This window comes from Streptomyces sp. STAM6 (genome assembly GCF_054963715.1).
In genome coordinates, this window is sequence record NZ_JBUEFZ010000007.1 from 57672 (window position 1) to 113907 (window position 56236).

The 56236-nt window shown below is 70.2% G+C and carries 49 protein-coding genes and 6 pseudogenes (2 of these 55 only partly in view); 26 read left to right on the forward strand and 29 right to left on the reverse strand.

Annotated elements, in window-relative coordinates; all coding sequences use genetic code 11:
* The 3 genes from ACY34K_RS11730 to ACY34K_RS11740 form a co-directional block, all read right to left on the reverse strand.
* Positions 1–2291, reverse strand: the 5' end (the start) of a protein-coding gene (locus ACY34K_RS11730; RefSeq protein WP_462746132.1) for a DNA repair ATPase. It extends 2524 nt beyond the left edge of the window; 2291 of the gene's 4815 nt are visible here — the first part of the coding sequence; the start codon lies at positions 2289–2291; the stop codon falls past the left edge of the window.
* Positions 2292–2382: 91 nt separating this feature from the next.
* Complete coding sequence (locus ACY34K_RS11735) at positions 2383–4428, reverse strand: flotillin family protein (protein WP_462746133.1); 2046 nt, start codon at positions 4426–4428, stop codon at positions 2383–2385.
* Positions 4429–4477: 49 nt separating this feature from the next.
* Entirely contained in the window at positions 4478–5083 is a 606-nt protein-coding gene (locus ACY34K_RS11740; RefSeq protein WP_462746134.1) for a hypothetical protein, read from the reverse strand.
* Positions 5084–5320: 237 nt separating this feature from the next.
* Here ACY34K_RS11740 and ACY34K_RS11745 point away from each other — a divergent pair, with 237 nt between their 5' ends.
* The 6 genes and pseudogenes from ACY34K_RS11745 to ACY34K_RS11770 form a co-directional block, all read left to right on the forward strand.
* Positions 5321–6382 carry a PucR family transcriptional regulator gene (locus ACY34K_RS11745; RefSeq protein ID WP_462746135.1) on the forward strand — a complete coding sequence of 354 codons (1062 nt, stop codon included), beginning with the start codon at positions 5321–5323 and terminating at the stop codon, positions 6380–6382.
* Positions 6383–7158: 776 nt separating this feature from the next.
* Positions 7159–8697: an alanine/glycine:cation symporter family protein gene (locus ACY34K_RS11750; RefSeq protein WP_462746136.1), complete on the forward strand. Its 1539-nt coding sequence runs from the start codon at positions 7159–7161 to the stop codon at positions 8695–8697.
* 261 nt (positions 8698–8958) lie between these two features.
* Positions 8959–10257 carry a Na+/H+ antiporter NhaA gene (gene nhaA, locus ACY34K_RS11755; RefSeq protein WP_462746137.1) on the forward strand — a complete coding sequence of 433 codons (1299 nt, stop codon included), beginning with the start codon at positions 8959–8961 and terminating at the stop codon, positions 10255–10257.
* 13 nt (positions 10258–10270) lie between these two features.
* The gene (locus ACY34K_RS11760; RefSeq protein WP_462746138.1) at positions 10271–10534 is read left to right on the forward strand and encodes a hypothetical protein; all 264 of its coding nucleotides are present in this window, start codon (positions 10271–10273) and stop codon (positions 10532–10534) included.
* 338 nt (positions 10535–10872) lie between these two features.
* Positions 10873–11208 carry a hypothetical protein gene (locus ACY34K_RS11765; protein WP_462746310.1) on the forward strand — a complete coding sequence of 112 codons (336 nt, stop codon included), beginning with the start codon at positions 10873–10875 and terminating at the stop codon, positions 11206–11208.
* Positions 11184–11975 (forward strand): annotated as a pseudogene (locus ACY34K_RS11770) (IS630 family transposase); the annotation flags it as partial. The gene ACY34K_RS11765 and the pseudogene ACY34K_RS11770, both read left to right, overlap by 25 nt.
* A 7-nt stretch (positions 11976–11982) precedes the next feature.
* On the opposite strand, the pseudogene ACY34K_RS11775 reads toward ACY34K_RS11770, so the two are convergent.
* The 10 genes and pseudogenes from ACY34K_RS11775 to ACY34K_RS11820 form a co-directional block, all read right to left on the reverse strand.
* Positions 11983–12384, reverse strand: a pseudogene (locus ACY34K_RS11775) (RNA polymerase sigma factor); the annotation flags it as partial.
* Between the two features lie 275 nt (positions 12385–12659).
* Positions 12660–13853, reverse strand: a complete 1194-nt coding sequence (locus tag ACY34K_RS11780) for a hypothetical protein (RefSeq protein ID WP_462746139.1) — start codon at positions 13851–13853, stop codon at positions 12660–12662.
* 521 nt (positions 13854–14374) lie between these two features.
* A complete protein-coding gene (locus tag ACY34K_RS11785; RefSeq protein WP_462746303.1) occupies positions 14375–15172 on the reverse strand; it encodes a chitosanase in 798 nt (265 codons plus the stop codon).
* A pseudogene (locus ACY34K_RS11790) lies at positions 15170–15970 on the reverse strand (chitosanase); the annotation flags it as partial. The pseudogene ACY34K_RS11790 and the gene ACY34K_RS11785, both read right to left, overlap by 3 nt.
* A 131-nt stretch (positions 15971–16101) precedes the next feature.
* Positions 16102–17145 carry an N-acetylglucosamine kinase gene (locus ACY34K_RS11795; RefSeq protein ID WP_462746140.1) on the reverse strand — a complete coding sequence of 348 codons (1044 nt, stop codon included), beginning with the start codon at positions 17143–17145 and terminating at the stop codon, positions 16102–16104.
* Entirely contained in the window at positions 17136–18401 is a 1266-nt protein-coding gene (locus ACY34K_RS11800; protein WP_462746304.1) for a 6-phospho-beta-glucosidase, read from the reverse strand. Before ACY34K_RS11800 ends, ACY34K_RS11795 begins: the two co-directional genes overlap by 10 nt.
* A 33-nt stretch (positions 18402–18434) precedes the next feature.
* Positions 18435–19319, reverse strand: coding sequence for a carbohydrate ABC transporter permease (locus ACY34K_RS11805; RefSeq protein WP_462746141.1), 885 nt, complete (start codon positions 19317–19319; stop codon positions 18435–18437).
* Positions 19320–19334: 15 nt separating this feature from the next.
* Positions 19335–20204, reverse strand: coding sequence for a carbohydrate ABC transporter permease (locus ACY34K_RS11810; protein WP_462746142.1), 870 nt, complete (start codon positions 20202–20204; stop codon positions 19335–19337).
* A 65-nt stretch (positions 20205–20269) separates the two neighbouring features.
* A complete protein-coding gene (locus tag ACY34K_RS11815) occupies positions 20270–21607 on the reverse strand; it encodes an ABC transporter substrate-binding protein (RefSeq protein WP_462746143.1) in 1338 nt (445 codons plus the stop codon).
* Positions 21608–22328: 721 nt separating this feature from the next.
* Entirely contained in the window at positions 22329–22697 is a 369-nt protein-coding gene (locus tag ACY34K_RS11820) for an ATP-binding protein (protein WP_462746144.1), read from the reverse strand.
* Between the two features lie 340 nt (positions 22698–23037).
* On the opposite strand from ACY34K_RS11820, the gene ACY34K_RS11825 reads away from it, so the two are divergent.
* The gene (locus ACY34K_RS11825; protein WP_462746311.1) at positions 23038–23235 is read left to right on the forward strand and encodes a hypothetical protein; all 198 of its coding nucleotides are present in this window, start codon (positions 23038–23040) and stop codon (positions 23233–23235) included.
* Between the two features lie 25 nt (positions 23236–23260).
* On the opposite strand, the pseudogene ACY34K_RS11830 reads toward ACY34K_RS11825, so the two are convergent.
* Both ACY34K_RS11830 and ACY34K_RS11835 read right to left on the reverse strand, forming a co-directional pair.
* A pseudogene (locus ACY34K_RS11830) lies at positions 23261–23967 on the reverse strand (MFS transporter); the annotation flags it as partial.
* Positions 23964–24326 carry a hypothetical protein gene (locus tag ACY34K_RS11835; protein WP_462746145.1) on the reverse strand — a complete coding sequence of 121 codons (363 nt, stop codon included), beginning with the start codon at positions 24324–24326 and terminating at the stop codon, positions 23964–23966. The pseudogene ACY34K_RS11830 and the gene ACY34K_RS11835, both read right to left, overlap by 4 nt.
* 577 nt (positions 24327–24903) lie before the next feature.
* Between ACY34K_RS11835 and ACY34K_RS11840 the strand changes: the two are divergent.
* From ACY34K_RS11840 to ACY34K_RS11855, 4 genes and pseudogenes are all read left to right on the forward strand, one after another.
* A pseudogene (locus ACY34K_RS11840) lies at positions 24904–25373 on the forward strand (C40 family peptidase); the annotation flags it as partial.
* A 26-nt stretch (positions 25374–25399) separates the two neighbouring features.
* On the forward strand, positions 25400–25645 hold the full coding sequence (locus ACY34K_RS11845) for a DUF6112 family protein (RefSeq protein WP_462746146.1): 246 nt from the start codon (positions 25400–25402) through the stop codon (positions 25643–25645).
* A gap of 1063 nt (positions 25646–26708) precedes the next feature.
* Positions 26709–27506: a sigma 54 modulation/S30EA ribosomal C-terminal domain-containing protein gene (locus ACY34K_RS11850; protein WP_462746147.1), complete on the forward strand. Its 798-nt coding sequence runs from the start codon at positions 26709–26711 to the stop codon at positions 27504–27506.
* Positions 27507–27694: 188 nt separating this feature from the next.
* Positions 27695–28627, forward strand: a complete 933-nt coding sequence (locus ACY34K_RS11855) for a universal stress protein (protein ID WP_462746148.1) — start codon at positions 27695–27697, stop codon at positions 28625–28627.
* Positions 28628–28993: 366 nt separating this feature from the next.
* Here the strand turns inward: ACY34K_RS11855 and ACY34K_RS11860 are convergent, their stop codons facing one another.
* From ACY34K_RS11860 to ACY34K_RS11880, 5 genes are all read right to left on the reverse strand, one after another.
* The gene (locus tag ACY34K_RS11860; protein WP_462746149.1) at positions 28994–29188 is read right to left on the reverse strand and encodes a hypothetical protein; all 195 of its coding nucleotides are present in this window, start codon (positions 29186–29188) and stop codon (positions 28994–28996) included.
* A gap of 189 nt (positions 29189–29377) precedes the next feature.
* Entirely contained in the window at positions 29378–30949 is a 1572-nt protein-coding gene (locus ACY34K_RS11865) for an amino acid kinase family protein (protein ID WP_462746150.1), read from the reverse strand.
* Positions 30946–31128: an arginine deiminase family protein gene (locus ACY34K_RS11870; RefSeq protein ID WP_462746151.1), complete on the reverse strand. Its 183-nt coding sequence runs from the start codon at positions 31126–31128 to the stop codon at positions 30946–30948. Before ACY34K_RS11870 ends, ACY34K_RS11865 begins: the two co-directional genes overlap by 4 nt.
* 168 nt (positions 31129–31296) lie before the next feature.
* Positions 31297–32235, reverse strand: a complete 939-nt coding sequence (locus ACY34K_RS11875; RefSeq protein ID WP_462746152.1) for a M56 family metallopeptidase — start codon at positions 32233–32235, stop codon at positions 31297–31299.
* A gap of 4 nt (positions 32236–32239) precedes the next feature.
* Entirely contained in the window at positions 32240–32644 is a 405-nt protein-coding gene (locus ACY34K_RS11880) for a BlaI/MecI/CopY family transcriptional regulator (RefSeq protein ID WP_462746153.1), read from the reverse strand.
* Positions 32645–32777: 133 nt separating this feature from the next.
* Between ACY34K_RS11880 and ACY34K_RS11885 the strand changes: the two genes are divergently transcribed.
* From ACY34K_RS11885 to ACY34K_RS11900, 4 genes and pseudogenes are all read left to right on the forward strand, one after another.
* Entirely contained in the window at positions 32778–33110 is a 333-nt protein-coding gene (locus tag ACY34K_RS11885; protein ID WP_462746154.1) for a LytR C-terminal domain-containing protein, read from the forward strand.
* Between the two features lies 1 nt (position 33111).
* Positions 33112–33686 (forward strand): annotated as a pseudogene (locus tag ACY34K_RS11890) (TerD family protein).
* A 440-nt stretch (positions 33687–34126) separates the two neighbouring features.
* On the forward strand, positions 34127–35497 hold the full coding sequence (locus ACY34K_RS11895; protein WP_462746155.1) for a TrkH family potassium uptake protein: 1371 nt from the start codon (positions 34127–34129) through the stop codon (positions 35495–35497).
* Positions 35490–36215 carry a potassium channel family protein gene (locus ACY34K_RS11900; RefSeq protein WP_462746156.1) on the forward strand — a complete coding sequence of 242 codons (726 nt, stop codon included), beginning with the start codon at positions 35490–35492 and terminating at the stop codon, positions 36213–36215. Before ACY34K_RS11895 ends, ACY34K_RS11900 begins: the two co-directional genes overlap by 8 nt.
* A 578-nt stretch (positions 36216–36793) precedes the next feature.
* Here the strand turns inward: ACY34K_RS11900 and ACY34K_RS11905 are convergent.
* A complete protein-coding gene (locus ACY34K_RS11905; protein ID WP_462746157.1) occupies positions 36794–37759 on the reverse strand; it encodes a pirin family protein in 966 nt (321 codons plus the stop codon).
* Between the two features lie 84 nt (positions 37760–37843).
* Between ACY34K_RS11905 and ACY34K_RS11910 the strand changes: the two genes are divergently transcribed.
* Positions 37844–38338: a DinB family protein gene (locus ACY34K_RS11910; protein ID WP_462746158.1), complete on the forward strand. Its 495-nt coding sequence runs from the start codon at positions 37844–37846 to the stop codon at positions 38336–38338.
* A 190-nt stretch (positions 38339–38528) separates the two neighbouring features.
* On the opposite strand, the gene ACY34K_RS11915 is transcribed toward ACY34K_RS11910, so the two are convergent.
* Positions 38529–39086, reverse strand: coding sequence for a RipA family octameric membrane protein (locus ACY34K_RS11915; protein ID WP_462746159.1), 558 nt, complete (start codon positions 39084–39086; stop codon positions 38529–38531).
* Positions 39083–40435, reverse strand: a complete 1353-nt coding sequence (locus ACY34K_RS11920) for a S1 RNA-binding domain-containing protein (protein ID WP_462746160.1) — start codon at positions 40433–40435, stop codon at positions 39083–39085. Before ACY34K_RS11920 ends, ACY34K_RS11915 begins: the two co-directional genes overlap by 4 nt.
* A gap of 279 nt (positions 40436–40714) precedes the next feature.
* Between ACY34K_RS11920 and ACY34K_RS11925 the strand changes: the two genes are divergently transcribed.
* The 4 genes from ACY34K_RS11925 (at position 40715) to ACY34K_RS11940 (ending at position 44806) form a co-directional block, all read left to right on the forward strand.
* Entirely contained in the window at positions 40715–41965 is a 1251-nt protein-coding gene (locus ACY34K_RS11925) for a glycosyltransferase (protein ID WP_462746161.1), read from the forward strand.
* 296 nt (positions 41966–42261) lie between these two features.
* The gene (locus ACY34K_RS11930) at positions 42262–42756 is read left to right on the forward strand and encodes a hypothetical protein (protein WP_462746162.1); all 495 of its coding nucleotides are present in this window, start codon (positions 42262–42264) and stop codon (positions 42754–42756) included.
* Between the two features lie 131 nt (positions 42757–42887).
* A complete protein-coding gene (locus ACY34K_RS11935) occupies positions 42888–44147 on the forward strand; it encodes a chloride channel protein (RefSeq protein WP_462746163.1) in 1260 nt (419 codons plus the stop codon).
* 206 nt (positions 44148–44353) lie between these two features.
* A complete protein-coding gene (locus ACY34K_RS11940) occupies positions 44354–44806 on the forward strand; it encodes a potassium channel family protein (RefSeq protein WP_462746305.1) in 453 nt (150 codons plus the stop codon).
* Positions 44807–44841: 35 nt separating this feature from the next.
* Here ACY34K_RS11940 and ACY34K_RS11945 read toward each other — a convergent pair whose 3' ends face one another.
* Positions 44842–46290, reverse strand: coding sequence for a dihydrolipoyl dehydrogenase family protein (locus tag ACY34K_RS11945; RefSeq protein WP_462746164.1), 1449 nt, complete (start codon positions 46288–46290; stop codon positions 44842–44844).
* Positions 46291–46401: 111 nt separating this feature from the next.
* Here ACY34K_RS11945 and trxA point away from each other — a divergent pair, with 111 nt between their 5' ends.
* A complete protein-coding gene (gene trxA / locus ACY34K_RS11950) occupies positions 46402–46794 on the forward strand; it encodes a thioredoxin (RefSeq protein WP_462746165.1) in 393 nt (130 codons plus the stop codon).
* Positions 46795–46900: 106 nt separating this feature from the next.
* Here the strand turns inward: trxA and ACY34K_RS11955 are convergent, their stop codons facing one another.
* The 3 genes from ACY34K_RS11955 to ACY34K_RS11965 all read right to left on the reverse strand — a co-directional run bounded on the left by ACY34K_RS11955 (position 46901) and on the right by ACY34K_RS11965 (position 49603).
* Positions 46901–48085 (reverse strand): thiolase family protein, encoded by a 1185-nt coding sequence (locus ACY34K_RS11955; protein ID WP_462746166.1) that lies wholly within the window; start codon positions 48083–48085, stop codon positions 46901–46903.
* 123 nt (positions 48086–48208) lie between these two features.
* The gene (locus ACY34K_RS11960; protein WP_462746167.1) at positions 48209–48514 is read right to left on the reverse strand and encodes a hypothetical protein; all 306 of its coding nucleotides are present in this window, start codon (positions 48512–48514) and stop codon (positions 48209–48211) included.
* A 63-nt stretch (positions 48515–48577) separates the two neighbouring features.
* The gene (locus ACY34K_RS11965; RefSeq protein ID WP_462746168.1) at positions 48578–49603 is read right to left on the reverse strand and encodes a LacI family DNA-binding transcriptional regulator; all 1026 of its coding nucleotides are present in this window, start codon (positions 49601–49603) and stop codon (positions 48578–48580) included.
* 137 nt (positions 49604–49740) lie between these two features.
* Between ACY34K_RS11965 and ACY34K_RS11970 the strand changes: the two genes are divergently transcribed.
* A complete protein-coding gene (locus ACY34K_RS11970; RefSeq protein WP_462746169.1) occupies positions 49741–50439 on the forward strand; it encodes an alpha/beta fold hydrolase in 699 nt (232 codons plus the stop codon).
* Between the two features lie 41 nt (positions 50440–50480).
* Here the strand turns inward: ACY34K_RS11970 and ACY34K_RS11975 are convergent, their stop codons facing one another.
* Complete coding sequence (locus ACY34K_RS11975) at positions 50481–51302, reverse strand: TIGR02452 family protein (protein WP_462746170.1); 822 nt, start codon at positions 51300–51302, stop codon at positions 50481–50483.
* Positions 51303–51428: 126 nt separating this feature from the next.
* On the opposite strand from ACY34K_RS11975, the gene egtA reads away from it, so the two are divergent.
* From egtA to egtD, 4 genes are read left to right on the forward strand one after another with little or no spacing between them, the layout of a single operon-like run.
* Positions 51429–52748, forward strand: coding sequence for an ergothioneine biosynthesis glutamate--cysteine ligase EgtA (egtA, locus tag ACY34K_RS11980; protein ID WP_462746171.1), 1320 nt, complete (start codon positions 51429–51431; stop codon positions 52746–52748).
* Positions 52745–54052, forward strand: a complete 1308-nt coding sequence (gene egtB / locus ACY34K_RS11985; RefSeq protein ID WP_462746172.1) for an ergothioneine biosynthesis protein EgtB — start codon at positions 52745–52747, stop codon at positions 54050–54052. The genes egtA and egtB overlap by 4 nt, the downstream gene beginning before the upstream one ends.
* Positions 54052–54807, forward strand: coding sequence for an ergothioneine biosynthesis protein EgtC (egtC, locus tag ACY34K_RS11990; protein WP_462746173.1), 756 nt, complete (start codon positions 54052–54054; stop codon positions 54805–54807). The genes egtB and egtC overlap by 1 nt, the downstream gene beginning before the upstream one ends.
* Positions 54804–55769, forward strand: a complete 966-nt coding sequence (gene egtD / locus ACY34K_RS11995) for an L-histidine N(alpha)-methyltransferase (protein ID WP_462746174.1) — start codon at positions 54804–54806, stop codon at positions 55767–55769. The genes egtC and egtD overlap by 4 nt, the downstream gene beginning before the upstream one ends.
* Here egtD and ACY34K_RS12000 read toward each other — a convergent pair.
* Positions 55664–56236, reverse strand: the 3' portion of a protein-coding gene (locus ACY34K_RS12000; protein WP_462746175.1) for a lysophospholipid acyltransferase family protein. It continues 312 nt past the right edge of the window; only the last 573 of its 885 coding nucleotides appear in the window; its start codon lies off the right edge, out of view; its stop codon occupies positions 55664–55666. The two genes, egtD and ACY34K_RS12000, sit on opposite strands and share 106 nt — an antisense overlap.

A 56236-nucleotide genomic window follows, 5' to 3' on the forward strand; every position in this document is an offset into this window, starting at 1 on the left:
CGGGCGATCGTCTCCAGGACGCGGGAGGCCGAGGCGGCGAGGCGTTCGGCGCGCCGGGCGCGGGCGTCCTCGAGGGCCTGCTTGCGGCCCGCGAAGGCGTCGTGGACCTCGGCGCGCTTGTCGGTGATCTCCGTGAGGAAGCCGTCGTGGTCGGCGAAGCGTGACTCCAGGTTGTCCAGCTGGAGCAGCAGCCGGGCGAGCTGCGCGTCACATGCCTCCGGGGTGTCGGCCGCGGCCAGGGCACCGGTGACGGACTGGGCGAGGAGGGCGAACTCGGCCGCGAACGCCGCCCGTCCCTCCTGGTCGAGGAGTTCACGGCGCCGGGCGGCGAGGAGAGCGCGGACGCGGTTGAGGCCGCCCAGCACCTCGGCGATCCGCTCCAGGATGGCCGTGCGGACGGTCGCGTCGCCGATGTCCAGGCCGGCGACCACCTCGGTGAGGGTCTGGAGGCGGTGGACCTGCGCGTCGAGCCGCTCGGTGACCGCGGCCGCTTCGGCAGTCGTGGTGATCGCCCCGGCGTCGGTGGTGAGCCGCTCCACCTCCGCGTGCTGGGCGGTGAAGGCGTCGTCGCGCCGGAGGAAGGCGACCGCCCGCTGAGCGGTCGAGGTGATATGCGCCCCGGCGTCCTCGGCGAGCGCGTCGACAGCCGCGGTGTCCGCGTACCGCATCTCCTTGAGCGTCATCAGGCGGCCCTGCGCACGGCGCAGTTCGGTGATGCGCTCGATCCACTCCTCGGCCGTGGCCGGTGCCTCACCGCGGATCCGCCGCACCAGCCGCTGGAGGTCCTCCCCGGCGTGTGCGAGGGCCTCGGCGGCCTGCGCGCGCAGGGCCTGTACGGTCTCGAACTCGCGCAACACCTGCTCGGCGGTCGCCCGCACCTCCTCCAGCGGCGCGCGCAGGTCGCCCGTCTCCGCGTCGCCCAGCCAGGGGAAGCGGTCGGCCGTCCGGGTACAGGCGGCGACCAGCGCGGCGTACATCTCGCCGGTGGCGGTGGTCTCGGCGACCTGCCGGGCGATGGCCAGGCAGTCCGCGATGCCGTGGACCAGGTCGGCGTTGCCGATGCGGGCGAGCGGCCCGTCGCCCTCGGGGACGGTCCCGGACACGTACGGTGTCCGCCACAGCTGGACCGGGTGGACGCGTGCGGGCTCGCCGGACTCGGTGCGTAGTGCGGCAAGCGTACCGTCGTCGAGGAGCGCGTGACCACGGCACGCGATGGGGGTGGCGATCTCCTTGCGGATGAGGTTGTACGGCAGCAGGAGGGTGCGGCCGGTGCCGGCGTGGAACGCGTACAGCACGTCCTCGCCGTTGGGCGAGCGGACGGCCGCCTCGAATTCCATGCCGGAGACGTCCGTGTCGAACGTCTTCACCGTCCCGGTGGACAGGCAGTAGCCGCCGGGGAAGACGATGCCCTGGTCGTCGGGGAGGCGGCGGCACGATTGTCCGATGCCGTCCAGCCGGACCACGGACTTGGTGAGCGTGTGGAAGACCAGGTGGCGCCAGGTCTCCTCCTTGTAGGGGCGGACGCGCAGCAGGATCACGGCGCCGACGATCGCGTACGCCACCTCCGCGTCCGCCAGCGACTGCAGGGGCTCGTCGACCGGCTCGTTGTATAGGCCCTCGCCGGTCTCGGTGTCGTTCTCGGTCTTCACGGTGAGCGTGCCGCCGACCGTGGAGACGAAGACCGTGCCGTCGGCGAGGGCGATGTGCGGGTGCCGCCCGAGGACGTGGTCGTCCCGGGTGGCCTCGGTCCACGTGAAGTCGTACGGCGCGGGGAGGACGTGGTCGCGCTCGCCGCGGGCGTCGAGGAACCGCACCTCGCCGGACGGGGCGAGGGACCAGCGCAGGACACGGATGTCCTCGGCCTGGGCGCCCGTCCGGAAGATGGCCAGCAGCTTGCCGTCCACGTGCCGCAGCCGCAGCAGTCGCGCGCCCCGGTAGTAGCGGTGGAGCGCGGCGAACTCGGTGACGAAGGCGGGGTCGTCGAGCAGGCCGGGCACCGCGTCGTCCGGGAGACGGTTCAGGTCGCGGTCGTGGAGGGCGAAGACGTCCTCGGGCGACGGTGCCTCGTACCCGGCGAGCAGCACATCGCCGACCGCGACGACGTCACGGGCCACGAGGTCCCGTTCCGTGCGGAGGTGCCCGGTCGCGGTGAGGGCGAGCCCGGTCGCGCCGAAGGCGGCGACGCGAGCGGTGTTCAGGGCGTCGGTGCGGCGGGCCAGTTCGGCGGCCCGCGCGTCGAGGCGGTCGCGCAGCACCTCGTACGTACCGGCGTCCATCCCCGTCGTGTTCATGCTCTCCCGCTCCCTCGTGTGCGTGGTGAAAAGGGTCCGGAGCTGCCGCCCCCCGCGCGGCAGCTCCGGAAGTGTGCGCGACCGCGACCGGTCAGCTCTTGGCGGCGCCGTTCAGGCCCGCGAGCTCGGCCACCGGCATGTCGGCCAGGCCCAGCTGCCGTGCCTTGCCGATCAGCTCGTCCAGCCGGCCGGAGCCGGAGGGCATGAGCTTCATGAGCAGGGCGGACACGGTCAGGTTCTGTACGTCGGCGGTGGACACCGATCCGAGCACCTTCGTCAGGTCCTCGGTGAAGGAGGCGGAGCCGTCCAGCCACGGCCCGGCCAGTGCCTGGGCGGTCTGTGAGCTGTCCATGAATCCGTCGACGCTCTTGCCGAGGGAGATGGCCCCGACGATCCGGTCGAAGAAGGCCGACTCGCCTCCGACGATGTTGATGTCGGCGTTCTCCAGTCCGGTGGCGAGCACCGCGGCCTGCGCTTCGGCGACCTGGCGCTGGACGTCCAGCCCGGCCAGGCGGATGTCCTTCTCCGCCTCCAGCCGCAGCCGGTACTCCTCGTGCGTACGGGATGCCTCGTCCAGGGCGGCCATCGCGGCGGCCTTCTCCGTGAGGCCCGCCGCCTCGGCCTTGAGCTTCTCTCCGATGGCGGTGGCCTCGGCGAGAGCCTTCTCGCGGGTGCCCGCGGCCTCGGCGCGCAGGCGGGCCTCGGTCGCCTCCGCCTCGGCGCGGCCGGTCTTCTCGATGGCGTCGGCTTCCTTCTCCCGTATCTGGACGGCCGCCAGGCCCTCGGCCGCGGCCTCGGCCTGGATACCCTCGGCGAGGCGGATCTTGGCGCGGGCGTCCATGTCGGCGGTCTTGTTGCGCGCTTCGGCGAGGGTGAGCTCCTCGGCGGCACGGTGGATCGCGGCCTGCTCGGCGGCTTCGGCGGCCTTGATGTCCTTGACGAGCCGCTCCTGGGCCTCGGCCTCGGCGGCGATGACGACGGCCTGCCGCTTGCGCTCGGCCTCCTCGACGGCGCGGAGCTTCTTGATGGACTCCTCCTGCTCGGCGACCGTGCGGTCCACCGCGACCCGCTCACGGATCACCTCGGCGATCTCGCGGCGCTCGGTCTCGACCTCCTTCTCGGCGGAGATGCGGGTCAGTTCGGTTTCCCGGTCCCGGGCGATGACTTCGAGGAGGCGGTCCTTCTCGATGCGCTCGTTCTCGACGGCGATGACCCGCTCGCGGTTCTTCTGCGCGACGGCCACCTCGCGGGCCTGGTTCTCGCGCTGGATGCCCAGCTGTTCCTCGGTCTTGAGGAAGGCGCTCTGCGCGCGCAGCCGCTCCTCCTCGACCACGCGGGCGGTCTCGGCCTCCTCCCGTGCCCGTACGGTGTCGATCTCCCGCTTCTGCTTGATCTCGGCGTCGGCCTGGCGGCGCTCCAGCTCCAGGATCGCCTCGCGGGCGTCGACGTTCTGCCGGGTGATCTCCTTCTCCTCCGTGCGCTGGAACTCGTTGGTGCGCACGTGCTCGACGGCCGTCAGCTCGGTGATCTTCCGGATGCCCTGGGCGTCGAGGATGTTGGAGGCGTCCAGCTGGGCGAGCGGCGTCTGCTCCAGGTAGTCGATCGCCGCGTCCTCCAGGCTGTAGCCGTTCAGATCGGTGCCGATGACCTGGATGATCCGGTCCCGGAACTCGTCACGCTTGGTGTAGAGGTCGGTGAAGTCCAGCTGCTTGCCGACCGTCTTCAGCGCCTCGGAGAACTTGGCGTTGAACAGCTCCTGCAGTGTGGCCTGGTCGCTGGCGCGGGCCGTGCCGATGGCCTGGGCGACCTTGATGACGTCCTCGACGGTCTTGTTCACCCGGACGAAGAACGAGATGCGGATGTCGGCGCGGATGTTGTCGCGGCAGATGAGACCGTCCCGGCCGGTGCGGGAGATGTCGATGGTCTTCACCGAGATGTCCATGACCTCGGCCTTGTGCAGGACGGGCAGGACGACCTGTCCGGTGAAGGTGACGTCGACCTTCCGCATCTTCGACACGATCAGCGCTTTGCCCTGCTCCACTTTGCGAAACAGTCGGCTGATCACGAACAGCATGGCGATGGCGATGAGCAGGACGACGGCGACGAGCACGCCGATGCCCCAGGAGATGGCATCCATGAGAATCCCCGGATCGAAGGGTGGGAGCTGAAGCTGGAGGGGCGGCGGGTCAGCCGCGGGGGTCCAGCGCCTTGTCGAAGGGCGTGACCCAGAAGAACGCGCCGGTGTCGTCGTACGCGTACAGCAGCCCCGTGCTGCCGAGTGCCAGCGGACTGCCGTCGTTCTGACGGACCTGTACGACGGCCGTGGAGCCGTCCCGCGCGGCGACCTCGGCCTGGCCGAAGTCCGCGTCCACCCGCCCGGTGCGGATGGTGCAGATCGACCCCACGAAGTCGTGCAGGGACGGCCCGCGTTCGTCGGGGAAAAGCTTGGCCAAGGGGCGTACGAGCGCCCGGGTCAGACGCCACGAGCCGAAGAGCGAGGCGCACAACAGAGCGGCGCCGAGCAGGTGGACCAGGGCGGCCGGCCATCCCGCACGGGCGAGGAGCACGGACCCGGTGAGGCTGAAGAACCAGGACAGGACGATCAGCAGCGAGGCCGACACCGCCACGGGCACGCCGCCCAGGCTCAGCGCGTCGGTGTCCACGTCCGCGTCGAAACTGTCCGTGTCGGCAGCGCCCACCAGCACCAGCAGCCAGAATCCGGCGACCACCACGAGAGCGGCGGTGAACAGCACCGTGGGGAACGTGGTGGCGGCCTGCCAGAAGTCGCCCATGGTGTGTCCCCCTTGCGTCGCCGTGCGGCACGATGATTTCCGGGTTACGGCATCGGTTTGGTGCACGGGCCCCGGTCCGGTCATGCTGACAGGACGGCACGCAAGTTCGCATTGCCGTCACCCGGCAATCTTTACGCGCCCTTGATGCCGGTGGCGGTCCCCCGGCCGGCGCGTGTCACCCTTGACGCCCACGCGTCGGGGATCCGTCAGCGGCGCGTAAGAAACCGAGGAGGGGCCATGGCCGAGCAGGGCGGAGTCGAGCAGTATCTGGAGGGGTATGCCCGGATACTGGTCGGGGTCTGCGCCACCGGCCGGCGGCTGAACCGGGACGAGCTGGAAGCGTTGCGGGGGCAGGGCGAGCGGGCAGCGGAGGCCGGCATCGGGCTCCGCCTGATGGTGCGCGCGCACCTCGCCGCCGCCCAGGACGTGCGGGCGGATCTGCGTGGCACCTCGGCCGACCACCTGCTGTCGGCGGTGGAGCAGGCGGTGGACGCCTTCGCCGAGGGCCATGAGCGGGCGCAGCGGCTCGCGATCCGCCAGCAGGAGGCGGCCCGGCGGGAGTTCATCGACGACCTGCTCCACGGGCGTAGTGACGTGGGCCGTCTCGCCGAGCGGGCCGAGCGGTTCGGCCTGTTGCTGTCGCACGCCCACGCGGTCGCGGTGGCGCAGGGGCGCGAGCCGTACGACGACGGCTATGCCGTCACCCGCAGCGTGGAGTCGTCCCTCGCGGCTCGTTTCGGGGACCGCCGCATTCTGCTGACCACGAAGAACGGCCGGCTCATCTGCATCGCGCCGGGCGACCAGGCGGATGTCCTCAGCTTCTTCGCCAAGCAGGGGCACGCCGCGACCGACGGCGGCCGGGTGGCCATCGGCCGGGCCCATCCCGGAGTCGGTGGGGTCGTCCATTCGTACGAGGAGGCGCTCAACGCTCTGGACCTGGCGGAGCGCTTGAACCTGGAGGACCCGGTGCTGCGTGCCGCCGACCTCCTCGTGTACCCGGTGCTCACCCGCGACCGGCAGGCCATGGCCGACCTGGTGCGCACGGTACTCGGCCCTCTGAAGCAGGCCCGCGGCGGCGCCCAGCCACTGATCGACACACTCACCGCGTACTTCGACAGGGGCTGCGTGGCGGCCGAGGCGGCCCGGCAGCTGTCCTTGAGCGTGCGGGCGATGACGTACCGGCTGGAGCGGATCCACCGGCTGACGGGCGCCGATCCCGGCAACCCCGTCGACCGCTACACGCTCCAGACCGCGGTCGTCGGCGCCCGCCTGTTGGACTGGCCGGAGCAGGATCTCTGAGCGGGCCCGGCGGTCGGTGGCTCGGCCTGGCGGCGGGACGCGGAGCGGCGGGGCCGGCGTGGCGCCCCGTTCCGTCGATTACAGAGGGTCATGGCCGAGAAGAGGACAAAGGGGCCACCGGATCACTCGCTTTCAGCCGACGCGGCAGACGGCAGAAGATCGCCCCTGGGCGTCCGCCGGGACGTCGTGCGCGGCGGTCCTGATGCCGTCCACGCGCCAGGAGCAAGGTGCGTGTCGGACGGACGCCTCATAGTGGCCGCCACGGTAACTCGATTTCACTTCCCTGCCCCGGCAATGAAAAGGCCGATATATTGCCGGCCACCGGCAAGGCGAGCCTCTGCGCGCCCTTGAAGGGCCGAGCGCCAGGGGCAGCGCCCCAGAGCCGCCCCGAGCCGGGCGGTCGAATCATCGCGGAGCGGGACCCTCGCCCGAGCACCCGCCCGACCGACGTTCGATGAACGAATCAAGCCATCCGGATAACGGTCTGGTCTCGCTCGCTGGCACTTTCGAAGATTACTCATGGTTATGTGACTTGAATCACTAAAGGGGACGCAAAGATCGTGGTAGAACTGCGCAACTCCGCAGGTGGCACCACCCCTCGCCACACGGCGGAGCGGCCGGCACGCACCGGCAGCACGACCAGGGTGATCACGTGCCGAGTCCGCGGTACGCGAGCCCAGGGTCGCCGATCGGACAACGGCGTTCGCTCAAAGACCGCACATCTTCCCGGCGCAACCTCCCGCGCGCCGGTCCCTGCGCCATCGAGGTAACCCACCGTGTCACTCGACTCCATCACCACGTCCGTCGACGAAGCCGTCAGCGGATTCTTCGAGCCCATAGCAACCTGGCTCGGGGAAGTCGTCTTCTACTCCGTCCCCGTGGGCGGTACGGAGCTGCCCCTCATCGTCGCCTGGCTCGTCGTCGCCGGCCTGGTCTTCACCGCCTGGTTCGGGCTGGTCCAGGTCCGCAAGTTCAAGCTCGCCGTCGACGTGGTGAGAGGAAAGTACGACGAGAAGGGGTCGGCCGGTGAGGTCAACCACTTCCAGGCGCTGACCGCCGCCGTCTCCGGCACCGTGGGCCTCGGCAACATCGCCGGTGTGGCCGTCGCCGTCTCCATCGGTGGCCCCGGCGCCACGTTCTGGATGATCCTCTGCGGTCTGCTCGGCATGGCCACCAAGTTCGTCGAGGTGACCCTGGGCGTGAAGTACCGCGAGGTGCACGCCGACGGCACCGTCTCCGGCGGCCCGATGCACTACCTGCCCAAGGGCCTGGCCGAGCGCTTCGGCAAGAACGGCAAGACCCTCGGCAAGGTCCTCGCGGTCCTCGCCTCCTTCTTCGTGCTGTTCTTCGGCCTCTTCGGCGGCAACCTGTTCCAGGTCAACCAGTCCTACGCGCAGCTCGTCTCCGTCACCGGAGGCGAGGACGGCCTCATGGGCTCGTCGGCCGGCGCCCTGTTCTTCGGCATCCTGATCGCCGCGCTCGTCGGCATCGTCCTGCTCGGCGGCATCCGCTCGATCGCCAACGTGACCAGCAAGCTCGTGCCCGCCATGGCCGGCATCTACATCGCCGCCTGCCTGGTCGTCATCCTGGTCCACGTCAGCGCCGTGCCGGCCGCCGTCACCACGATCATCGAGGGCGCCTTCAACCCGCAGGGCGTCGCCGGCGGTGTCCTCGGCGCGCTGATCATCGGCTTCAAGCGGGCCGCGTTCTCCAACGAGGCCGGTCTCGGCTCCGCCCCGATCGCCCACTCCGCGGTGAAGACCAAGCACCCCGCGAGCGAGGGCCTGGTCGCCCTGCTGGAGCCGTTCATCGACACCGTCGTCATCTGCACGATGACCGCGCTGACCATCGTCATCGCCAACCCGGCCAGCTATGTCGAGCTCCGTGAAGGCGGTGAGTCCATCGGCGGTGTCACCATCACCTCGGACGCCTTCGCCACCGTGCTGCCCTGGTTCCCGTACATCCTCACCCTCGCGGTGATGCTGTTCGCCATCTCCACGGTGCTGACCTGGGGCTACTACTGCATGAAGGCCTGGACGCACCTCTTCGGCCGCAGCCGGACCAGCGAGCTGACCTTCAAGGTCTGCTACACGCTCTTCGCGGTCGCGGGCTCCCTGCTGACACTGCAGACCCTGATCGACATGGCCGACGCGGTGCTCTTCATGCTCGCCGTCATCAACATCATCGGCCTGTACCTCCTCGCCCCGGTCGTCAAGCGCGAGCTGAACTCCTTCCTGGAGTTCGTCCGCGCCCGCAACGCCGGTGAGATCACCGAGGGCGATGAAGACCAGGAGCCGGTGAAGACCACCGTCTGACCGCCCCCCGGCGGCCCGGCTCCTGAGCGGGCCCGTACACACCTCGCGCCTTGGTGTGGACGGGCCCGCTCGTCATGCCCGCGTGCGCGTTTCAGCAGGTGAAACGGGGTATGGCGGGTCGTGCGGCAGACGGCTAGGGTGTAAACAACGCGTCAGCGCCCCGTTCTTCGGGCGCTTGATCACGACGCGCGGTGTGCCGGGAAGTCTGGTCGGCGTCCTTGGGCTCGTATGCCCTCACCCCGATCTCCCGGAGGCCCGTCCATGGCTGCCGCCCCTCGCGAGCGTTCTCCCTTCCTCGGCCTGCTGCCCCTCCCGGAGCGCAATGCCGTGGTCCAGGCGCTGCGGACGGAGACCGTCGGCGGGATGGTCCTCCTCGCCGCCGCGGTCGTGGCGCTCGTGTGGGCCAACTCCCCCTGGGCCGGCGCCTACGAGCAGATACGGGACTTCCACTTCGGCATACCCGCCCTAGGACTGGACCTCTCCGTCGAGCACTGGACCGCCGACGGGCTGCTGGCCGTCTTCTTCCTGGTCGCCGGCATCGAGCTCAAGCGTGAACTGGTCGTCGGAGAGCTCCGCACCCCCGCCACCGCAGCCCTCCCGGTCGTCGCCGCGCTCTGCGGCATGATCGTGCCCGCCGCCGTCTACGCCGCCACGGTCACGGCCGGCGGAGGCGGCCTCGAGGGCTGGGCCGTGCCCATGGCCACCGACATCGCCTTCGCGCTGGCGGTCCTCGCGGTCCTCAGCACCCACCTGCCCGCCTCGCTGAGGGCCTTCCTGCTCACCCTGGCCGTCGTCGACGACCTCGGCGCGATCCTGATCATCGCGATCTTCTTCACCAGCGACCTGAACTTCGCCGCCCTCGGCGGAGCCTTCGCCGGCCTGGCCGTGATCTACGTCCTCCAGAGATTCCGCGTGCGCGGCTGGTGGTGGTACGTGCCCCTCGGCGTCGTCACCTGGGCCCTGATGTACAACGGGGGTGTCCACGCCACCGTCGCCGGCGTCGCCATCGGCCTGATCCTGCGCACCACCCGCGACGAGGGCGAGACCGCGTCCCCCGCCGAGCGGACCTCCCACCTGCTCCACCCGGTCTCCGCAGGCGTCGCCGTACCCCTGTTCGCGCTCTTCGCCGCCGGCGTCGGCGTCTCGGGCGCCGCCCTGGGAGAGGTCTTCACTCGCCCCGAACCGCTGGGCGTCGTGCTGGGCCTCGTCCTCGGCAAGACCCTCGGCATCTTCGCCGGCACCTACCTCGCCGCCCGCTTCACCAAGGCGAAGCTGAACCCCGAACTGGCCTGGGCGGACGTCTTCGCGCTCGCGGTACTGGCCGGAATCGGCTTCACCGTCGCCCTGCTCATCGGCGAACTCGCCTTCCCCGACCCGGCCGCCTCCGAGCACATCAAAGCCGCGGTCCTGATCGGCTCCCTCATCGCCGCCGGCCTGGCCACCCTCCTCATCAAGCGGCGCAACGGCATCTACCGCCGCCTGTACGAGGAGGAGAACCGCGACGACGACAACGACGGCATCCCCGACATCTACCAGCGGGCCGACACCGCCGAGCGTTGACAGGAAGCCCGTCATGGACGTCTCCGCGCTGACCGTGGCAGTCATCGCCGCCGGCCTGGTCATCAAAACGGCCTTGAGTGAAATCCGTAGCCCTGGCAGCGCTCGCCAGGAATGGGCCTTCGTCACCGATGGCGTGGCCATGCTCTCCGGTGCGGCAGCAGCCTTTTTCCTGGGGGCCATCGGCTGGTCCCACGCGGGATACGGCGCGATCGCGTGGTCGGCATTGGCGGGTGTCTTGGTGGCCTACCTGATTGGACGGCGCCGCCCCGGAGCCTGACTCCGGCGAGACGTGTCGCATGAAGTCCATGAGATACACCCCGCGCCGCACGACGGCCAGCGGTAACCCCCACCAGGCGCCCCCCTTCGCAGCCCGGTCGGCCCGGCTCTGAGGCCGCAGGCCGGGGCAGCGGGAGAACACGGTCAAGGTGTCCGACACCCGAGTGCAGTGGCTGAAGCGACCGAGCCGACGGCTCGCCCACAGCGGCAGGAAGCAGCTGCCAGGTCTCGGACGCGGAGCCGGCGAACCCGAGGAACCCGTCGCGGCGGAGCAGGACGTGACCAATCGCCGACTGCGCCCTCTCCTGGGGCGCCGGGCGGTGGGAGTTCGAGGCACTGATGCACGTGCGCCGGGAAGCGCTGATCGCGACGAAGGTCCCGGCGGCCGAGGCGGGTGACCGGTCCCTCGGCGACTTCCCGATACCCCTTCCGCCCTGCGCGATGGGCAGCACCGGGGCCGTTGAAGGGGCCAACGGCAGTGTGGTGAGTGCCTCGTTACAGGTGCAGTGCCCTCGCGGGCTGCGCGGCCGGGGCCGGCCGTCCAACAGGGTCCGGGTCTCGGTGGAGCTGCCGTCGAAGGCGGACAGCGAGGACGACGTCCCCACCGCCGATCATCTCGTCGCGGCCCGCACCGACGTGGACGTCGCCAGCCAGTGGCGAGGATCGCCGAGGTGACCTTCACCAGTGCGGACCGGGTCCGGGATGTGATCCACAACTTCAACGCGGACGGCTTCGACGCCGCTGTATCCCAAGTACAAGGGTGGCCGGCCGAAGACCTTCACCCTCCCGGAACGGCGGGAGATCAAGAAGATGGCCAAGTCCGGGCCGGCCGAGCACGGCCTGCCGTTCTCGATCTGGAGTCTGGCCAAGCGGGCCGACTTCCTGGTCGCCGAGGGGGTGGTCGACGACATCAGCCACGAGGGCCTTCGCATCCTGCTCCGCGAGGAGGGCGTCTCCTTTCAACGCGTGAAGACCTTCAAGACCTCCCGCGACCCGGACTACGCAGCCAAGAAGGCCCGCGTCGAGCATCTCTACGCGATCGCCGACGGCGAGGTCATAGCCGAGAAGGGCGAGCCCGAAGTCGTCTTCTGCATGGATGAGTTCGGGCCGCTCAACCTGCAGCCCCACCCGGCCGGCAATGGGCCGAGCGCGGCGGCAGACACAAGGACCCCGACCGCGATCCCCGGCCCCGACGCCGGGCGACCTACACACGCCCGCACGGGGTCCGGCACCTGTTCGCCGCCTACGACCTCGCCAGGGACCAGCTCTACGGGCACGTCAAGAAGACCAAGAACAGGTCGAAGTTCCTGGAGTTCTGCCACTACCTGCGCTCACTGCGCCCGGTCGAGAAGCGCATCGCGATTGTCTGCGACAACTACTCACCGCACCTGACGACGAAGCGGTGTCAGCGGGTCGGGACGTGGGCGGCGGCGAACAACGTGGCGCCCCGACCTGCGCAGTCGATTCCTGCTCCACAACCGTGTGCCATAGAACCCCTTGCCAGCGCTCCGGCAACGAGTGGAAGGCCTGCAGCGCCAGGTTGCCTTCCTCAATGCGCGCCAACCGCTCCGCGCCGCTCTCCGCGGATGCGTAGCCGGATGCCCCGCTGAGCCAGGCTTCGAAATCAATTGAGAGGTCCACGCGGCGAGCGGACTCGCTCCAGGCAGCGGCGACGCGCCGGACGACCGCCAGAAGGTAAGGACGCCAGGCAGCTTCTGGGCCATGGCCCCCACGTACGGCCTGAATGGTGCGGACGAACGCCTCCGCGGTGAGTTCCTCGGCGGTGTACCAGTCGCGACAGCAGGTACGCGCGTAGGCCCACACCGCTGATCGGTGGCGCTTATAGAGTTCGGACAGTTCGGCTTTTTCCTATCCGTGCGGCAGATGTGCTGGGGGCGCTGAGCCAGCTGGCAGCAAGACCTTTTGACCAAGGAGGAAGGAGACGTTGGGCGCCTCTTTAAGCTGGGTATGCGTTTCATGCTGAATCCGACCGGTCTTGACGCCGGTGCGCTCTGAGCTCGCTCCCGATACCGACTGCTTGTGCGCAAGGCAACACCCTTACGCACAAGCAGTCGCATGCCGGTGCCCAGTACGTGCTCCGGCCTGGTAGGCGTCGCGCCAAAGGCTCAGGCGGTGCGCCGGCGTCGGCGCAGTACGAGGACACTGCCGATGACGAACGTCAGCATGCCCGTGACGGTGAGCGGAAGCGTGGTCTCCGAATCAGCGCCCGACACGGCAAGCCTCGGCGTGCTCTCCTTCTCGCCGACACCGGGGGCAGTGGGCTGCCCTGGGGCGCTAACGGCCGCCTTGGGCACCGGGGCTCCCGTGGCGGCGCCCGCCCGCTTCGTAAGGTTCGGCTGGGCGTCGGCCCCGCGTGGCGCGGGCACTCCATTCAGGCTGACGGCCACCGTGGCGGTGCCATCGGAGCCAGCTTGGACTTGAATGTCGAGCCCGCGCGCCTTGTCGGTCAGTCTCGTGATCGCATCCGCGTTCGCGGTCGCCGGCTCATCGGAGTCCACATCCTCCTCTGTGGTGTCGATGAGCGCCGAGCTCCCGTACTCGCCGTCGGTCACGCGGTGGGCGTGCACGCCCGACAGAAACTGGTCGAGCGGTCCATGGGGGCGTCGGTTCTCCAGGACGAGCCGGTCATCGCTATTGCCGAGTGGTATCTCCAAGGCGCGTAGTCCCTCCCTAGGACCGTGCAGGGGCCTCAGTTCGTAGGTCCCCGACTTCGTGACCTTGGCCTTCTCGGCGTCTTTGATCCATCCCGTGTGCAGAAGCTCCGGGGCGGTGAGACCGGGCCCGGACCCGCCCCCGCCCATGGGCGTCTTGTTGCTGTAGCCGTCTGGGGTGCATCCGGCGAGGTCGCTGTCGTCGCAGCGCAGCCGTTCATGGTGATTGAAGCCGAGGTTGTGGCCGACTTCGTGGATCAGCACGGTGGGGTCGTCCATCTCCGCGTCGTCCTGGTTGACCCAGGTGTACGGTCCCTGGATGACGCCGAGTCCGGACCAGGCGCAGTCCGACTTTTCGCTGGGCAGGATGATGGAGAGGCTGTCGTAGTCCTCGTCCTCCTTCAGGCCCTCCGCCTCGAGCTGTTTTTCGGTCAGTTCCCTGATGTACCCCGAGTTGCACTCGGCTGCCATGTCGAGTGTGTATGGGCCCACAACTTTCTCGGGTACGGCGGGCACGTAGGTCATCGCCCCGCGGGAAACGCGCGTGTAGTAGGACGCGAGCGAGTCGTCAGTGCCGAAGTAGCGTTCTGCCGCGGCAGCTTTCAGTTTCCCGGGGTCGGCGTGAGAGCTGTCACTGAAGTTGATCAAGACGGCCAGCATGCGGTTTTGGTCGCTTTCCTCTGCGTGGGCGCTCGCTCCTGGTGTGAGGCCTGTGGCAAGCAGGGCGCCACCCGCCACTACGGTCAGACGGATCCGCGTCAATGCCATGTTCCATGCTCCCTTGCGGTGCGAGACGGCAGTGCTCAAGGGAGTGGCGTCACCCCGAACCGTCCCGCCACTTTGCGCACTCTTTACCGTCATCGTGATGAGCGAATAGACCCGCAACAGCTCTCTGTTGCTGCAAACGGTTCGTCAAGGTGACCACTCGGGTTTCACCCGCTAAACGCGCGCGCTCAGCGGACCTGCGAGTCTGCGAACCCGTTTGAAGAATCCCCTTGTATTCAGCCGTCGGCCCCAGGTAATCCCTCGCCCATGGACGCCCTGTATGGACAGGAGGCGGCCCGGACATCGGTGTCCGGGCCGCGAGGCCGGCCGGAAAGGGTCCAGCTCCGACCCGATGGCGGGCGGTGCCTCAGACCCCTGCCGTTTACGATGGCGAACGGGAACGGCTACTCCTCGATCTCGAAGTCAACGCCGTTGACCGACCAGTAGAGCGGAGGGTTGAGGTTGAAGTTCTCCTCGTCCAGGAAGCCCTGCTGGGCATGGACACGGCCCATATTTGCGTTGTTGTGTGCGTCTTCCTGTTCCATCGCCCAAGTGCGCTCCTCGATCCAGGCATTGAGGTAGGCGGTGACATCGCCCCCCTGGGAGGGAAGCTGGGCCCTCGCCATGGCCCGTTCCCTGATCTTTGGGAAGGTCCATCCGGGGAAGGGCTCGTCGGGGTTGAGGCCATCGCCGTGCACCACCATGGCGTCGTAGTACATGAACTGGCCCAGCACCGGCAGACCATCCGCTTTCGCCTGAGCGACGGCAGGGTTGAAGTACACCCGATCCCGCTCGTCGTCCTGTGCCTTCTCGAACTGCGGGTCCTGTGCCGCCTCCGCCCACGCATCCTCGAAGGCATACCCGAGACCCTCGGTCGAGTCGGTGCCGTTCACCTCCTCCAGCGCAGGTATGAAAGGCTCCAGGACGTTGCCAGGGTGCAGTTCGCTGTAGTGCTTGACCATGGCCAGCATGTCCCCCGTACCCGAGCAGAAACCGATGATGCCGCCGGTGTACCCGCGCCCGTCCCCGATGTCCTCGAGGTACTCGTACTGCTCTCTCCAGTCCAGCGACGAGTTCTCCGCGCTGGAGACCAGCTGCATGGCGATCTCCTTCTTGTCCGAAGCGGCCAGATCAGCCGAATCATCCAGCGTGTCAATGGAATAACTGTCCCCATGGACGCTCCACGACAGAGGTGTGTCCAGGTCGAGATTGTCCGCTTCCAGGAAGGCCTGCTGAACGTCGTCGATTCGGGACACATCTGCGTTCGGGTCCTCAGCCCTCAGCAGGTCCGTTCGGGCATCGATCCACCGGTACAGATACGTATACGGTTCACCGCCCTCGGCGGGTGTGTCGGCGTTCTGCAGCGCCTTCGCCCGGATCGCGTGGAAGCTGCTGCCTGACGGTGGATCTCCGGCAGCGCCGACACCCAGCTCCACCGCTGCGTCGAGGTACATGAACTGTCCGAGCACCGGCAGCCCGTCGGCCTTCGCCTGTGCGACGGCCGGGTCGAAGAACACCCGATCCAGCTCGTCGTCCTGCGCCTTGTGGAACTTCGAATCCGTGGCGGCCTGCGCCCAGGCCTCTTCGAAGGCTTCGCCCAGGCCGGCGTTCGAACCCGTCCCGTTCACTTCCTCGAGGGCCCCTTCGAATGCTTCGAGAGGGTTCTCCTCCTCGCTTGTGCTTGGCTGCAGGTCGATGTAGTGCCGCACCAGGTCCAGCATGTGACCGTTGCCGGAGCAAAGTCCCGCGACGCCGCCTCTGTAGCCGCAGTTGCCTCCGACGTAGGAGAGCTGCTCATACTGCGTTCGCCAGTCAACGGTGCTGTTCTGCGCGCTGGACAGCAGACGCATGGCGATCTCCTTCTTGTCCGGCGCCGTGAGATCCACATGATCGGCGGAAGCAGTAGGCGCGGGGCCGACGAGCAGGTTCAACCCCAGCAGGGGCACGACAAGGGCAGCGAAACAGCTGGCGCCCCCGCGCGGGGCTTTACGAATAGACATGTCAACTCCTTCATCTCAATGAGCAGTTGTCACAGATCGACCGCCCGTCCGGTGCACAGCTCGCAATGGGCAAGTGATCGCCGACTTCAGCGGCGGCCAGTGTCCCGCCCAGGGGCGGGATCAACTCGTCACTAGTCGCTTTCCGCAGAGCAGGGTTCAAGGGCCGGAGGATTCGCCAGGGCTACGCTCTCAGACAAGATTCGCGTGCACTCGTAGTGCCGGCGCAGCCTGCTGCGCGCGGATTTCGGCGCTCCCAGATGGTCCAGTCCGAGCAACGCCGCTCCCAACGCCGGGCGGACGGTCACCCGGACCACCGTGGCCTTGGGGGCCTTCGCTCCCAGCCTGTCCAGGATCCGGTTGTGCAGGAGAGGATGCCCAGCCGCCAGTACACTGCCTCCCAGCACTACGGGCGCCTGCACATCCTGCAGACCGAGCCTGCTCAGGGCGACGGTGGCCAGGCCGACCACCTCGTCGGCCAGCCGCTCTACGATCGACACCGCTATGGGGTCTCCCTCCGCGCTTGTCTCGAAGAGCACGCGAGTCAGCTCGTGCAGCCGGTCGTCGGGGATGTCGCCCAGGCGTAGTGCCGCGATCAGTTCGTACATGGACTTCCGTCTGAAGTACGCCGGCAGGGTCTGGGCCAGCCGGGTCGGCTGCCCCCTCCCGTCCTCCGCTCGTGCTGCGAACCACATCGCTTCCTCTGCGAGTCCGTATCCGCCTCCGAAGTCGCCCGAGATCGTGCCGACAGACGGAAACCGAGCCGTTCGACCGTCCGGCAGCAGCCCCACACAGGCGATGCCGGCACCGCAGACCACCGCTACGCCCCGGGGCTCTTCCACCCCCGCGCGCAGGAGGGCGAAGGTGTCATTGCGGACGTGTGTGGTCTCGCCCCATCCGCGTGCGTGCACGGCGGCTGTGAGCCGTTGCTCCTCGACAGGAAGATCGGCGTTGGCGAGGCAGGCTGACACATGGTCGACGCGAGCCACACCTGCGGTTTTCAGGGCTTCGTGCACCGTTGCCGCCAGGACGTCGACCGCGGCCGGGACGCCGATCTGCTGGGGTCTAAACCCGCCTCCGCTGGCGAACCCCAACACGGCGCCTGCCTTGTCGACGATCACCACGTCCGTCTTGCTGTTGCCTGCGTCTATGCCGAGAACGGCGGCCTTCACATCCACCGGAGAAACTCCTCATTGTGCGCGATGAGCTGGTCCGTGAGAGTGTCGGCGTATGCATACTGGCCGATCAGGGGATGCGCGAGCAGAGCCTTGACGATGCGGTGGCGGTCGCCGCAAAGGGCGGCATCGAGCGCCAGCTCCTCGTACGCGCTGACATTGGCGATCAGCCCCTCGTACAGCGGATCCAGCCTGGGCACGGGCAGCGGCTCGACGCCTGACAGACCGACAGCCGCAGGCACCTCGATGACCGCTTCGGGCGGAAGCCATGGCAGCGTGACCTCGTTGCGTGTGTTCACCACCTGGTACGGGCTGCCGGACCCGCTGATCAGGGAGGCGGCGAGATCCACGGCGGCGTCGGAATAGAAGGCGCCACCTCGTTGGGTGAGCACATCCGGCTTGGTGTCCACAGCCGGATTCCTGTACAGGTCGAGCAGTGCCTGTTCCAGGGCAGCGACCTCGGAAGCCCGTGAGGGCTTCGTTCGCGCTTCCTGGACGGCTTGGTCGTGGGCATAGAAATAGCGCAGGTAGTACGAGGGGATCACGCCGAGGCGTTGCAACAACTGGAGCGGCAACCTGATGTCGGCGGCGATAACCCTCCCGTGCTCCTTCAGGAGCGGGGGCAGTACGTCCTCGCCTCCGGGTCCGCCAAGGCGCACACCGGTCACCCAGGTGAGGTGGTTGAGACCGACATGATCAAGGTGCACTTCACCCGGCGCCACGCTGAGCATCGCCGCAATCTTGCGCTGGAAACCGATCGCCACGTTGCACAGGCCCACCGCACGATGCCCCTCGTCGAGAAGGGCCCGGGTCACTATGCCGACCGGATTTGTAAAGTTGATGATCCACGCATTGGGTGCCGCGCGCTTGACCCGCTCGGCGACGTCCAGCACGACCGGTACCGTACGCAGCGCCTTGGCCAGGCCGCCCGCGCCGGTGGTCTCCTGCCCGATGCAGCCGCATTCCAGAGGCCAGGTCTCGTCGGCGTTGCGGGCGGCTTGTCCTCCGACGCGTAGCTGCATCAGAACGAGGTCGGCGCCTGAGACGCCGGCGTCCAGGTTCGCAGTTGTGGTGATCTTCCCGGGGTGTTCCTGTTTGGCGAAGATCCGGCGGGCGAACGCGCCGACCGGCTCCAGGCGGTCGGTCGCGGGGTCGATGAGGACCACCTCACCAATGGGCAGGGTGTCTCTGAGCCGGGCGAAGCCGTCGATCAACTCGGGGGTGTAGGTGGACCCGCCCCCCACAACCACGATCTTCAGCGGAGCGGCGGTCTTCTGGGCGTACCGCATGAGTCAGCCTTTCGTTCCGGTGAGCGTGACGCCTTCGACGAACGCCTTCTGGGCGAAGAAGAAGACGAGGATGACCGGGGCCATGACCAGCACGGTCGCGGCCATGGTCAGATTCCAGTCGGTGTGGTGTGCGCCCTTGAAGGACTCCAGGCCGTAGCTGAGTGTCCACGCCGCCGGGTCGTCCGAGGCGTAGATCTGCGGGCCGAAGTAGTCGTTCCAGCAGTAGAAGAATTGGAAGAGTGCGACTGCGGCGATACCCGGCTTCGTCATCGGGAGCACGATCTTGACCAGGGTGCGGAGCTCTCCGCAGCCGTCCATTTTGGCGGCATCGATGTACTCGTCGGGTATCGTGAGCAGGAATTGGCGCAACAGGAAGATTGAGAACGCATCTCCGAAGGCCATGGGAATGATGAGTGGCCAAAGGGTCCCGCTCATGTCGAACTGCTTGGCCCAGAACAGGTACATCGGGATGACAACTACCTGGGGAGGCAGCATCATCATGGAGATGACCAGCAGCAGGGCGAGCCGTTGGCCGCGGAAACGGAGCTTGGCGAGCGCGTACGCGACGGGGAATGACGAGGCGACCGTCAGAAGCGTCCCGAGACCAGCGTAGAGAAGTGTGTTCTTCCACCATGTCAGGAACTCGGAACCGGTGAGCACCTGCCAGTAGTTGCTCCACTGCCAGCTGTTGGGGATCAGATCCCGGGTGAGGGCCTGTTCGTCGCTCATGAGCGACGTCATGACGATGAAGAGGAAAGGCAGTGCGAAGAAGAGCCCAATGGCGATTGCGAGGGAATGTACGGCGATCCACTGCAGCACAGCCCTCCGGCGGGCTGGACTCCGTGGACGGGTCGCAGCCACAGGAGGATGTTCCGTTCGCTTGGTCAAAGGAGTTCACCTGCTTCAGGAGATCAAGCCGCCACGGCGTCGCAGGAGCAGTGCAGTGACGATCATGGAGAGAGCGAACAGGACGATGGCGATCACAGCGGCCGCGCCGTAGTCGAACCGCTGGAAGCCGAGGTTGTACACGAGTTGGGGTAGCGTCAGCGTGGACTGGTCGGGATAGCCTGGCTCGAACTGCTGCCCGCCACCGATCGCACCTGATGCGACCTTCCCCGCCACGAGTGGCTGGGTGTAGTACTGCATTGCCTGGATCACCCCTGTGATGACGGCGAACGTCACGATCGGCGAGATGTTCGGAAGCGTGACGAACCGGAAGCGTTGCCATGCCGAGGCGCCATCCAGCTCGGCCGCGTCGTACTGCTCCTTCGGAACGTCGAGCAGGGCGGCCATGAAGATGACCATCAGGTCACCCACGCCCCAGACCGCAAGGGCGGTCAGCGCGGGTTTGGTCCAGGCTGGATCGTTGAACCAGTTGGCCGTGGGGATTCCGGCGGATTCGAGGATTGAGTTGACCGGTCCGGTCCCGGGGTTGAGCAAGAAGACGAAAGCGAGGGTGGCCGCGACCGGAGGTGCCAGATACGGCAAGTAGAAGAGGGAGCGGAACACTCCCACACCCGTTTTGATCCTGGTGGCGAGCAGTCCGACGCCGAGACCGAAGACGGTTCGGCAGCTCGCCATGACCGCGACCAACCACAGCGTGTTCTGCAGGGCCGGCCAGAAGTGCCGGTATTCTGTGAAGATGTACGCCCAGTTGTCCAGCCCCGTGAAGACCGGAGGGCGGAAACCGTCATACTTCATGAACGCGAAGTAGACGGTTGAGGCAAGCGGATAGGCGAAGAATACGCTGAAACCCACGAGCCAGGGCGACATGAAGGCTGCTGTGCGCAGTGCGGACCGCCGGCGCTTCGCGTGTGCGAGGGGGATTTGCACCGTGGCTACTCCGCCTTCTCGATGTCGCTGTCGATCTGCCGGGCGAGCTTGTTCAGGCCGCCCTTGAGGTCGCTCTGCTTCCCGGATTCGTAGGCGTAGCCGAAGTCCTGAAGCGCCACCTGATAGGCCCCGCCGTCGGCATGCGCGGGAGTCGTGTTCGACTTCGGGTGGGCGGAGATGTCCATGAACGTCCAGAACCCAGGATCGGTCCTGAGGTTGGGCGACTTCAGAGCGGCGAACGTGGACGGAATGTTGTGCAGGTCGTTGGAGAGCGCGACGACGGCGTCGGTGTTCGTCGTCATGTACTTCACCAGCTCCCACGCCGCCTTCTGCTTGGAACTGGTGGAGGCGATGCCTACGATGGTGCCGGCGATGTAGCCCTTGCCGTAGTCCGCCAGCTGGTCGTCGGGGACCGGTAGTGGAGCGGTTCCGATCTCGAACTTCACTCCCGCTTCCGCGGCCAGGCCGAGGCGCCACTCCCCATCGAGCTGCATGGCTACCTGTCCGGTGTGGAACGGATGAGTGGCGCCCCATTCGTCACCGAATGTGTTGCGGTACTTCTGCAGCTTCTTGAAGCCGCCGAGCTTGTCAACGAGTTGCCTCTGCGCCTTGAACGTCCGTGCGAACGCCGGGTCCTTGGCAACGTTCGACCTGCCCTGCGCATCGAAGTACTGGGGTGACCACTGCGCGGCGTAGTGCGCGACCGTGGTTTCGTAACCGTGATAGTTCGGCATGAAGCCGAGCTGCTGGTACGAATCACCGTTGGCCTTCGTCAGCTTGACGGCCACCTCCTCGAACTCGGACCAGGTCCGGGGCGGCGTGCTGATCCCGGCCTTCTTGAAGGCGTCCTTGTTGTAATAGAGGCCGTAGGCATCGTTCAGGAGCGGAAGAGTGCACTGGTTGCCCTTGAAGGCCGTGTACTTCAGCAGCGGAGCAGGGAACGTCTTTGCCGCGTCGATGCCGTCGTTCTTCAGCATGGGTGCCATGTCCACGAAAGCACCGGACGTGCAGTACTTGCCCACCGCGTTGGCGCTGAAGGAGGAGACGACGTCCGGAGCGTTGCGACCTCCTGCCCGCAGCGCTTGGTTGATTTTGTCATCGGTCATGTTGCCAACGACCTTCACCGTGATGTTCGGGTGGAGGGCCTCGAACCGTTTCACGTTCGCCGCGATGGCCTTGACCTCATTGGGGGCGCTCCATCCGTGCCAGAACGTGAGGGTGGTTCGGCTGCGGGGATCGTCCCCGGCGGACTGGCCCGAGGAACCCGTGCAGGCGGAGGCGAAGAGGGCGAACGATGCAACTGCGGCGATCGAGGCGCCACCCCTGCGGTAGATCGTTGACATGTGGATCTCCAGTTCACGGGAGTGCGAGGCTTGGTCGAGTTGCCGCGGCTCGGACACGAAACTGGACGTGCTGATCTACGGCGGCGATCGCGGATGCGGGGGCACGCTCGGCGGTGCAAGCAGTGCAAGGGCGAGGCCGATCGGCCTGCCGACCGACCTGCTGGCCGTGTTAATCGTTAGGAAAGTTTCCTGTTCGCCGAACGTACGCGCGCATTCGCCGCTGCGTCAATGCATGCGGCCCCTTAAAAGGTGTGCCCCGTGATCCAATATGGCTGGTGTGACCATGGGGCGCGCTCCCACCTGCGGCGACGCCTGGTGTTCACCTCCCGGCGAGTAGCAGGAGCGGAGGTGAGGGCTTCGCGGTCTCTGGCCGGAAAGGCGCATTCGCCTACCTTTTGCGCGAGCTCTTTCAGGTGCGCTGGAGTCGATTGGTGATCCGTTTCGGGCGATCACTGCGTGTCTGCGCGATCTTCGCCAGCGCTCGCAAGCCGACGTTGCATGCCCCCTTTCTGAACCTGGTTCAGCAGCTCGCAGCCTCGGGAGCCGGCCATGGCGTAGTCCGATGGCGGGCCAAGGTGGCCAGGGGGCAGCTCAATGCCCCGCAGCTCGGTCGTGGGCAAGATCCCGTTCGGCTGGGCGGGCGGGGGCCGCCCGCGGATCCTCCAGGAACTGGCAGCCCGAGCTTGAGCAGGAGGATACGGACGGGGCCTTCGGAACCCATTTAGCGGGTGAGGCCCTGACGCTCGAGGATGAACCAGACCGTCTTCCCGCGGCTTGTGCCATGCGCTCCCCACATGCAGGACAGTGCCTCCAGGAGTACGAGGCCGCGGCCGCATTCTCCGTCGGAGCCCGGCTCATCGTGGGCCCGCACCCAGGCCACATCAGTACCGGAGTCGCTCACGCTGACGGTCAGCGCGTTGCGGGTCTGACAGATGGCCACGAAGACGGGATCCCCACGTGGCGCGTCGCAGCAGGTGTGCTCGATGGCATTGGCGACGGTCTCCGTGGCCAGCAGTTCGACCGTGTCGCCGAGATCGCTCGAGCCCCACTCGGCGAGCAGCCTCGTGATCTCGTGACGGACGGCTGGCACGGATACGAGGTTCCGGGTGGCGCGGAGGACGGTATGGAATTCCAGGGTGCTGTCGTGAGGCAGCCAACAGTTGCCAGACCCGGGATCCGTCGCCACTGCGGCTGCCGCCGATGCGGCGTGACACGCGGAGGCGGTGCGGTGCTGAGCCGGTAGGGAGGCGCCCTTCTGGTCAGATTCCATGATCCTCTCCTGGATTGGGAGCGATAAGGTCTATTCCATCCGATTTGGAAGTACTTCCACTTAGGCCCGAGCTGCCCCTGGCACACAATGCGGGGTGGTACCCACCCTGTCCGCAGAATGATGGGTAGTTCACTCGCTCCTGAGCTGCAAAGTTCCGAATGTGCACTCCGCTGCTCGGCCACACGATCCCCGGCCGCCAGCAGGTCACGGGCTCGATGTCGGCATCGCGCAGACCACCGACTGCCACCAGGACCCCGAAGGAGCGCCGCTCTGCTCGCAGTGGACACACCCGGGCGCCTGGCACCTGGTGCTCGCCGACGTCCAGGAGCTGCATCTGCCCGTCCCCGCACGCGGGTAGGTCGTACCCTGGAAGGCGTCGCAGGAAGGTTCGATACGGTCAGCCCCGCCACCAGCCAGGCCAGGGCCGGCAGCGACCTGAAGGTGCCCCACCCCGCGCGCAGCGCCTTGATCACCGGGATCGGATCGGCGACCTTGTCCACCGGGTTCTGGTGTGGGGCGAGGGCGGCGCCGAGCAGCGAGAAGCAGGCGATGGTGGCCAGCATCCCGGCGGCTCCCGTCCACTGCAGCAGCAGTCCGGCGAGGGTGGCGACCTGGTCGATGCCGAGCAGCACCGACTGCACCCGGTGTGCCTGCTCGCCGGCCTCGCGGCTCGCGGCGCCACCCGCGGTCTCGGCCGCGATGTAGGAGAACTCGGTGAGACGCCTGTGGTGGCGGCCAGTGCCATGACGGTGGCCGCCGCCACGAGCCCGTCGCCCGTCGCGGGCAGAAGGAGGGCAGCGGCCAGGACGACCAGGGCCCGCGCGAGGGAGGCAAGGCGGAAGACCCTCGTGGTGCCGTACCGGTCGACCATCGCTCCGGCGAGCGCGAAGGCTGCCGGGCGCGGGGTCCATTCCAGTGCGAACGCCAGCCCGGTCAGGGCAGCGGAGTTGGTGGTGGCGAGCACCAGCAGGGGGATGCCGTACGTCGTCATGGCGAACGCGCCGGCGTCGGCGGTGCGCGGCAGGTAGATGCCACGCAGCAGACTGGGGACCGGACGGCGGGCATGCCGTGGTCCGGTACCGGATCTCACGCAGCGAACTCCGCATCGGCCGTCGCGGCGGTGGTGGAGCGTCGTACTCCTGCGTCGAGCACGGACGGATGGGGCCGGATCCACCGGGACAGTGCCGTCCACGGCCGGTGCAGACCGAGCACCGCGTGGGTGTCCGCCAGCACACCGGCGTCCACGACCCGCTGCACAGCCTGTGTGGCCAGCGTGTCGCCTTCCTCGCGGGTCAGGGCATCAAGGACCGGGGCGTGGTCGAGCAACGCGAGGGTCGCCTGGACGCGAGTGACGAAGTCGCTATCGCGGGCTGGGTAGTCGCTGGCGCCCGCCCAGCGGGTCGCCGCGTCATAGACGTCGGCCAGGTCCGTGCCTCGGCCGGTGAGCAAGTAGCAGGGCTGTCCGGCGTGCTGCCCGGCCCGCACCAGCCCGGTTCACGGGCCACCGCTATGGCGTGGCGCCCCTGGTGGTGGGTCAGGCCCGACAGGGTGCGGCTCAGCATGCGGCGCTGGATGGGCCCGTTGTCGTCGATCTCGCTGATCAGCCGGATCAGCCCGGGATTGGCCAGCGCTGCAGTGGCGCGGGCAATCTGCCGGGGAGTGTGAGTGTCGGCGCGGTTCATCGGCGCGGGCCCCCCATCTGAATGGTGACGGGGCGGGCGGGTATCTGGTGCGAGAAGAGGTCGCCCGGCTGCCACTTGGTCACAGCCGGCTGCGTCGACAGGGCCGGAGCCGTCGCAACAGGCACCGAAGGCGCTGGCAGGCGCGACTGGTTGGTGATCCATGCGCCGTGCTGAGCCTGGGAAGGGGCTGGCAGGTGCCCCCACAAGCGTCCGGCTTCCCCGACGCGTACGCGCAGTGGGAGGGGCTGTCCAGGTCGCTGCAGAAAGCAATCGTCCAGACCCTGCCGAAGGACGGCAAGGACAAGGCCACCGACAGCAAGGACGCACCGGCCAAGTCCAGCGGCGGCTGCAAGCCCGGCGAGGACGGCTCCGGCTTCGGACCGATCCCCCCGGGCACGGTGCCGGGGGCCACGAGATCCCCAAGGACGCCCCCGAGAAGGTCCCCACCGCCATCCGCTGGTCCTTCGGACAGCTCGGCACCATGTACCAGTGGGGCGGCACCTGCACCGACGCCCACGGCCCTGACCCGATGGGCCGCTGCGACTGCAGCTCGCTGATGCAGCAGGCGTACGCCGCCGCCAAGGTCCAGCTGACCCGCACGACATACACCCAGGTCAACGAAGGCAAGTCCGTCCCGGCGAACGCCTTGAAGGCCGGGGACCTGGTCTTCACCCGCGGCACCGCCGCCGTCCCCGAGCACGTCGGCACGTACCTGGGCCAGGGCCTGGTCATCGAGGCACCCCGCACAGGCCGCCCCGTACGGATCGTCCCGATCAAGGACTGGGACGTGCTGGCCGCGCGCCGCGTCGTCTGACGCCCCCGCCACACCGGCCGCGTGCCGTGCCCCGGGCCGGCCCCTCTCCCGGCGCCCGAGCACCGCCTCCCAACCTGTTCGGCATCGTCGCTGTCGTCGGTGCCCTGGCCGTCTCTCTCGGCGTATGGGCCTGGGGCCACCACTCCGGCGGCCACCAGGCCGAGGCCAACGGCATGAAGGGTGCCGTCGTTACCGCCGGCGCCGCGCTCGGCCTGGGCGCCGCCAACGGAATCGTCGCGTTCTTCAGCGCCCTGGGAACGCAGGTCCACTGATGAAGAATCGATTCCCTTCCGTACGTCGGAGCTGATCCGAGCAGCGTGGCGGGTGGACGGTGTGGTCGGTGTGGTGAGCCGGCTGTCGGACGACCGTGGAATCGGTGACGCTCCACGGCCTGGGGCACCATTGCAGCCTGCCGCCGACTGATGGCGAAGGCCCCCGCTGCCTCTCAAGAGACGCAAGAACGGACGACAGTCGTACAAGTGCCGGCGCCGGTCCCACAGCGGGGGTCTGCAAGCGGCGGATTCGGGTTTCCGTGCAGCGCCGCCTCATCCCTCGCCTCCGGCGCCCGCAAGTCCCGCCGCCCTCCGGGGTGACGCACCCACCCGTCACTCCAGCGCCATTCCCCGACTGCGACAAGTCCGCGAGTGGAGCGGAACAGCCCGTCCGGTGTCAGTGGGCCTGGCGCGTCCAGCCGGGAGACGCCGGGGCTCGTGGTCCGCATGGCTGTGGCCCAGGCCGGGACCATGCCCTTCCGGACCCCATGCGTGACCGGCGGGGGCCACCATTTGCCCAGGATGGCGCGTACAGCACGCGGCATCCGGCCAGCAGGTTGACCGACATGTCAGGCGTCCCGTCCGAAGGCGCCGGCCGTGGGCCATCCGCCGCCCGCGTGGGCACCATCATGGTCGACGACCGCAATGAGCCGCAGCGCCGCCCCGCTCGCCAGGGGGACCCCGGTCCGAGCAAGCCGAGCACGAACAGCCCACCGGTCCGGGCTCCGGCGGACCGGGCGTGAGGCGTGGACTCCGTCGGACGGGCCGCGGCATCGTTGAAGAGCCGTTCGTCGGCGAGCCTCCGTCGTTCCGTCCCTGGGCGGCCGGAGTGTCCTTCCTTCAGCCGCAGCGGGAAGGCACCTCGCCGCGGCCCGGGCCTCACTTCTGCCGGCTCTTCGACGGGACAGCTCGTGGCTCGGGGCCGAACGGCCTTCACTGAGCGTCCGGAAGTCCCCGCGTTCGTGCGTGATGTGGGTACCGGTGGCACCTCGGCCCGGCCCTGTCGGCTCTGCCCGGGACGGGTCGGCGGCAGACAAGCTGGGAGCGATCAAGGAGGAGTCCCATGAGCGGTCTGATGACCAGCAGTGAAGTCGACGTCCAGGTGCGGAACCGAGGCCAGGTGCCGTCTGGCGCGGACGTCTATGCCCGGGAGAAGGTGCTGGCGGTGATCAGCCATGTGAGCGAACCGGTGCTGTCGGCCCAAGTGAAGCTCACGCAAGCCGTCCACGCTTCGGCGGTCCGTCAAGCCACGGCTCAAGCTGTGGTGGATGTCAACGGCCGGCCGGTACGGGCCCACGTGGCCGCGAGCACCATGTTCGAGGCGGTCGATCGCCTGCAGGAGCGCCTGACGGCGCGGCTCGCCCGGGCACGGCGGTACGGGCCCCGCGGACTGCGCGGCAGCAGCCCGGACGACCGGCCGTGGTGGGACGGCCCGGGTCACGAACACCGCCCCCACCGGCATCACTTGCCGGCCGAGGAGCGCCGCATCGTACGGCACAAGTCGTTCAGCCTGGCCCGGCAGACGCCCGAGGACGCCCTCATCGACCTGGAAGCCATGGACTACGACTTCTGGGTCTTCACCGACCTGGCCACCGGGTACGACAGCGTGGTCTACCGGGACCCCCGTACCGGCCGGCACCGGATGGCTTCCCTCGGGCCCGTGGGCTTGGGAGCGGAAATCGAGGGGCTGATGAGCGTCAGTACGATTCCCGTCCCCACCAGCGGTGTGGACGAGGCCGTGCAGCGATTGCACCTGACGGGACTGCCCTTCGTCTTCTTCCACGACACCGGCACTGGCCGGGGCAGCGTGCTCTACCACCGCTACGACGGCCACTACGGACTGATCGCCCCGGCCTTGTAGTCCCCCTCAGGGGTACAGCGGCCGCTTCGCACTCTCTTGGAACTCCCGGCCGCTCGGCCCACCCCGCCGTGCGCCGGCCCGTTCGAAGCCGTCCAAGGACGGCGCGCGAATCCACCGGTCCGGCCCTCGGCTCCCGCGCCTCCACCGCTCCTCAAGCAGAGGTCCCCACTGAGTATTCGGAGAAAACCATGTCACGACGTACCGTCGTCGCTGCTGTGGACGGCTCGGCCGAGTCGCTCGCCGCAGCGGAGTGGGCTGCCCGGGAAGCACGCCTGCGCGGCCTGCCCCTGGACATCCTCCACGCCTGGCAGGACTGGTCGCCGGCTTTCACCCACACCCCGTCCCTGGGCACGGACACCACCCCCGGCGGAACGACCATCACCCAGCACTGGGCAGAGCGCGTCCCTCGTCAGGTGGCCGATCGGCTGCGGAGGGACCATCCCGGCCTGGACATCGGCGTCGAGCAGGTCTTCGGGCGCCCCTCCCAGGTGTTGCTCACCGCGGCCGAGAAGGCAGAGGTCTTGGTCCTGGGCCCGCGAGGGCTGGGTGCCCTCGGTGGCTTCCTGGCCGGATCGGTGTCCATGCCCGTCATCGCGCATGCCGAGCGCCCGGTCGTCGTCGTGCGGGCCGGCGAGCGGGCCGAGGACGAGCAGCGCTCCAGGCCCGGTGACGGCGTGGCCGACAAGGCGCGGTACTCGGATGTGGTGCTCGGCCTCGATCTCTCCCGCCCGTGTGACGAATTGATCGCGTACGGCTTCGAAGCGGCCGCTGCGCGATCGGCCACCTTGCGGGTCGTCCACGGCTGGACCGCTCCCGTCGCCGTCGGATACGACCCCGCAGCCGTCGATCCCGGCCACTTCGTCGCAAGGGGACACCGCGAAGCGAGTGCGCTCACGGACGTGCTGCGGCCGTGGCGCAGCAAGTTTCCGGAGGTCGACGTCACCGAGCAGTGCGTGGTCGGCCGGGCCGCGGACCACCTCGTGGACGCTTCCCAGGAGGCTTCGCTGCTGGTGGTTGGGCGGCGTGTACGCCGCGCGGTGATCGGCACGCACATCGGCCCGGTCACCCACGCGGTGCTCCACCACGCCGCGGCCCCCGTGGCGGTAGTCCCCCACCTCTGACCGTACGGTCGGTCCGGTCGCGGTGAGCCGCCTGATCGCCGGGGCCAGGCGCGACCGCTTCCCTGGGAAGCGGTCGCGCCTGGCCCCGGCCTTTCCGTGCAACCGGCCCGGAGCATGATGCGGACCGCTCGGCGCAAACGGCCCCCGCCTTCACGCGCGGCCCACCTGACAACGCCCACGTCGCCTATGGCGGACGTGGGCGTTGAAGGTGTTGCGGTGCTGCCGGGTCGATCGTGAGACTACGGCGGACGAGCCCAGCCACCGGCTCCCTTCGGCTGGTTCACCGGGCTGCGCCGTGGCTACAGCGACCGCGTCGAGGCGGATGCGGTCTGCGGGTACCGTCAGCCCCGCGTGCGGCGGCCGGACTCACGACGTCGTACCGGAGTGGGATGTGTGGCCGTACATTTTCGTGGCGGCGACCAGAGCGAGCATCCCGACCGCCATCATGACCAGCCCTACCAGTGGCCGGTCGGCTCCGTCCCACTGCCAGTCGACGGCGAACACCGGAATCGCACCGAGCCCGATCGACGTGATGGCTCCGATGGGAAGCAATCCGGGCACGTGGCCCACCTCCTTGAGCGGCTCATGGGCGCCCTGCCTCGCCGGGTTCCCACTGTCGCTGGGCAACGGCACATGTCCCAGGGGCCTGTTGGTCCCTGTCCACCCCGCCATGGGGCCCGAGAACTTTCCAGGCACAGCGATGGGCCGGCGGAACCGCGTGGTTCCGCCGGCCACAAGGTCCGACCGGGCTCAGCCCATGGCCGCGCCAACTGCCAGGGACCCGGCGACGGCCAGCAACAGGGCGCCCATCAGTGGGGCCATGAAGCGCAGGTACAGGTCGTAGCGGACCTTGGCCAGGGCCAGGCCGCCCATGACAACGGCCGACGTGGGCGTCACGAGGTTCACCCATCCGGAAGCCGACTGGTACGCGGTCACCACCAGCGCCCGGCTCACCCCGGCGAAGTCGGCCAGGGGAGCGAGGATGGGCATGGCGAGTGCCGCGTGGCCGGACGAGGAAGGGACGAAGAAGGCCAGCGGAAGGTTGACCAGGAACATCAGGGCGGCGAACGTTCCCGAGGACGTGCCGGACACCGCGCTCTGCAGAGTGTCGAGGATGGGGTCGGTGACACTGGCGTTGTTCATGATCACCGTGACACCCCGGGCCAGCATGACGATCACCGCCGCTCCGATGAAGTCCCCCGCGCCGGCGGTGAGGGCGTTCGCCGTCCCCTTCTCCCCCAGGCCGCCGACCAGCCCGACGACGACCGCCGAGACGATGAACAGGCGGGCGGGTTCGGGGAAGTACCACCCGAGAGTGGGCAGGAAGGTGACATGGAGATCGGACCAGGGGACCACGGCGAAGATCATGAAGAGGAAGGTGAACGCGAAGAGACACAGGACGATGCGCTGACGGTGCGTGAGCTCCACCGCTTCGCTGCCCTCGTTCCTGATGCGGCGGTCGTCCTCGGTGAGTGGCGTCAGCGATCGCGCGGGGTCCTCCGCGATCCGGCGGGCGTAGCGCACGACGTGGACCGCAGCCAGAGCGGTCAGCAAGGCCCACATCGCCAACCGCAGGACGATTCCCTCTCCCGTGCAGATGCCCGCGCTGTCGGACGCCACTCCGGTGGCGAAGGGGTTGACTGTCGAGGCGAGGGTTCCGACTCCGGCGCCCACCATGACGACCGTCGCCGCGACCATACGGTCGTACCCCAGGCCCAGCATCAGTGGAATCATGAGCCCGTAGAACCCGAGGGTCTCCTCGGCCATGCCATAGGTGTTGGGTCCCATGGATCCGGCTGGGAACTGCTGCGCTCTCAGGGCCGCGGGCGTGGTCCGTCCGATGGGCGCGGCGTCGGGGGTGCCGTAGCGGAGCGAGACGTGGGGGACGTCCGTGAGCAGCAGGAGCGCGTCGGCGTCGAGTGCCTCGGCCAGAAGGGCGGCGGTGAGGTCCTTGTCCACCACGGCTTCGACGCCGGTCAGCCGCCCTTGTGCGTCACGGATCACCGGTACGCCACCGCCCCCGGCGCACACGGCCACCGCCCCCGAATCCAGCAGCAGCCGGATCAACCGGGTTTCCAGCACTCGTTGCGGACGGGGAGAGGGAACGACGCGTCGCCAATGGGTGCCGTCCCGCTTGACGGTCCAGCCGCGTTCGGCGGCCAGTCGCTGGGCTTCGGCCTGGCCGTAGACGGGGCCCACGAACGTGGCCGGGTCGGCGAAGGCGGGGTCGGCCGCGGAGACGAGGGTCTGGTTCAGCAGGGCGCAGACCTGTCGCCCGGGCAGGGCGTTCTGCAGCGACTGGAGCAGCCAGTAGCCGATCATGCCCGGTGGACCGTTTCCCGGCGTCGTGCCCGCTTGTTCATCGGGGTGACGCTCACGCCGTCGTACACCCAGCACGAGGTGTCTCGATGACCGGTTCGCCCGGGACGCCGATCCACGGGATGGGCGCGCCGTCCATCGTCGCCGCCACGCTCGACTCCCCATTTGCCGGAACCGGCCACGGCGCACCCCTGTCATCAGGGTCACCCGGGTGGAACCTGAACCGCACGGCCTGCCCCTGCCGTCGAGGCCGGGGCTGCCCCGGAAAGCTGCGACCGCCCGCGCAAGGCGTACGAAGGGGCCGTTCCGGTCCGTTAAGGACAGGAACGGCCCCTTGATGTCACGACCGGTCAGAGTGGGGTCGCCGTCTTCAGGATGAAGAACAGGGTGACGGCCGAGTTCGCCGACGACAGCGCGGAGGCGGTCGCGCCCGCGGCGGCACCCCACGCCGCGAGTCCCACCGTGGTGGAAACCGGCGGCCACACGCGGGCGGATGGAGCCGGCTCGAGCAGGGCAGCCACCCGGCGGGGCACGGGGCCGGCTGCGGCGAACCCGGCCAGCGTCGCGATGGGCGCCCCGCGCGATACCAGGGCCGCCTTGCCGATCGCCCTGGCCACGGCGCGCCGGTTGCCGACCGCGGCCGCCGCCGCCTCGTCCGCCCACCGCTCCGCCGTGAAGGTCACCGCCGTACGCAGCGGCCGCAGGAACGGATTGGCCCGCGCCGCCAGCTGCACAGCCAACAGGAAACGGTGATGGCGGCCGACCAAGTGGGCCCGCTCGTGCGCGAACAGGGCGCGACGCTCGGCCGCGTCCAGGCCGGCCAGCATCCCGGTGGTGACGACGACCCTGTCACGTCGCCGGCCGGTGCCAGGCAGGGCGTACGCGTAGGGCGTCCCGTCGGGCAGCACCGCAACCGACCTGTCGGGGAGCGCCGAGAGAGCACGCCCGACCCGGCGACGTACACGGTGCTGCCGCCAGGCCGCTCTGCCGCAGGACGCGAGGACCACGATCAGCGCGGGGATGGCCACCCGGCCCGCGACCTCGTCGTACGGGACCGCCTCACGCACCTCCGGGTCCGACCAGCCGTCGGGCAGCGGGTTGCCGGGCAGCTGGGCGGTACCGACCACCATGAGCAGCGCCAGGCAGAGCGTGCTGCACACTGCCAGAACGCCTGCCACCCCCGTCAGCAGCCAGGTGGCGGCACGCGGGTGCAGGTGCTGCTCGGCGAGGCGTGCGATCGGCCACGCGCTCAAGGGGAGGACCAGCGGCAGGAAGACGAAGACCCCCATGCGGTCAGTCTTCCCCTTCGTCGGCCGCCTGGGCCAGTAGCTCCCGCAGGAGCTGCTCGTCGCCCGGTGGAAGGGCGGTGACGAAGCTCGCCAGCACGGCCTCCCGGTCCTCCTCGGCGTCCAGCACCTTCCGCATGCGCAGGGCGGCGAGCCCGGCCTCGTCGGCGGTCGGCGTCCACTCGAAGGAGCGGCCCGCCCGCTCACGGGCAACAGCGCCCTTCGCGTGCAGACGGGTCAGAATCGTGATCACCGTGGTATAGGCAAGGCAACCGCCGAGGCGCTCCTGGACCCAGGCTGTGTTGACGGGGCCCGGAGCCTCCCGCAGCACGGCCAGCACCTGTCCCTCCAGCTCACCCTGGCCCCGGCGACGGGGTTGCCGGGTGGCACCGTCCTGGTTCTGGTCCGTCACGCCGTCTCCCTCCCGTCTGTCCGAAGTTCACGCATTCGCTTCCAGACGGGTCATGGTACTGAGTGGTGGCTCCCGGGTCGGTGCTTGTTCCGCTGCTGTTGGCCTGCCGGACCCGCACTCGCGCTGTGAACCCATGACATCGCGACCACCGCCCCTCTGCGAATCCGCCCCGGAATCCATCGACGCGCCCCTTCCCCGCCTGCGCATCAACGTTCAGGCACTCAACGGTACGGGCACGAGCGGGACAGCCGCCAAGGCCGCGGCACACCTGCGCACCGCCGGCTACACCGTCTCCGGCAAGGGAAACGCCCCAAGCAGGCGGATGCGACCACAGTGGCGTATCTCCCTGGCCTCGAGCAGCCGGCGTGCGCCGTGGCGGCCCGTTGGCCGACCGCAACCCACCCCTCCACCCAATCTTCTACAGTGCTGTAGATTACAAAGCCGGACATACGGGAAGGGGATGTGACATGGGTGTGAGCCTCGCCAAGGGCGGCAACGTCTCACTCAGCAAGGAGGCCCCCGGCCTCACCGCCGTGCTGGTGGGCCTCGGCTGGGACGTCCGCACCACGACGGGTAGCGACTACGACCTCGACGCGAGCGCCTTGCTGCTCGGCGAGAACGGCAAGGTCGCCTCCGATCGGCATTTCGTCTTCTACAACAACCTGACCAGTCCCGACGGTTCGGTGGAACACACCGGTGACAACCTCACCGGCGAGGGCGAGGGTGACGACGAGGCCATCAAGGTCGACCTGGCCGCCGTACCGGCCGACACCGCCCGGATCGTCTTCCCGGTCTCCATCCACGATGCCGAGGCGCGTGGCCAGAGCTTCGGTCAGGTACGCAATGCCTTCATCCGCGTCGTCAACCAGGCCGACGGCGCCGAACTGGCCCGCTACGACCTGTCCGAGGACGCCGCCACCGAGACCGCGATGATCTTCGGGGAGCTGTACCGGCACGGCGCGGAATGGAAATTCCGCGCCGTGGGACAGGGGTACGCGCGCGGACTCGCGGTATCGCCGCCGACTTCGGAGTCAACGTCTGACCTGCCCTGCACGGGGCTCTTCCCAAGAGGGCGGAAATGGTGTTCGGACTCAGCGAGCTCGCGATACTCCGATCGTCATCCCCGGCGTGTCGTCGCTGGTGGCATGGTCGCCGCTGCGGCCCTCAGTGCTCTGGGACTCTTCACCGGCTCCTTATGGCTGGTGGGAGTCGCCGCCTGGACCTTGATCATCGCGTGTCTGATGGAGTTGGTCCATCGGCCGTGACCAGTGCGGCTTAAGGGCTGCTCAGGACGAGCCACGGCAGCAAGCCGATCGGAGCCCCTTACGCCGCAGGCCGGTCTCGGGCCGGTCTCCCAGGGCAGCCGAGCACCCGGCACGTCAAGGCTGGCGTCGTCCCACCGCGCCGGTAGTGTGAGCGGCTGATGTCATGATCCATGTTGACGTTCTCGAGGTCTGAGCAGTGCAGGAAGCCCGTCATGCGGTGGGGCGAATCGCCCGCGCGCGGCACCGTCTACTGACGGTGCACCCGGCGCGGAGCGTCGTCCTGGCGTTCGCTGTCGCGGTTCTGGCGGGCACCGGGCTGCTGTCGCTGCCCGTGGCGTCCGAAGAGGGTAAGGCCACGGATCTGGTCACCGCCCTGTTCACCGCCACCTCGGCCGTCTGCGTGACCGGGCTGGCGGTCGTGGACACCGGCACGTACTGGAGCGGCTTCGGTGAAGGCGTCATCCTTGCTCTGATCCAGGTCGGCGGCTTCGGCATCATGGCCATGGCCTCGCTGCTGGCACTGCTGGTCTCCGGCAAGCTGCGCCTGCGGCTCCAGCTCACGGCGGCGGCCGAGACGAAGAGCCTGGGCATCGGCGACGTACGCCGGGTGCTGCTCGGTGTCGCGGGCAGCACCCTGGGCGTGGAGCTGGCGGTGGGCGCGCTTCTCGCGCTGCGCTTTCGCTTCGGGTACGGCGAAGGAATCGGCAAGGCCGCGTATCTCGGGTTCTTCCATGCCGTGTCGGCGTTCAACAACGCGGGCTTCGGCCTGCATGCCGACAGTCTGGTCCGCTACGCCCAGGACCCGTGGGTGACACTGCCCATCTCCGTCGCCGTCATCCTGGGCGGTATCGGCTTCCCTGTGCTGCTGGAGCTGCTCCGTCACCGCCGTCGGCGGCGCACCACGGGTCGGCGCACCTGGTCGCTGCACACCAGGCTGACCCTCATCACCAGCGCCTTCCTGCTCGTCATGGGCACTTTGCTGACATGCCTTCTGGAATGGGGAAACCCGGGAACCCTCGCTCCCTTCGGGTGGGGCCAGAAGGTCCTGAACGGCTTCTTCCACTCCGCGATGTCCCGCACCGCCGGGTTCAACGCCCTGGACATCGGCGCCATGAACCCCTCGACGCTGCTGATGACGTCCATCCTGATGTTCATCGGCGGCGGAAGCGCGGGCACGGCCGGCGGCATCAAGGTCACCACCTTCGCGGTCCTCGCGGCCGCCATCCTCGCCGAGGTGCGCGGTGAGCCGAACTCCGCGGTCCTGGGCCGCAAGCTCGCTCCGCACGTCCTGCGCCAGGCCCTGACGGTGGCGCTGCTCGCCGTGGGGCTGGTCGTGGCCGCCACGCTCGCCGTCCTCAGCGTCAGCAGGTACGCGTTCGAAGCCGTGCTCTTCGAGGTCGTCTCCGCCTTCGCGACCGTCGGCCTGTCCACGGGGATCACCGCCGGCCTGCCGACGTCCGCGCAACTGATACTCGTCCTGCTGATGTTCGTGGGCCGACTCGGACCGATCACACTGGTGTCGGCGCTGGCCCTTCGCGAGCGTACCCGCCGCTACCAGCTGCCTGAGGAGCGACCTGTCATTGGGTAACTACCTGCGTTCTCTCCGCCTCCGCCGACGCAAGCGGCTCACCGCCCAGTACGCCCGGCGGGCGGCCGGCGACCAGCGGGTCGCCGTTATCGGCCTCGGGCGGTTCGGCAGCTCACTGGCCGGTGAACTGATGCGGCGCGGCTGGGACGTGCTGGGCATCGACACCGACCCGGGGCTCGTCCAGCGGTACAGCGACGCCCTGACGCACGCCGTCGTCGCCGACTCCACCGACCCTGAGGCGTTGCGGCAGCTCGGGGTGGGTGAGTTCCCCAGTGCGGTCGTCGCCATCGGCACACACATCGAGGCCAGCATCCTCGCGACGTCGAACCTGCTCGAAGCGGGCGTCCCGAACATCTGGGCCAAGGCCATCAGCCGCCAGCACGGCACCATCCTCGAACGCCTGGGTGCCCACCACGTGGTGCTGCCGGAACACGAGATGGGCGAGCGTGTCGCCCATCTGGTGACCGGCCGGATGTTGGACTTCATCGAGTTCGACGACGATTACGCGCTCGTGAAGACCGTGGCCCCCACCCTCGCCACTGGCATCCCGCTCGGCGAGAGCCAGGTGCGCAGCACGTACGGGGTGACGGTCGTCGGCATCAAACGCCCGGGCCAGGGCTTCACGTACGCCACCGCCGAAACGGTGATCGAGACCGGGGATGTCATCGTCGTCACCGGCAAGACCCAAGACGTAGAGGCGTTCTCCGAGCTGAGCTGACATACGGCCGCATTGACGCATCGCCGCCTTTGACCGTGCGCCCGGGGGTCAGCACGGACACGCCCGGCCTGGGCCGTACAGCCGGTGGTGATCGGCGCCACACGCGGGGCCTTGGTCGATGGCAAACCCGCAGAACGTCACCGAGGGGCGGGGGCGGCTGCTGAGCTTAAGCTCGTATCCGCACGCGGCCGCCGCACTGCTTGAGTCTCCTTTGTGGGTTGCCCCCAAGGCTCGCCCTGCCATGGGGACTGAGGCCCCAGTCACTTTGAGCACGCATGATCACTGGTCCGCACAACATCGCCCTGCGCCGACAATGGATACGGCGTCTCAGAGTCAGCCCCTCACCGCATGGTACAGACGAGCGAAAACGATGATCTACAGAATCTGACGACCCGTCAGGAAAGTAGCATAGAGTCAGCATGGGGTCTACTAAAGCCGGCTACAGGCGACCACACCGTGGGCTGCCGATCGCCCTTGACGGATACCTCGAGCTGGCCGGGGCGCCTGATTCCGTTTCATGGGGCCCGAAGCGAGCGATTCACCCGACAACGCGCCCGGCCGCTCTACAGCTCCGCAGGTCAGCGCACCCTGCCTCGCGGTTTCAGCGCCACGGGCGGGAGTTCAGGAGCAGGCAGGCGACCCCCTGCATAGCCCTCCACTTCCCCGAAGCGGGAGCCTTTCACCCAGTCCTCGCGGGCCTGTGCGATCTCCTCGTGGGACCGCCCGATGAAGTTCCACCACATGACGATCTCCTCCTCGAACGGCTCTCCGCCCAGGAGCATGAGTCCCGCGTCGGATGCGGCGCGCAGGGGGAGTTCGGTGCGGCCGCAGCCGAGGTAGAGCATCGAGCCGGGGAGGACGGGGACGCCGTCCACGTGGGACTCGCCCGACATGGCGAGGACCGCGTACTCGAAGTCCGGGTCGAGAGGCAGACGCGTTTGCGTGCCGCGTGCCAGGGCGAGGTCCGCGCCGACGATCGGGCTGTAGGTGGCGCCGGGGGACGTCGCACCGTCGAGGGTGCCGAGGACCACCGTGGCGGTCAGGCCGGGTGCGGTGACGCGGGGCAGGTCGGCGTGGTGCTGGAAGTGCGGTTCGACCCCGCGGTGGGCGTCGGGGAGGGCGACCCAGAGCTGGGCGCCGTGCAGGAAGCGGGCGTGGGGCCGGGGGCTCTCCTCGGAGTGCGAGATGGCCCGGCCCGAGGTCATGAGCCCCAGTTCACGGGGGCGCACCGTCTGGAGGCTGCCGGTGCTGTCGCGGTGGAGGACCTCGCCCTCGTGCAGCCAGCTGACGGTCTGCAGCCCCATGTGCGGGTGGGGCGGCACCTGCATGCCGGGTTCGTCGGCGATGTCGTCGGGACCGTAGTGGTCGACGAACGCCCAGGCGCCGACCATGCGGCGGCCCAGGTTGGGGAGCAGACGGCGCACCTCGGTGGATTCACCGAGCTGGACGTGGCGCGGGCTGAGGAGTTCCCGCACCGGGTCGGCGACGACGAATCCACGGCCGCCGCAGACGGAGAGCGTGGCCTCGCGATCAAGATTGCTCATGCAGATCAACCTAGCCGTGCCGGGGCCGGCGGTGCGGGCACTTCACCCACCCGCGTTGTCGGTGCCCGCTGTTACGTTCTCGGCATGACGACGATCGTGCCGTTCACGGGCGGCGAGAAGGAGAGCCTGCGGGCCAGTCTCGACCGGCACCGGGACGTGGTGCTGTGGAAGCTGGAGGGGCTCGACGACGAGCAGGCGTGCCGGGTGATGGTGCCGTCCGGCACCAGCATGCTGGGGCTGGTCAAGCACTTGGCGTCGGTGGAGTACGGCTGGTTCTGCCGGACCTTCGGGCGGGAGGTGGAGCCCCTGTGGTTCGACCCGTTCACGGAGGAGGACATGGAGCCGGGGCCGGAAGAGACCGTCGCGGACATAGTGGCGTTCTACGGCCGGGCGCGGGCGGCGGCCGACCGGGCGATCGAGGAGCTGGAGCTGGACGGGCTCGGTGCGTCCTGGGCGGGCCGGCGGGTGTCGTTGCGCTGGGTGCTCATCCACATGATCGAGGAGACCGCGCGGCACGCGGGCCACCTGGACATCCTGCGGGAGCTGATCGACGGCGCGACGGGCGACCACCGGCGGTAGCGGGGTGGCGGGCCGGCAGCGGCGCGGCCCGGTGACGGCCGGCAGGGGCAGCCGGCCGGGTGGGTCGGCGCCGAAGGCCGTCCGGGCCGGCGAGCGGTTTAAGCTGCGCCGGCCCGTCGGCCGTCCTTCCACGGGCGGTGCCCGTCGCGGTCGGTGTGCCGCGCTGCCGGGCGTCCCGCGTGCGCGGGTGTCACCGCCCGGGGATGACGACGGCCAATGCCACGACGTAGAGCACGGCGAACGTCACCGGCACGCCGAGCTCGACCCGCGTGAGCGGTACGTACTGCTTCCACGACTTGCCCTCGCCGAGTTCGGACCACTCGGCGTCGCAGTAGGGCAGTGCGGGCAGTCGGCGTTCCAGTTCGCCGACCACTCGGTACTTCGCGCTGTTGAGCTGTTTGTACGAGCGGATCAGCAGGAACCACACGGCGCACTGGCACAGCGCCACAAGGGCGACGAGTACGAGCCCCCAGACCGGTATGGAGTCCAGCACCCGGTTTCCGACCGCGCCCGTCGCCGTGAGCAGACCGGCGTTGATGGTCAGGAAGAAGGTGTTGGTGAGGCTGCGGCGGGCGCTGATCCGGTCCGCCATCTCGACGTACAGCTTGTACTGTTCCAGCACTGCCGCCTGGTACCGCTCGCCGCCCGCGGTCGCGTAGTCCAGCGGGGAGACACCGCCGTTCCACAGCCGGACGGCCAGGCTGGGCGGGGTTGCCGGACCGCCGGTCGGGCCGGTCGGGCCGGTCATGAGGCGGGCTCGCCGTCCGCGACGGCGACCACCGCGTCGTAGGGGCCGCTTCCGCCGCCTTCCGGGTGGTCGGCCTTGGCGTGCTCGGTCTCCGGGTGCCCGGCGTCGTCGATCTCCTGGAGGGTGAACTCCCGGACGGCGGGGTTGTTGGCCTTGGGACGGGAGTCCCTCACCTGCACCGTCACACGGTGGCCGACCGACACGGTCCCGGCCTGGACGCCCTCCCAGAGGCGCGGGGACATGCTCGAGTAGTGCAGCAGTCCCTTCCTGCCCGGGTACTGGTCGAGTTCGACCAGGACGAAGCCGCGCATCACTTCGACGCGGCAGACCGTGCCGGGGCCGTGGTCGCCCGTCCGGGGGTAGGTCTCCGGGGAGACGAGGGGTCCGGGCAGCACGGCCGCCGACTGCTGCGCCAGTGCCAGGGAGATCCGCTGGCGGTCCGGATCGACACCGATGACGACCACCTCGACCTCGGCTCCCAGCGTGAGGTCGGCCCGTGGGACGAAGCCGTTGACGTCCTGCGCGACGGCCACGAAGACGCCCGCCGAGGTGCGGTTGACGACGCGACTGGTGAAGACACGGCCCTGCGGATAGCCGGTGCGGAGTTCGGGCCAGGGGTTGCGCTGGCCGACGCGTTGCGAGAACCGGCAGCGGCCGTCCGACTCGATGATGATCGTGCCTTCGAGTTCACGCCCCTGTTTGAAGCGTGTCGCCATGTCGGTGGGAACTTCGCGCCGGTAGTCGACGTCCTCCTTGCGCATCTCGGCGATCCGCCGGGTGCGCAGGTCACGGACGATGACGCAGTCCGTGTCGACGGCGAGGATCTCGGCGCGGCTCGGTTCGGCGTGACCGTCGAGGGGTTTGAAGGTCATTTCGGCCGAGGTGGGTTCGCTGAGCGCCTGGCGGACCTTCTCCTTGAGCTCACGGCTCATCCGGGAGATCCCCGTGCCGTGGAAGGAGTAGATGATCGGGCGCAGCAGTCCTCTGACGTCGGTGGGTACGTCGTCGAGGTTCTCCGCCAGGACGACGACCCGCTTGTGGAGGCACATGGCCCAGCCGAACTCCAGGGCCACGTCGGCGCTGCGGGTGGAGAAGTCGACGACGACGATGCCCGCCCGCTGGATCCCGCGCCAGGCCGCTTCGAGCACACCCTGATTGGTGCCGAAGATGCGGTCGGCCCGCTGGGGGGTGAGGCCGAGGTCAGCCATCGCGGGGGCGTAGACGTCGTCGTAAAGCTCTCCGAAGTTCTGCTCCGTCCCGTCGCTCACCGCCTTGATCTCGTACGGCATGGCGAAGAAGACGACGTTGTCGTCCGGGTAGTCCGTGCGCTCCAGATTGATCTTCTCCATGAAGCCCCCTTCGACCGGAGATGCGACTGTGGATCACAACGTAATGGGAGTTCACTTCGGTGAGGGAGGGTTTACGGAAGGAGAAAGGAGCCACAGAATCGTTTTCTCAGCGAGGTTGGTGAATTTAATCGAATACCATTTCCCCAATGGATTCCGCGTCCAATGAAATGACTGTCTCAGGAGGGTTTTCTTCGCCCTCGGACAGGACATGACCGGATGGCCACCATGTGCGCGCGGCGGGCTACGAACGGGAGCGCCGCCGGAGCCATACTGGCGTTCATGCGAGTGGCGGTACTGACAGCGGGATCGCGCGGCGACGTGGCGCCCTACACCGGTCTCGGCCACGGTCTGGCCCGGGCCGGACACGAGGTCACCCTGGTGACCCACGCCCCGTTCGCCCCGCTCGCGGACGACGCCGGACTGGGCTTCCATCCGCTGCCCGTCGACCCGCGCGAGGTGATGCGGTCACCCCGGGGGCGCGCCCTGCACCGCAGCAGAACGGGCGCGGGAAAGCTGACGCGACTGGTCGCCATCGCCCGCACGGTGGTCGAGGAGATGACCGACGATCTGCTGCGCGCCGCGCGGGACAGCGAGGTCGTACTGGTGTCGAGCTCGCTCGGTCCGCTCGGGCGGGCCATGGCCGACGGGCTGGAGCTGCCGAGCATGGGCGTCTACCTCCAGCCCCTCGCGCCGACGGCCGTGTTCGCACCACCGGTGACCGGCACGCGCTCCTGGGGAGCGGCCGGGAACCGGCTCGCCGGACGCGCGGTGAACGCCGCGGTGGACCGGATCTTCGCGGACTCCGCCCGCACGGTGCGCGCCCGGCTCGGACTGCCCGGGAAAGGCCCGCGCGCGGAGCGCCGCGCCAAGGCCGGGCACGACTGGCCCGTCTTCCACGGCTTCAGCCCTCTGGTGGTGCCCCGGCCCGCCGACTGGCCCGCCGGTCTCGACATCAGCGGGTACTGGTGGCCCCGGGATCCTCCGGACGCCGAACTCCCGGCCGAGGTGGAGGAGTTCCTGGCGGCCGGACCGCCGCCGGTCTTCGTCGGTCTCGGCAGCGCGACCGTGCCCCACCCCGAGCGGCTCAGCGCCCTGATCGTGCGCGCGCTGCGCGCCGCCGGCCTGCGCGGGGTCGTCCAGCGCGGCTGGGGCGAGCTGGCCGCCGACGGTCCCGACATGCTCACCATCGGCGAGGTCCCCCACGCGCTGCTGTTCCCCCGTATGGCGGCGGCAGTCCATCACGCGGGCGCCGGGACGACCGCCGCCGCGCTGCGGGCCGGGATCCCCGCCGTGCCCGTGCCCATCCAGTTCGACGGACCGTTCTGGGCGGCCCGGCTGGTCGGGCTGGGAGTGGCGCCCCGGTCGCTTCCGCTGCGCCGGCTCACCGAGGCGCATCTCGGCGACGCGCTCGTCCGGGCGACCAAGGACCCCGCGTACCGGGAGCGCGCCCGGACGCTGGGCGAACGCGTCCGCGCGGAGGACGGGGTGGCGCCCGTCCTCGCCGCGGTCGACCGGCTCGCCGCATGCTAGGGAGTGTCGTCCGCCCGGAGGGCGGGGCCGGCGGCGTCCGGTGCGTGCGACCGCAAGGCGGAGGAAGGAGCCACTGCGGTGGGGGCACCTCCCGTGCCCGCAGGGCCACGGAGGACATCGGCGACTGACGACGACACAGCGAGCGCGCCTGCGGGACGACGCCGGCCGGACGGGACTGCGACGACACGACCCAGGCGGGACCGCCGGGGCGGGACTCGCACCCGGGCCCCGGCCGGGCATCACCCGTTCGGGCCCGCCCGCGCGCAGGGCGTCCACCGGGGGCATTGCATGGGGGCATGCGCAGCGTCAACTCTTCCTTCCCGGCGATACGTTCGGGTCGTCCGCCCCGGCGCCGCCTCCCGCACCGTCCCGTCGCCCTGCTTCCGCTCCTCGTGACCGGTCTGGTGTGGGCGCTGTCCGGCTGCGCGAGCCGCGGGATGTCGCCGAATGAGACGGCCAGTGCGGCCGTCTGGTCGTTCTGCGACGACCTCGGCGATCTCCGTGCGTACACCGGGAAGCTCGCCGACCTCGGTGGGCGGACCGCCGTGGTCGACGACTTCAGGGATCTGCGGGAGGACGTCGCGGACGGTCTCGACGTCGTGACCGGCAACGCGCAGAAGGTCCGCAATGCCAGGGTCGGCCCGATCTCGGACGCCTACGACGGCCTGCGCAAGGCCATCGACGAGCTCCCCCGGGGCATCAGCGGCACTCAGGCCGCGCCGAGGATCCGGCCGCAGGTGGCCGCGCTCGACGAGGCCATCGCCGCGGCCCAGGCGACCGTGAAGTGCTGAGCGCCCCGTCCGGGCCGCCCACACCCGCCGGACCGGCCGGGCCGGGCGGTCCGCCGACGCCTCCCGGTCCCCCCGGGGCCCCGGGGCCCGGGGGCCCGCCTTCGCCCGAGGGCCCCCGCGCGTTGCGCGCCATGCTGCTCAGCCGCGGGTACGTACGGCTGCTGCTGTTCTCGGCGGTCGCCGGCGTGCCGATCGCGCTCGCCTCCTTCTTCTTCGTGAGTCTTCAGCACACGTTCCAGGACGGTGTGTGGGAGACCCTGCCCGAGGCCCTCGGCTACCACCGGCCTCCCTGGTGGTGGCCGCTGCCGGCGCTCCTGCTGGCCGGACTGCTGCTGGCCCCCGTCGTGGCGCGCGCCCCGGGCGCCGGAGGACACATCCCGGCCCATGGCCTGGGAGGCGCGGCGCTGGGTCCGGAGGCGCTGCCGGGCGTGGCCTTCGCGGCCCTCGCCACGCTGCCCCTCGGTGTGGTCCTCGGCCCGGAGGCGCCCCTCATGGCGGTGGGCAGCGGTCTCGCGCTGCTCGCCGTGCGGGCGGCGCGACGGGAGGCCGACCCGAAGGCCACGGCGGTGCTCGGCGCCACCGGTTCGACCGTGGCGATCTCCACCATTCTGGGCGGACCGCTCGCGGCGGCGGTCATGATGATCGAGGCGGCCGGACTGGCCGGGACCCAACTGGTGCTCCTGCTGCTGCCCTGTCTGCTCGCCAGCGGGGTGGGGGCGCTGGTGTTCACCGGATTCGGGCACTGGACCGGTCTGAGCATCGGCGGGCTGGGGCTGCGGGAGGTGCCGCCGAGCGCCGACCCCGACGCCGGCGACTTCCTGTGGGGCGTGCCGCTGGCCGTGCTCATCGCGGTGGTCGTGGCGGCCGGGCGCCGTCTCGGCCTGCTCACCGCGTCCTGGACGGCGCGGCGCACGGCCCTGCGCACGGTCCTGTGCGCCGGGGCCGTGGGGGTGTGCGTCGCGGCGTACGCGCTGATCACGGGCCGTTCACCGGCGGAAGCGGCGCTGTCCGGACAGGCGACGCTCGCGGAGCTCGCGGCGCGGCCCCACGCCTGGTCGGTCGTCGCCCTCGTCGTACTCGTGCTGTGCAAGGGGCTCGCCTGGAGCATCTGCCTGGGCGCGCTGCGCGGCGGGCCGATCTTCCCGTCCGTGCTGATCGGTGCCGCTGCCGGGATCGCCTGCTCGGGGCTGCCGGGGCTCGGTACGGCGCCGGGTCTCGCCCTCGGTATCGCGGCGGCCGCGGCGGCGGTCACGCAGCTGCCGGTGACCAGCGCGGTGCTCGCCGTCCTGCTGCTCGGCAAGGACGCGTCCGACGAGATGCCGCTGGTCGTCGTCTGCTCGGTCGTCGGGTTCATCACCTCGCAGGTCGTCGCCCGGAAGGCCCCGGACTGACTCGTTCGGACCGGGCCGGCTGGCGCCGGGCCGGGCGGGCCGGATCATCGGACGCAGCACATGCCGGCGCTCGGGACCGACGAGCCGGCGACGCGGGACGGCGGGCCGACGGGACGGACAGGGGTGACCGGGGTTTGGGCCAGGAGAAGGAACACGAGCGGTCCGCTTCCCGGGCCTGGAGCGTCGCGGGCCTCGCCCTGGTGACCATGGTGGTGGTCTTCTTCGTCCTCCCCCTGGACCGTCTCGGGCCGGGCAGGCCGGTGCTCAGCTGGACGGTGTTCACGCTCGCCCTCGCGCTGATCGCCGCCCTCCTGCTCCTGCAGATCCGCGAGGTACTCCTGGACAAGCGCCACACCCGCCCGGGCCTGGCCATCCCGCTGCTGATGTGCCTGTCCGTGCTCGTCTTCGCGGGCGCGTACTTCGGGCTCGCGAAGGAGCCCGGCGAGTTCACCGGGCTCGAGACGCGGGTGGACGCGCTGTACTTCACGGTGGTCACGCTGGCGACCGTCGGCTACGGCGACATCACCCCGAAGGGCCAGACCGCGCGGGTGGTGACCCTGCTGCAGATCCTCTACAGCTTCGTCTTCCTCACGGCGGCGGCGACCGCGCTCACCCGCCATCTGCGCAGCAGGGTCGGTACATGGAGACACCCGCCCTGACCGGGGGGGCGGGTGTCACCACCGGCCCCGCCGGGTCAGCGGTCCGCGTCCCGGTACGCCTCCAGCAGCCGCAGCCACACCTCGCTGATCGTCGGGAACGAGGGAACCGCGTGCCACAGGCGGTCGATCGGAACCTCGCCCGCCACCGCGACCGTCGCGGCGTGGAGGAGTTCACCGACGCCCGGTCCGACGAAGGTGACGCCCAGCAGGACGCCGCGGTCCTCGTCGACGACCATGCGGGCCCGGCCGCGGTAACCGTCGGCGTAGAGGCCCGCTCCGGTGACCGCGGCCAGGTCGTGGTCGACCGCCCGCACCCGGCGGCCCGTCGCCTCCGCCTCGGCGAGGCTGAGGCCCACCGCGGCGGCCTCGGGGTCGGTGAAGACGACCTGCGGCACGGCGGAGTGGTCGGCGGTCGCGGTGTGCGCGCCCCAGGGGCGGGTGTCCGGCGCCCCGTCCCCGGCGGCGCGGGCGGCGATGGCGGCGCCCGCGATACGTGCCTGGTACTTGCCCTGGTGGGTGAGCAGCGCCCGGTGGTTGACGTCGCCGACCGCGTAGAGCCAGTCGCTGCCGTCGACCAGGCAGCTGTCGTCGACGGACAGCCAGGAGCCGGGTTCGAGGCCGACCGTTTCGAGGCCGATGTCGTCGGTGCGGGGCCGGCGGCCGGTGGCGAAGAGCACCTCGTCGGCCTTGACGCGGCCGCCGTCGTCCAGGACGAGGGTGACCGGTCCGCCGGCGCGGGGCCGCTCCACGGCCGTGACGGAGACATGGGTACGGACGTCGGCGCCGGCCTCGGCGAGGGAGTCCGCCACGTGCTCGCCGACGAAGGGCTCCATGCGGGGCAGCAGTCCCCCGCCGCGGACGAGGACGGTGACACGGGAGCCGAGGGCCTGCCAGGCGGTGGCCATCTCGGCGGCGACCACTCCCCCGCCGACCACCGCGAGCCGGTCCGGCACGCGCTTGGCGCTGGTGGCGTCACGGCTGGTCCAGGGGGCGGCGTCGGCCAGGCCCGGCAGATCGGGGAAGGAGGTGCGGCTGCCGGTGCAGACGGCGACGGCGTGCCTGGCGGTGAGGAGCCGCCGCTCGCCGCCGGGGCCGTCGACGGCGACCCGCCGGGGGCCGTCCAGCCGTCCGTGGCCGCGGTGGAGGCGGGCGCCGATCGAGTCCAGCCAGTCGGCCTGGCCGTCGTCCTTCCAGTGCGAGACGTAGGCGTCGCGGTGGGCGAGCACGGCCTTGGCCTCCAGGGGGCCCTGCACGGCCTGGCGCAGCCCGGGCACCTTGCGTGCGTCGGCGCGGGCGATCGCCGGCCGGAGCAGGGCCTTGCTGGGCACGCAGGCCCAGTACGAACAGTCGCCGCCGACCAGTTCGCTCTCGACCACCGCGACGGTGAGGCCGGCCGCAACGGCCCGGTCCGCCACGTTCTCGCCGACCGGGCCCGCGCCCAGTACCACGACGTCGTACTCCAGCGTCTCCAGGGTCTCTGTCATGGGGCCAGTCTGGTGGTACGTGTGAGCCGGGGCCACATGGGCAGGCGGAATAGCGCGACCCCGGGCACCGTTGTGCGGGGCGACCCTCAGGGACCCGGGAAGAGGAGCACCATGAGCACTCTTGAGCTCACCAAGGAAAACTTCGATCAGGTCGTTACCGACAACGACTTCATTCTGATCGACTTCTGGGCTTCCTGGTGCGGGCCGTGCCGTCAGTTCGCCCCGGTGTTCGAGCAGGCGTCCGAGCGCCACAGCGATCTGGTCTTCGCCAAGGTCGACACGGAGGCCCAGCAGGAGCTGGCCGCGGCGTTCGAGATCCGGTCGATCCCCACACTGATGATCGTCCGCGACAACATCGCCGTCTTCGCCCAGCCCGGGGCGCTGCCCGAGACGGCCCTGGAGGACGTCATCGGACAGGCCCGCAAGCTGGACATGGACGAGGTACGGAAGTCCATCGCGGAGGCCGCCGCGGCGCAGGGTGACGGCGGGCCGCCCCAGGGCTGAGGAGGCCCCTGCGACAGCGCCGCCATGTGCCACTTCTTGGCGTGCGGCACGGGGCGTTAGGGGTTGAGGGCGCCCGGTGGCCCTGCCACCCCCGGGCACCTCGCGGTCAGCGTTCCAGCACCAGCGCCAGGCCCTGTCCGACACCGATGCAGAGCGCCGCGAGGCCCGTGCCGGAGCCGGCGGCGGCGAGCTGGTGGGCGACGGATCCGGCGAGCCGGGCGCCCGACGCGCCGAGCGGGTGGCCGATCGCGATGGCTCCGCCGCGCGGGTTGACCACGGCGGGGTCCAGGTCCGGCCATTCGGCCAGACAGCCCAGCGACTGGGCCGCGAACGCCTCGTTGAGTTCGAAGGTGGTGAGGTCGGCGAAGGTCCGCCCGGCCTTCGCAAGGGCCCGCTGGACCGCCTCGACCGGGCCGAGCCCGAACAGCTGGGGCTCGATGCCGGTGACGGCGGAGGTGCGGATCCGGGCGAGCGGCTCACGGCCGCACGCCCGCAGGCCCTCCTCGTCGACCAGCAGCAGTGCCGCCGCGCCGTCGTTGAGCGGTGAGGCGTTGCCGGCCGTCACCGTCCCGTCGGGGCGGAAGGACGGCTTCAGCCTGGCGAGGGCTTCCGTCGAGGTGTTGTCGCGGATGCACTCGTCGCGGGTGAGGTCCACGCCGTCGCAGGGCACGACCTCACCGTCGTACAGCCCCTTCGCCCAGGCCTCGGCGGCCTTCTGATGGCTTGCCAGGGCGAAGGCGTCCTGCTGTTCGCGGGTGATCGCGTGCTTGTCGGCGATCAGTTCGGCGCCCTCGCCGAGCGAGACGGTCCACTCGGCGGGCATCCGGGGGTTCGTCATCCGCCAGCCCAGCGTGGTCGAGTACATCTGCTGGTGGGCGGCGGGGAAGGCGCGTTCGGGCTTCTGCAGCACCCACGGCGCGCGGGACATCGACTCGACACCGCCCGCGAGGACGACGGAGGCGTCGCCGAGCGCGATGGCCCGGGCGGCCTGGATGACGGCTTCGAGGCCGGAGCCGCACAGGCGGTTGACGGTCACGCCCGGCACGGAGACGGGCAGGCCGGCCAGCAGGACGGCCATGCGGGCCACGTCGCGGTTGTCCTCGCCGGCGCCGTTGGCGTCGCCGAAGTACACGTCGTCGACGCGGGCCGGGTCGAGGTCGGGTGTGCGGCCGACGAGTGCCTTGACGACGTGGGCGGCGAGGTCGTCCGGTCGTACGGAGGCAAGGGCGCCCCCGAACTTGCCGATCGGCGTGCGGACGGCGTCGACGATGTAGACGTCGCGGATGCTCATCGTGTTCTCTCTCCCACTGACCTCGGCGCTCGACCGTTCGCCAGGTGAACGAAGATTCATCCCTGGCCCGGGCCGAGTCTCCGCCCGGCGGCGCTGCCTGTCAACGGGCCGTGACGCGGGCGGTCAGCCGCCCTTCCCGCCACCCTTCCCGCCGCCCTGCTCGCCGCCCCTCTCCTCGGCGATCCTCGCGGACAGGCCGTAGTCCAGTTCCGCGCCGTCCACCAGCAGGGCCTCGACGGTGCGGGTCTCCGGGTCGATGTCGGCCTCCATGCCGTCGCCGACGTACCGCGGGTAGCCCGACGCGCCGGTCCGGCCCGTCGCACGGACCACGCCCGAGCGGATGGCGCTCTCGGCGAGGCGCGCGGCGTCGCCCCCCTCGACGTGCTCGGGTACCACGAGGATCTCGAAGCGCTCCGGGACTGTGCTCATGCCGGCGAGGCTAGAGAGGTTCCGCGCCACCCGCACCTCGGGGCCGCGCCGGCACGAGGGGCCTCAGGTGGACTCGCGGTGGACGGCCCGGGCGGCCATCAGCTCGTGCCGGCCGGGGGCGGCGTCGGGGTCGCGGACGGCACGGTCGACGAGCTCCGCGAGGTGCTGTCCGGCCTCCATGTCGATCCGCACCGTGCTGAGCCGGGGGCGCAGCAGCCTGCAGAGCAGGAGGTCGTCGGCGCCGATGACGGCCGCGTCCGCCGGGACGGCGATCCCCGCGTCCTGGAGGGCACGCATCAGGAGCATGGCGTATTCGTCGTTGTAGGCGAAGACGGCGTCCAGGCCGAGGTCCGGCCAGCGGGCGGCGAGGCCGGCGGCCGACTCCTCGGTGTAGGCGAGCGGCAGCGGGCGTAGCTCGGCGCCTGCGCCGGCGGCGGCACGGCGGGCGCCCTCCAGGCGGGGCCCGGAGAACACCTCAAGGCCGGGTTCCTCCGGCACCACCACACCGATGCGGCGGTAGCCGCGGTCCAGCAGGTGCGCGGTCGCGCGGTCGCCCACTTCCCGCTGGTCCATGGCCAGCGTGTGCGCGCCCTCGACCGGTTCCGGTCCGACGGTGATCACGGCCCGGGCGCCGGAGCGCTTGAGCACGTCCACACCGTGCGGGGTGAGCGCCACTTCTCCGAGGGAGACCACGGCGACCGGACGCAGCTCGGCCCAGGCGCGGGCGGCCTCGTCGCCGGTGAGGCCCGTGCTGCCGTACTGCACGACCGTGTAGCCGAGGCGCCGCAGGGTGCGCTGCAGCTCACTGAGGAAGCGGCTGTAGAGGGGGCCCACGGGTACGTGGTGGGCGGTGGGCAGCAGCACGATCCGGGTGCGGCCGGCACGCAGACTGCGGGCGGCCGCGTGCGGGACGTAGCCGAGTTCCTCGGCGGCCTGCCGCACCCGCCGACGGGTCGGTTCGCTGATCCGGACGGCGGAGGTGTTGTTCAGCACGTACGAGACGGTGGCCCGGGAGACGCCGGCCAGGCGCGCGACGTCCGCGCTGGTCGGGACCGGGCGCTCGGCGGGCTCTCTGGATGTCTGGCTCATCGCTCTCGGCATCTTTCCAGAACGGCTCCGGCGCGCGTCCGGCGGATGGCCGGAAGGCGGTGGTACACCATTTCCCCACCCCATTGACACGTGTCATTCTCCCGGTGACGTCACCGCTTCCACCGAAAGGCTCCGACGTGCTGCTGCACACCACCACCTGGGGCGAGGGCGACCGTCTCGCCCTGCTCATCCACGGCATGACGGCCGACCACCGCACCTGGCGCAGGGTCGGACCGGCACTGGCCGCCAGGGGCTATCGCGTCATGGCGGTCGACCTGCGCGGCCACGGCGCGAGCGGCCGCGGCGGGACGTACACCCCGCAGGACTTCGCCGACGACGTCGTCGCCACACTGCCGCCCCGGGCGGAGCTGGCCGTCGGCCACTCACTCGGCGGTCTGACGCTGTCCCTCGCGGTGGAGCGGCTGGCGCCGCGGCGCGCGGTCTACTCGGACCCGGCGTGGCACCTGCCGGCCGGCGCCGCCGGCTACCGGGGGGAGCTGTTCGCGCGGTCGAAGTCCGTGACCCGGGAGCAGATCGCGGCGGCGAACCCCCGCTGGGAGGCCGAGGACATCGACATCGAGCTGGAGACGGTGCGGGTCTGGGACGAGGCGTCGGCGTACGGGCTGGAGCCGTTCGCCGGGACGGACCTCCTGCCGCCGAAGGCGGTCGTCCCCTCACTGGTGACGCTCGCCGATCCGAGCTCCCTCGTGTCGCCGGAGCGGGCGGCGCTTCTGCGGGAGCGCGGTTTCGAGGTCCGCACGGTCACGGGCGCGGGCCACACGATCCACCGTGACGACTTCGACGCGTTCATGGCCGCGCTCGACGACTGGATCTGACGCACCGTCACCTCCTCGGCGGCCCGGCCCGCCGGCTTCGGCTACGCCGAGAACGTGTCACGGAAGGCGCCCAGCGTGGTCTGCCCGGGCGTCCGGTCCAGGACCGCGAAGACCACCTCGTCGAAGTGCCCGGCGAACCGCCCGTCGCCGGTCAGGTGGGCGTGGAACGCCCCCGCGACGGCCGCCGGGTCGTTGCGGAACACTCCGCACCCCCAGGCACCCAGCACGAGGCGGCGGTAGCCGCAGGCCGCCGCCGTCTCCAGGACACGTCCGGCCCGCGAGGCGAGCGCGGCCGGGATCCGGTGGGCCTCCCCGGGTGTGCGGCTGCGGATGACGCCCGCGTTCGGCGCGGGCGACGTCAGGAAGCCCACGCGGAAAAAGTCCTCGAGCAGCAGGCCCCGGTCGTCCCGGAAGACGGGGACTCCCGGGGAGTGGATCACCCGGTCGGAGTAGAAGGCGCTTCGCTCGGCGCGGTGGTGGTCGTAGTACGCGGGTGCGCGCAGGAGCGTGGCGTACAGCGCGGAGGCCCGGCAGAGGGCCTCCTCCTGGGCCTGGGCGCCGTTGATGTACCCGCCGCCGGGGTTCCGCGCGGAGGCGAAGTTGAGGACGGCGACCTCGCCGGGCGCGGCCCCGGTGAGGCGCCGGGCCGCCGCCGTGCTGGACTCGCCGGTGACCTCGAAACGGGTGACGCGGTCGGTGCCGGGGGTGACCGGAACCGGATCGGGGCCGTGGAGGCGGGTACCCGCCAGGGACTCGGCCACGGCGGGCCCGATGATCACTTCCCGCCCGCCGGGGGCGACGTACCGCCCTGCTGCGACGATCTCTTCGGTCTTCCTGGCGATCTCTCGCAGACGTGCACTCATACCCGGCATCGTCGATAATCATTCGAGCGTGCGGCAACCGGTTTTCCGCCCCGCTGGGCGCTCTTGTGCGTGACGGGAGCGGTGGCTTTAGGTGGGACGGAACGCCTTCGACACGAGGAGCCCACCATGCCAGCGTGCGACGTCTCGGAGAGCGGCACCCCGCTCTCCGAGGACGAGGCCGAAGACCTGCTGCGATGTATCTGTTTCAAGACGGGTCCGCCCCGCACCGTCGGGGTCGAACTGGAGTGGTTCGTCCATGAGCTGCACGTACCGCAACTGCCCGTCTCCGCGGACCGGCTGCGCACGGCGTTCGCCGGACTGCGGTCCCTGCCCCTGAGCTCACCCCTCACCTTCGAACCCGGCGGACAGCTCGAGCTCAGCTCGCCGCCCGCCGCCTCGCTGATGGAGTGCGTGACCACCGTCTCGGCCGATCTGACGGCCGTCCGCACGGCACTGGGCGCCTCCGGTCTCACCCTCACCGGCTCCGGGACCGACCCCTGGCACTCGCCCCGCGAGCGCCTCCTGCGCGAGCCGCGCTACGACGCCATGGAGTGTTATCTCGACCGCTCGGGTCCCGCCGGACGGGCGATGATGCGCGACTCGGCGTCGGTGCAGGTCTGTCTGGACGCCGGTCACGAGGAGCCCGGACCCCAGGGCTACGAGCGGCGCTGGCTACTGGCCCACCTGCTGGGGCCGGTACTGGTCGCGGCATTCGCCAACTCTCCCTCGCTGCACGGGAAGTGGACCGGCCGCAGATCCACCCGGCAGGGCCTGTGGGCGGACCTCGATCCGGTGCGCGGCATGGCTCCGCCGCTGGACCGCGAGCCGCGCGCGGCATGGGCGGCGCACGTGCTGGACGCCCCGGTGATGTGCGTCCGGTCCGACGGCGGGCCGTGGCCGGTGCCCGACGGTCTGACGTTCCGGCGCTGGCTGCGCGAGGCGCTGCCCAGGCCGGCCACCCGTGCCGACCTCGACTATCACGTGACGACGCTGTTCCCGCCCGTGCGGCCGCGCGGGCACCTGGAACTGCGGATGATCGACGCGCAGTCGGGGGAGGACGGCTGGATCGTGCCGCTCGCCGTGACGACCGCCCTCTTCGACGAGCCGGAGGCCGCGGAGGCCGCCTACCGCGCGGTGGAGCCGCTGGCGCGGTCGGCGGGCGCATTGTCACCGCCGGGCGACCCCCTGTGGCGCAGCGCCGCCGACGACGGGCTGACCGCGCCCGCACTGCACGCGGCGGCGGTCGCCTGCTTCGCGCTCGCTTTGGAGGCGCTCCCCGGCCTCGGGGCCACCACCGCGGTCCTGGACGCGGTCGCCGCCTTCAACGACCGCTATGTCGTGCCGGGGCGCTCCCCCGCCGACGATCGGTTCTCGCCCGTGTCCGGGACGCCCGGACCCTCCCCCTCCGGATCATCCGGGACCTCCGGGAAGGACATCCGCACATGACCGACCCCGAGCAGCTCAGGCGGCTCGCGCTGGACGCGCTGACCACCGCCCGGGCGCGCACCGGCCTGCTCACCGCCTGCGTCGACGACGGCGAACTGACCGCCCAGCACTCGCCGTTGATGTCGCCGCTGGTGTGGGACCTGGCCCACATATCCAACCAGGAGGAGCAGTGGCTGCTGCGGGCCGTGGCCGGCCGCCCGGCGCTGCGCCCCGAGATCGACTCGATCTACGACGCGTTCGAGCACCCGCGGGCCGCACGGCCCTCGCTGCCGCTGCTGGCCCCGGCCGAGGCCCGCGCGTACGCCTCCGACGTGCGCGGACGGGTCCTCGACGTGCTGGAGCGCACCCCGCTCGAGGGCGGGCCACTGGTCGACGCGGCGTTCGCGTTCGGCATGATCGCCCAGCACGAGCAGCAGCATGACGAGACGATGCTGATCACCCACCAGCTGCGGCGCGGTCCGGCCGCGCTCGACGCCCCGGCACCGCCCCCGGGCGGCACGGCGGGGCTGCCGGCCGAGGTCCGGGTGCCCGGCGGTCCGTTCACCATGGGCACCTCGGACGAGCCGTGGGCGCTGGACAACGAACGGCCGGCACACACGCGCGTGGTGCCGGAGTTCTTCATCGACACCGTGCCCGTCACCAACGGCGCGTACCAGCACTTCATCGAGGACGGCGGCTATCGCGACGAACGCTGGTGGGCGCCCGAGGGCTGGGAGCAGATCAGGACGCACGACATAGGTGCCCCGCTGTTCTGGCGGCGCGAGGGCGGGCAGTGGCTGCGGCGGCGGTTCGGCGTCGTGGAGCCGGTTCCCGCGGACGAGCCGGTGCTGCACGTCAGCTGGTACGAGGCCGATGCCTACGCCCGGTGGGCGGGCCGGCGCCTGCCCACGGAGGAGGAGTGGGAGAAGGCCGCCCGGCACGACCCGGCGACCGGTCGTTCGCTGCGCTACCCCTGGGGCGACGACGATCCGGCGCCCGAACACGCCAACCTGGGCCAGCGCCATCTGCGGCCCGCGGCGGCAGGAAGCTACCCGGAAGGCCGGTCACCGCTCGGCGTACGGCAGCTGATCGGTGACGTGTGGGAATGGACGGCCAGTGACTTCCTGCCCTACCCGGGCTTCGTGGCCTTCCCGTACAAGGAGTACTCGGAGGTCTTCTTCGGCCCGGCGCACAAGGTGCTGCGCGGCGGCTCGTTCGCCGTCGACCCGGTGGCGTGCCGGGGCACGTTCCGCAACTGGGACCTGCCCGTACGGCGCCAGATCTTCTCCGGGTTCCGCACCGCGCGGGACGGGGAGGCCGCCTGATGTGCCGGCACATCGCCTACCTGGGGCCCCGGCTGCCACTCGGTGACGTGCTGGTGGAGCCGGCGCACGCGCTGTACCGGCAGTCCTGGGAGCCGCGCCGCCAGCGCCACGGCACGGTCAACGCGGACGGTTTCGGTGTGGGCTGGTACGCGGAGGGCGACCCGGTACCCGGCCGGTACCGGCGCTCCGGGCCCATCTGGGCGGATCTGTCGTTCGCCGACCTGGCCCGGGTGGTGCGCACGGACGCGCTGCTGGCGGCGGTCCGCGACGCCACGCTGTCGGGCGCCGACGCCGAGGCGGCCGCGGCGCCGTACGCCGGCGGGCCGTGGCTCTTCAGTCACAACGGGGCGGTCAAGGGCTGGCCGGGCTCGCTCGCGCCGCTCGCCGCGCGGCTGCCGGGCGCCGAGCTGCTGTCGCTGGAGGCGCGCAACGACTCGGCGCTGGTGTGGGGCCTGGTCCTGCACCGGCTGCGGGACGGTGACGAGCCGTCCGAGGCCCTGGCCGACACCGTGTACGAGGTGGCGGCAGCGGCGCCGGGCTCCCGGCTGAACCTGCTGCTCACCGACGGCGACACGATCACCGCCACCGCCTGGGGCGACAGCCTCTGGTATCTCACCGAGCCCGGCCGGCGCACGGTCGTCGCCTCGGAGCCGTACGACGACGATCCCCGCTGGTGCGAGGTGCCCGACCGGACCGTCCTGGGCGCGTCCCGTACCGATGTCCTGCTGACCCCGCTCAAGGAGCCACCCGCGTGAGCACGTTCCAGCTGACCCGTACCCTGCCCGAGGACGCCACGGACGCCGACCTTCGCGCCGATGTGCTCCACGGCCTGACCCGTACACCCAAGGAGCTGCCGCCCAAGTGGTTCTACGACGCGCGGGGCAGTGAGCTGTTCGAGGAGATCACCCGGCTGCCCGAGTACTACCCGACCCGGGCCGAGCGGGAGATCCTGATCGCCCGGGCGCCGGAGATAGCCGCCGCCACCGGGGCCCGCACCCTGGTGGAGCTGGGTTCGGGCTCCTCGGAGAAGACCCGCCATCTCATCGACGCCCTGCTGCCGGCCCTGGAGACGTACGTGCCGGTCGACGTCAGCGAGAGCGCCCTGGCTGGTGCGGCCGGGGCGCTGACCGCCGAGCATCCCGGTCTGCGGGTGCACGCGCTGGTCGCCGACTTCACCCGGGGACTCGCGCTGCCCGAGACCCCGGGGCCGAGGCTGGTCGCCTTCCTGGGCGGCACGATCGGCAATCTGCTGCCCGCCGAGCGGGCGGCGTTCCTGCGCTCGGTGCGCGGGCTGCTCGCACCGGGGGACACGCTGCTGATGGGCACCGACCTGGTGAAGGACGAGGCCACGCTGGTCGCGGCGTACGACGACGCGGCGGGGGTGACCGCCGAGTTCAACAAGAACGTGCTGGCCGTGCTCGCGCGGGAGCTGGGGGCGGACGTCGATCCGGCCGACTTCGACCATGTCGCGGTGTGGGACCGGGAGAACGAGTGGATCGAGATGCGGCTGCGGGCGCGCGAGGCGCTGACCGTGAAGATCCCCGAGCTGGACCTGGCAGTGCCGTTCGAGGCCGGTGAGGAGTTGCGGACGGAGGTGTCGGCGAAGTTCCGTCAGGAAGGGGTACGCGGCGAGCTGGCCGCCGCCGGGATGGAGCTCGCGCACTGGTGGACGGACGAGGAGGGAAGGTTCGCGCTGTCGCTGGCGACGGCGGTCTGAGCCGCCCGCGCCAGGGAGCGGCGGTCCGTGTACCGGCCCGCGGGGATCGGGGGGAGGATCCTGATCTCCGCGGTGAGCCCGCGGGCCGCCGCGATCCGCCACAACGAGGTGATGAGCGGGTCGTCGCCGACGAACGCGGCCGGGCCGGTGGGCCGGTAGGTGAGGCGTACGGGCTGGACGGTGGCGCCGGCGTCCAGCGCGGCCTGGAACGCGGCCGGGCGGAACCGGCCGTGGGCGCGGCCGCACCAGGTGGAGCCCTCGGGGAAGACGACGACCGGGGAGCCGTCGCGCAGGGCGCGGGCGAGGTCGCCGACCGTGCCGGGCAGCGCCCGCAGCCGGTCGCGGTCGAGGAAAAGGGTGCCGCCGCGGGCGGCGAGCGGGCCGAGTACGGGCCAGCGGCGTATCTCGCCCTTGGCGAGCATGCGGCCGGGCTGGACGGCCGCGACGAGCGGGATGTCGAGCCAGGA

Coding starts and splice junctions, on each gene's coding strand:
- ACY34K_RS11735 (WP_462746133.1), bottom strand. CDS start 4,428: ATGGATGCCATCTCCTGGGGCATCGGCGTGCTCGTCGCCGTCGTCCTG.
- ACY34K_RS11740 (WP_462746134.1), bottom strand. CDS start 5,083: ATGGGCGACTTCTGGCAGGCCGCCACCACGTTCCCCACGGTGCTGTTC.
- ACY34K_RS11745 (WP_462746135.1), top strand. CDS start 5,321: ATGGCCGAGCAGGGCGGAGTCGAGCAGTATCTGGAGGGGTATGCCCGG.
- nhaA (WP_462746137.1), top strand. CDS start 8,959: ATGGCTGCCGCCCCTCGCGAGCGTTCTCCCTTCCTCGGCCTGCTGCCC.
- ACY34K_RS11760 (WP_462746138.1), top strand. CDS start 10,271: ATGGACGTCTCCGCGCTGACCGTGGCAGTCATCGCCGCCGGCCTGGTC.
- ACY34K_RS11765 (WP_462746310.1), top strand. CDS start 10,873: ATGCACGTGCGCCGGGAAGCGCTGATCGCGACGAAGGTCCCGGCGGCC.
- ACY34K_RS11810 (WP_462746142.1), bottom strand. CDS start 20,204: ATGTCGCCCTGGCTCGTGGGTTTCAGCGTATTCTTCGCCTATCCGCTT.
- ACY34K_RS11815 (WP_462746143.1), bottom strand. CDS start 21,607: ATGTCAACGATCTACCGCAGGGGTGGCGCCTCGATCGCCGCAGTTGCA.
- ACY34K_RS11850 (WP_462746147.1), top strand. CDS start 26,709: ATGAGCGGTCTGATGACCAGCAGTGAAGTCGACGTCCAGGTGCGGAAC.
- ACY34K_RS11855 (WP_462746148.1), top strand. CDS start 27,695: ATGTCACGACGTACCGTCGTCGCTGCTGTGGACGGCTCGGCCGAGTCG.
- ACY34K_RS11865 (WP_462746150.1), bottom strand. CDS start 30,949: ATGATCGGCTACTGGCTGCTCCAGTCGCTGCAGAACGCCCTGCCCGGG.
- ACY34K_RS11875 (WP_462746152.1), bottom strand. CDS start 32,235: ATGGGGGTCTTCGTCTTCCTGCCGCTGGTCCTCCCCTTGAGCGCGTGG.
- ACY34K_RS11885 (WP_462746154.1), top strand. CDS start 32,778: ATGACATCGCGACCACCGCCCCTCTGCGAATCCGCCCCGGAATCCATC.
- ACY34K_RS11905 (WP_462746157.1), bottom strand. CDS start 37,759: ATGAGCAATCTTGATCGCGAGGCCACGCTCTCCGTCTGCGGCGGCCGT.
- ACY34K_RS11910 (WP_462746158.1), top strand. CDS start 37,844: ATGACGACGATCGTGCCGTTCACGGGCGGCGAGAAGGAGAGCCTGCGG.
- ACY34K_RS11915 (WP_462746159.1), bottom strand. CDS start 39,086: ATGACCGGCCCGACCGGCCCGACCGGCGGTCCGGCAACCCCGCCCAGC.
- ACY34K_RS11920 (WP_462746160.1), bottom strand. CDS start 40,435: ATGGAGAAGATCAATCTGGAGCGCACGGACTACCCGGACGACAACGTC.
- ACY34K_RS11925 (WP_462746161.1), top strand. CDS start 40,715: ATGCGAGTGGCGGTACTGACAGCGGGATCGCGCGGCGACGTGGCGCCC.
- ACY34K_RS11930 (WP_462746162.1), top strand. CDS start 42,262: ATGCGCAGCGTCAACTCTTCCTTCCCGGCGATACGTTCGGGTCGTCCG.
- ACY34K_RS11935 (WP_462746163.1), top strand. CDS start 42,888: ATGCTGCTCAGCCGCGGGTACGTACGGCTGCTGCTGTTCTCGGCGGTC.
- ACY34K_RS11940 (WP_462746305.1), top strand. CDS start 44,354: ATGGTGGTGGTCTTCTTCGTCCTCCCCCTGGACCGTCTCGGGCCGGGC.
- ACY34K_RS11945 (WP_462746164.1), bottom strand. CDS start 46,290: ATGACAGAGACCCTGGAGACGCTGGAGTACGACGTCGTGGTACTGGGC.
- trxA (WP_462746165.1), top strand. CDS start 46,402: ATGAGCACTCTTGAGCTCACCAAGGAAAACTTCGATCAGGTCGTTACC.
- ACY34K_RS11955 (WP_462746166.1), bottom strand. CDS start 48,085: ATGAGCATCCGCGACGTCTACATCGTCGACGCCGTCCGCACGCCGATC.
- ACY34K_RS11960 (WP_462746167.1), bottom strand. CDS start 48,514: ATGAGCACAGTCCCGGAGCGCTTCGAGATCCTCGTGGTACCCGAGCAC.
- ACY34K_RS11965 (WP_462746168.1), bottom strand. CDS start 49,603: ATGAGCCAGACATCCAGAGAGCCCGCCGAGCGCCCGGTCCCGACCAGC.
- ACY34K_RS11975 (WP_462746170.1), bottom strand. CDS start 51,302: ATGAGTGCACGTCTGCGAGAGATCGCCAGGAAGACCGAAGAGATCGTC.
- egtA (WP_462746171.1), top strand. CDS start 51,429: ATGCCAGCGTGCGACGTCTCGGAGAGCGGCACCCCGCTCTCCGAGGAC.
- egtB (WP_462746172.1), top strand. CDS start 52,745: ATGACCGACCCCGAGCAGCTCAGGCGGCTCGCGCTGGACGCGCTGACC.
- egtC (WP_462746173.1), top strand. CDS start 54,052: ATGTGCCGGCACATCGCCTACCTGGGGCCCCGGCTGCCACTCGGTGAC.